This window comes from Streptomyces sp. NPDC102514, assembly GCF_055584525.1.
This window is the reverse complement of record NZ_JBVJLW010000002.1, coordinates 576,478-634,148: the sequence shown is the minus strand read 5'-3', so window position 1 is coordinate 634,148 and position 57,671 is coordinate 576,478. Positions and strand designations below refer to the sequence as shown.

The 57,671-nt window shown below is 71.2% G+C and carries 43 protein-coding genes and 1 pseudogene (2 of these 44 only partly in view); 20 read left to right on the top strand and 24 right to left on the bottom strand.

Translation table 11 applies throughout. The features are described 5' to 3' along the window. Positions 1-927, top strand: the 3' portion of a protein-coding gene (locus ACZ60E_RS07665) for an MBL fold metallo-hydrolase (RefSeq protein WP_469438925.1). The gene continues 102 nt to the left of window position 1, outside the view; only the last 927 of its 1,029 coding nucleotides appear in the window; its start codon lies beyond the left edge, outside the window; its stop codon occupies positions 925-927. A gap of 468 nt (positions 928-1,395) precedes the next feature. Here ACZ60E_RS07665 and ACZ60E_RS07660 read toward each other — a convergent pair whose 3' ends face one another. Continuing rightward, the gene (locus tag ACZ60E_RS07660; protein ID WP_469438924.1) at positions 1,396-2,025 is read right to left on the bottom strand and encodes a DedA family protein; all 630 of its coding nucleotides are present in this window, start codon (positions 2,023-2,025) and stop codon (positions 1,396-1,398) included. Between the two features lie 71 nt (positions 2,026-2,096). Continuing rightward, positions 2,097-2,861, bottom strand: a pseudogene (locus ACZ60E_RS07655) (MBL fold metallo-hydrolase); the annotation flags it as partial. Between the two features lie 84 nt (positions 2,862-2,945). Between ACZ60E_RS07655 and ACZ60E_RS07650 the strand changes: the two are divergent. The 6 genes from ACZ60E_RS07650 to dnaK all read left to right on the top strand — a co-directional run bounded on the left by ACZ60E_RS07650 (position 2,946) and on the right by dnaK (position 11,516). Beyond that, complete coding sequence (locus ACZ60E_RS07650) at positions 2,946-3,371, top strand: hypothetical protein (protein ID WP_384804845.1); 426 nt, start codon at positions 2,946-2,948, stop codon at positions 3,369-3,371. Positions 3,372-3,586: 215 nt separating this feature from the next. Further along, a complete protein-coding gene (locus tag ACZ60E_RS07645) occupies positions 3,587-5,677 on the top strand; it encodes a phage holin family protein (protein WP_469438923.1) in 2,091 nt (696 codons plus the stop codon). 410 nt (positions 5,678-6,087) lie between these two features. Next, the gene (locus tag ACZ60E_RS07640) at positions 6,088-7,149 is read left to right on the top strand and encodes an ATP-binding protein (protein WP_384804841.1); all 1,062 of its coding nucleotides are present in this window, start codon (positions 6,088-6,090) and stop codon (positions 7,147-7,149) included. A gap of 62 nt (positions 7,150-7,211) precedes the next feature. Continuing rightward, positions 7,212-8,954, top strand: coding sequence for a vWA domain-containing protein (locus tag ACZ60E_RS07635; RefSeq protein ID WP_469439012.1), 1,743 nt, complete (start codon positions 7,212-7,214; stop codon positions 8,952-8,954). 74 nt (positions 8,955-9,028) lie between these two features. Then, positions 9,029-9,454: an OsmC family protein gene (locus ACZ60E_RS07630; protein ID WP_384804839.1), complete on the top strand. Its 426-nt coding sequence runs from the start codon at positions 9,029-9,031 to the stop codon at positions 9,452-9,454. Positions 9,455-9,638: 184 nt separating this feature from the next. Then, positions 9,639-11,516 (top strand): molecular chaperone DnaK, encoded by a 1,878-nt coding sequence (gene dnaK / locus ACZ60E_RS07625; RefSeq protein WP_469438922.1) that lies wholly within the window; start codon positions 9,639-9,641, stop codon positions 11,514-11,516. Positions 11,517-11,623: 107 nt separating this feature from the next. On the opposite strand, the gene ACZ60E_RS07620 is transcribed toward dnaK, so the two are convergent. Both ACZ60E_RS07620 and ACZ60E_RS07615 read right to left on the bottom strand, forming a co-directional pair. After that, complete coding sequence (locus tag ACZ60E_RS07620) at positions 11,624-12,487, bottom strand: helix-turn-helix domain-containing protein (RefSeq protein WP_384804835.1); 864 nt, start codon at positions 12,485-12,487, stop codon at positions 11,624-11,626. 263 nt (positions 12,488-12,750) lie between these two features. Continuing rightward, positions 12,751-13,632, bottom strand: a complete 882-nt coding sequence (locus tag ACZ60E_RS07615) for a helix-turn-helix domain-containing protein (protein ID WP_469438921.1) — start codon at positions 13,630-13,632, stop codon at positions 12,751-12,753. Positions 13,633-13,786: 154 nt separating this feature from the next. Here ACZ60E_RS07615 and ACZ60E_RS07610 point away from each other — a divergent pair, with 154 nt between their 5' ends. Further along, complete coding sequence (locus ACZ60E_RS07610; protein WP_384804831.1) at positions 13,787-14,092, top strand: 4a-hydroxytetrahydrobiopterin dehydratase; 306 nt, start codon at positions 13,787-13,789, stop codon at positions 14,090-14,092. Beyond that, a complete protein-coding gene (locus tag ACZ60E_RS07605; RefSeq protein WP_469438920.1) occupies positions 14,089-14,838 on the top strand; it encodes a class I SAM-dependent methyltransferase in 750 nt (249 codons plus the stop codon). Before ACZ60E_RS07610 ends, ACZ60E_RS07605 begins: the two co-directional genes overlap by 4 nt. Before the next feature lie 618 nt (positions 14,839-15,456). Here ACZ60E_RS07605 and ACZ60E_RS07600 read toward each other — a convergent pair. Continuing rightward, positions 15,457-15,954, bottom strand: coding sequence for a hypothetical protein (locus tag ACZ60E_RS07600; protein ID WP_469438919.1), 498 nt, complete (start codon positions 15,952-15,954; stop codon positions 15,457-15,459). A gap of 74 nt (positions 15,955-16,028) precedes the next feature. Here ACZ60E_RS07600 and ACZ60E_RS07595 point away from each other — a divergent pair, with 74 nt between their 5' ends. Further along, positions 16,029-16,979: a helix-turn-helix transcriptional regulator gene (locus ACZ60E_RS07595; protein WP_469438918.1), complete on the top strand. Its 951-nt coding sequence runs from the start codon at positions 16,029-16,031 to the stop codon at positions 16,977-16,979. A gap of 92 nt (positions 16,980-17,071) precedes the next feature. Beyond that, positions 17,072-18,943 carry a rhamnogalacturonan lyase gene (locus ACZ60E_RS07590; protein ID WP_469438917.1) on the top strand — a complete coding sequence of 624 codons (1,872 nt, stop codon included), beginning with the start codon at positions 17,072-17,074 and terminating at the stop codon, positions 18,941-18,943. Positions 18,944-19,059: 116 nt separating this feature from the next. Here the strand turns inward: ACZ60E_RS07590 and ACZ60E_RS07585 are convergent, their stop codons facing one another. From ACZ60E_RS07585 to ACZ60E_RS07575, 3 genes are all read right to left on the bottom strand, one after another. Then, a complete protein-coding gene (locus tag ACZ60E_RS07585; RefSeq protein WP_384804821.1) occupies positions 19,060-19,893 on the bottom strand; it encodes a PIG-L family deacetylase in 834 nt (277 codons plus the stop codon). Positions 19,894-20,083: 190 nt separating this feature from the next. Next, positions 20,084-22,756 (bottom strand): cellulose binding domain-containing protein, encoded by a 2,673-nt coding sequence (locus ACZ60E_RS07580; protein ID WP_469438916.1) that lies wholly within the window; start codon positions 22,754-22,756, stop codon positions 20,084-20,086. Between the two features lie 173 nt (positions 22,757-22,929). Next, on the bottom strand, positions 22,930-25,842 hold the full coding sequence (locus ACZ60E_RS07575; protein WP_469438915.1) for a glycoside hydrolase family 48 protein: 2,913 nt from the start codon (positions 25,840-25,842) through the stop codon (positions 22,930-22,932). 430 nt (positions 25,843-26,272) lie between these two features. Between ACZ60E_RS07575 and ACZ60E_RS07570 the strand changes: the two genes are divergently transcribed. From ACZ60E_RS07570 to ACZ60E_RS07560, 3 genes are all read left to right on the top strand, one after another. Continuing rightward, positions 26,273-27,982 carry a glycoside hydrolase family 6 protein gene (locus ACZ60E_RS07570; protein ID WP_469438914.1) on the top strand — a complete coding sequence of 570 codons (1,710 nt, stop codon included), beginning with the start codon at positions 26,273-26,275 and terminating at the stop codon, positions 27,980-27,982. Between the two features lie 161 nt (positions 27,983-28,143). Further along, positions 28,144-29,055, top strand: a complete 912-nt coding sequence (locus tag ACZ60E_RS07565) for a class I SAM-dependent methyltransferase (RefSeq protein WP_469438913.1) — start codon at positions 28,144-28,146, stop codon at positions 29,053-29,055. 115 nt (positions 29,056-29,170) lie between these two features. Next, on the top strand, positions 29,171-29,872 hold the full coding sequence (locus ACZ60E_RS07560) for an SDR family oxidoreductase (protein WP_384804811.1): 702 nt from the start codon (positions 29,171-29,173) through the stop codon (positions 29,870-29,872). A gap of 194 nt (positions 29,873-30,066) precedes the next feature. Here the strand turns inward: ACZ60E_RS07560 and ACZ60E_RS07555 are convergent, their stop codons facing one another. The 6 genes from ACZ60E_RS07555 to ACZ60E_RS07530 all read right to left on the bottom strand — a co-directional run bounded on the left by ACZ60E_RS07555 (position 30,067) and on the right by ACZ60E_RS07530 (position 39,700). Further along, positions 30,067-30,855: an aldo/keto reductase gene (locus ACZ60E_RS07555; RefSeq protein WP_469439011.1), complete on the bottom strand. Its 789-nt coding sequence runs from the start codon at positions 30,853-30,855 to the stop codon at positions 30,067-30,069. Between the two features lie 236 nt (positions 30,856-31,091). Continuing rightward, positions 31,092-31,904, bottom strand: a complete 813-nt coding sequence (locus ACZ60E_RS07550; RefSeq protein WP_469438912.1) for an ABC transporter ATP-binding protein — start codon at positions 31,902-31,904, stop codon at positions 31,092-31,094. Further along, a complete protein-coding gene (locus ACZ60E_RS07545) occupies positions 31,901-34,927 on the bottom strand; it encodes an ABC transporter permease subunit (RefSeq protein WP_469438911.1) in 3,027 nt (1,008 codons plus the stop codon). The genes ACZ60E_RS07550 and ACZ60E_RS07545 overlap by 4 nt, the downstream gene beginning before the upstream one ends. A 10-nt stretch (positions 34,928-34,937) precedes the next feature. Then, positions 34,938-36,194 carry an ABC transporter substrate-binding protein gene (locus tag ACZ60E_RS07540; RefSeq protein WP_469438910.1) on the bottom strand — a complete coding sequence of 419 codons (1,257 nt, stop codon included), beginning with the start codon at positions 36,192-36,194 and terminating at the stop codon, positions 34,938-34,940. 188 nt (positions 36,195-36,382) lie between these two features. Beyond that, positions 36,383-38,209 (bottom strand): AMP-dependent synthetase/ligase, encoded by a 1,827-nt coding sequence (locus tag ACZ60E_RS07535; RefSeq protein WP_384804803.1) that lies wholly within the window; start codon positions 38,207-38,209, stop codon positions 36,383-36,385. 624 nt (positions 38,210-38,833) lie between these two features. Then, positions 38,834-39,700, bottom strand: a complete 867-nt coding sequence (locus ACZ60E_RS07530) for a LysR substrate-binding domain-containing protein (RefSeq protein ID WP_469438909.1) — start codon at positions 39,698-39,700, stop codon at positions 38,834-38,836. Between the two features lie 169 nt (positions 39,701-39,869). Here ACZ60E_RS07530 and ACZ60E_RS07525 point away from each other — a divergent pair, with 169 nt between their 5' ends. Beyond that, the gene (locus tag ACZ60E_RS07525; RefSeq protein WP_469438908.1) at positions 39,870-40,931 is read left to right on the top strand and encodes a bile acid:sodium symporter family protein; all 1,062 of its coding nucleotides are present in this window, start codon (positions 39,870-39,872) and stop codon (positions 40,929-40,931) included. On the opposite strand, the gene ACZ60E_RS07520 is transcribed toward ACZ60E_RS07525, so the two are convergent. The 9 genes from ACZ60E_RS07520 to ACZ60E_RS07480 form a co-directional block, all read right to left on the bottom strand. Then, positions 40,870-42,114: a DUF4185 domain-containing protein gene (locus tag ACZ60E_RS07520; protein WP_469438907.1), complete on the bottom strand. Its 1,245-nt coding sequence runs from the start codon at positions 42,112-42,114 to the stop codon at positions 40,870-40,872. The genes ACZ60E_RS07525 and ACZ60E_RS07520 overlap by 62 nt on opposite strands. A 10-nt stretch (positions 42,115-42,124) precedes the next feature. Beyond that, a complete protein-coding gene (locus ACZ60E_RS07515; RefSeq protein WP_469438906.1) occupies positions 42,125-44,062 on the bottom strand; it encodes an exo-alpha-sialidase in 1,938 nt (645 codons plus the stop codon). 458 nt (positions 44,063-44,520) lie between these two features. Next, positions 44,521-45,345, bottom strand: coding sequence for a collagen-like domain-containing protein (locus ACZ60E_RS07510; RefSeq protein ID WP_469438905.1), 825 nt, complete (start codon positions 45,343-45,345; stop codon positions 44,521-44,523). Beyond that, positions 45,342-45,614 carry a hypothetical protein gene (locus ACZ60E_RS07505; protein ID WP_384804791.1) on the bottom strand — a complete coding sequence of 91 codons (273 nt, stop codon included), beginning with the start codon at positions 45,612-45,614 and terminating at the stop codon, positions 45,342-45,344. The genes ACZ60E_RS07510 and ACZ60E_RS07505 overlap by 4 nt, the downstream gene beginning before the upstream one ends. Before the next feature lie 235 nt (positions 45,615-45,849). Further along, on the bottom strand, positions 45,850-46,713 hold the full coding sequence (fdhD, locus tag ACZ60E_RS07500; protein ID WP_384804789.1) for a formate dehydrogenase accessory sulfurtransferase FdhD: 864 nt from the start codon (positions 46,711-46,713) through the stop codon (positions 45,850-45,852). A gap of 7 nt (positions 46,714-46,720) precedes the next feature. Further along, positions 46,721-47,581, bottom strand: coding sequence for a 2Fe-2S iron-sulfur cluster-binding protein (locus ACZ60E_RS07495; protein ID WP_469438904.1), 861 nt, complete (start codon positions 47,579-47,581; stop codon positions 46,721-46,723). Next, positions 47,578-49,401 carry an NAD(P)H-dependent oxidoreductase subunit E gene (locus tag ACZ60E_RS07490; protein WP_384804785.1) on the bottom strand — a complete coding sequence of 608 codons (1,824 nt, stop codon included), beginning with the start codon at positions 49,399-49,401 and terminating at the stop codon, positions 47,578-47,580. Before ACZ60E_RS07490 ends, ACZ60E_RS07495 begins: the two co-directional genes overlap by 4 nt. Before the next feature lie 6 nt (positions 49,402-49,407). Beyond that, positions 49,408-51,333: a molybdopterin oxidoreductase family protein gene (locus tag ACZ60E_RS07485; protein WP_469438903.1), complete on the bottom strand. Its 1,926-nt coding sequence runs from the start codon at positions 51,331-51,333 to the stop codon at positions 49,408-49,410. A 31-nt stretch (positions 51,334-51,364) separates the two neighbouring features. Next, on the bottom strand, positions 51,365-52,336 hold the full coding sequence (locus tag ACZ60E_RS07480; RefSeq protein WP_384804781.1) for a 2-dehydropantoate 2-reductase: 972 nt from the start codon (positions 52,334-52,336) through the stop codon (positions 51,365-51,367). Positions 52,337-52,689: 353 nt separating this feature from the next. Here ACZ60E_RS07480 and ACZ60E_RS07475 point away from each other — a divergent pair, with 353 nt between their 5' ends. From ACZ60E_RS07475 to ACZ60E_RS07455, 5 genes are all read left to right on the top strand, one after another. Next, positions 52,690-54,012: an OFA family MFS transporter gene (locus ACZ60E_RS07475; RefSeq protein WP_384804779.1), complete on the top strand. Its 1,323-nt coding sequence runs from the start codon at positions 52,690-52,692 to the stop codon at positions 54,010-54,012. After that, positions 53,999-54,160, top strand: a complete 162-nt coding sequence (locus ACZ60E_RS07470; protein ID WP_384804777.1) for an MFS transporter small subunit — start codon at positions 53,999-54,001, stop codon at positions 54,158-54,160. Before ACZ60E_RS07475 ends, ACZ60E_RS07470 begins: the two co-directional genes overlap by 14 nt. A 207-nt stretch (positions 54,161-54,367) precedes the next feature. After that, positions 54,368-55,306 (top strand): beta-ketoacyl-ACP synthase III, encoded by a 939-nt coding sequence (locus ACZ60E_RS07465; protein WP_385833356.1) that lies wholly within the window; start codon positions 54,368-54,370, stop codon positions 55,304-55,306. 150 nt (positions 55,307-55,456) lie between these two features. Then, on the top strand, positions 55,457-56,137 hold the full coding sequence (locus tag ACZ60E_RS07460) for a GntR family transcriptional regulator (RefSeq protein ID WP_384804774.1): 681 nt from the start codon (positions 55,457-55,459) through the stop codon (positions 56,135-56,137). Positions 56,138-56,185: 48 nt separating this feature from the next. Then, the gene (locus ACZ60E_RS07455; protein ID WP_453793668.1) at positions 56,186-56,866 is read left to right on the top strand and encodes a TetR/AcrR family transcriptional regulator; all 681 of its coding nucleotides are present in this window, start codon (positions 56,186-56,188) and stop codon (positions 56,864-56,866) included. 99 nt (positions 56,867-56,965) lie between these two features. Here ACZ60E_RS07455 and ACZ60E_RS07450 read toward each other — a convergent pair whose 3' ends face one another. Then, positions 56,966-57,671, bottom strand: the end of a protein-coding gene (locus ACZ60E_RS07450) for an FAD-dependent oxidoreductase (protein WP_469438902.1). It continues 926 nt past the right edge of the window; the window shows 706 of its 1,632 coding nt (coding positions 927-1,632); the start codon falls outside the window, past its right edge; the stop codon is at positions 56,966-56,968.

The following is a 57,671-nucleotide window of genomic DNA, read 5'->3' as shown; positions in this document are numbered from 1 at the left end:
TGGCCCCGTTCCTTCGCCGGGCGGCTCACCGCGCCGCTGCCGGGCCTCAGCGGTTTCGCGCGGTTCGCGCGCGAGGGGGCGCTGCGGCCGGGACCGGAGGGGCTCGCCGACGTTCCCCGACTGCCGTACGCGCCCGAGCCGTTGCCCAGGGTCGACACCGACACGATCGCCGTCTCCTGGGCGGGACACGCCAGTTGGGTGGTCCGGATCGGTGGCCTCACGGTACTCACCGACCCGGTCTGGTCCCGCAAGATCCTCGGAACTCCCGCCCGGATCACCCCCGTCGGGGTGCCCTGGAGTGCGCTGCCGCGTGTCGACGCGGTCGTCATCTCCCACAACCACTACGACCACCTGGACGCACCGACCCTGCGCCGGCTCCCGCGGGACACACCGGTGTTCGTCCCGGCGGGACTGGGCCGCTGGTTCCGGCGGCGCCGCTTCACGCAGGTGACGGAGCTGGACTGGTGGGAGGCGGCCGAACTCCGCGGTGTCCGCCTGGACTTCGTGCCCGCCCACCACTGGTCGAAGCGCAGCCTCCACGACACGTGCCGCACCCTGTGGGGCGGCTGGGTGCTGACCGCGTCCGACGGCAGACGGGTGTACTTCGCGGGGGACACGGGGTACGGGCACTGGTTCGCCCGGATCGGGGCGCGGTATCCCGGCATCGACCTGGCGCTGCTGCCGATCGGCGCGTACGACCCCCGGTGGTGGCTGAGCGATGTGCACTGCGATCCGGAGGACGCGGTGCGGGCGGTTCAGGACCTCGGTGCGCGCCGGATGGCTCCGATGCACTGGGCGACCTTCGTCCTGTCGGCCGAGCCCGTCCTGGAGCCGCTCACGCGTGTCCGTGCGGCGTGGGCGGCGGCGGGCCTGCCCCGGGAAAACCTGTGGGACCTCCCGGTGGGAGCCTCCCGAATCCTCCCGTGAGGGCTGCTTGCCGCGGGGTGTGGGCTTGCGGGCCGCTGGGGGCTGGCCGCGCCGTTCCCCGCGCCCCTGAGAGGCCGCGGCGCTTCGACTTGGCCCCCGGGGAGGACCTGCGGGCCCCTCCCGCGTCCGGCCGGGCCCCGTCAGGGGCGCGGGGACCGGCGCGGCCAGCCACGTCGGACCTGCGGGTTCGGACGGCCCTGCAGGGGGGGCTTGCTGTGGGATGGGCGCTGCGGGTCCGGTGGGGGCGGATCGCGCCGTTCCCCGCGCCCCTTACGGGCGCGGTGGTGTGCGCCGGGCTCTGGAAGGGGCTGCGAAACCTTTCGCGTCTGGCCGGGCCCCGTGAGGGGCGCGGGGAACTGCGCGGCCAGCCACGACGGATCCGCAGGTTCAGACGGCCCTGCAGGGGGGCTTTCTGGCGGATGGGCGCTGCGGGTCCGGTGGGGGCTGGCCGCGCCGAGCCCTGCGGCCCTAACGGGCTGCCGCGCCGCGGACGCGGCGCCACAGCGTGGGGGTCAGGCTGACGATCACCGTCAGGAGCACCGCCGCCAGCACCCCCTCCCACGGTTCCTTGAACAGGGAGCCGCCCAGTACCCCGATGAGCTGGTACGTCGCGGCCCACGCGAGGCACGCCGGCGCGTTGCCGTGGGCGAAACGGCGCATCGGCCACTTCGCCATCAGGCAGGCGAGCATCACCGGGATGCGTCCCGCGGGGACCAGCCGGGACAGCACCAGCACCGCCACGCCGTGGTCGGCGAGCTTCCCCTGGGCCTGGGCGAGCCGGTCCTCGGGCGCGCGGTCGCGGATCGCCGCGAGCCAGCGCGAGCCGTTCTTCGACTTCATTCCGCGGCGCCCGAGCCAGTACAGCGCCATGTCCCCGAGGAACGCGGCCAGCGCCGACACCACGAACACCAGCAGCATCGAGAAGGGCGCCGCCTGGTGGACGGCCACCACGGCCGCCGAACTCACCAGCGCACCCGTGGGAATGACCGGCACCAGCGCGCCGATCAGCACCAGCAGGAACAGCGACGGATAGCCGAGCGCCTGCTGAGTGGCCACAGTCGGCACGGTCGTGACCGCGACGGCGAGCACAGGTCTCACCGGGTTCCGCCCTCCCGCTCGTCGTCGCCCCGACCGGCCGGTGCGTCCCCAGGGGAGGACCGATACCCCACGATCTTGGGTCGCACACTTTCACCCTGGTCGAGCCGGTGCACGGTCACGCCGGGCGCACGCTCGGCGGCCAGGCGCACGAACTCGGCGCCCGGTGCATGGAATTCATGGGGGCGCACGGAATCCAGCCCGATGGGCCAGAACGTGCCGTAGTGCACCGGCACGGCACTGCCGGGCCCCAGCAGGGCCAGCGCGTCGGCCGCCCGGCCCGCGTCCAGGTGCTCCTCGCCCAGGTACGGCCCCCACCCGCCGACCGGCAGCAACGCCACGTCGACCGGCCCGACCTCCTCGGCCATCGACTCGAACAGCCCGGTGTCCCCGGCGAAGTACGTCCGGGACTCGCCCTCGATCACATAGCCGAGAGCGGGCGCGCGATGCGGCCCGACCGGCAGCCGCCGCCCGTCGTGCCGAGCGGAGACGACCCGTACGAGCAGGTCACCGACCTGGACCCGGTCGCCGGGCGTCACCTCGGTGAGCTCCAGGCCGTCGAGCCTGCGCAGTCCGGGCACCGCACGCCGGGCACCGCGCGGCACCAGGAGCCGGGTGCCCGGGGCGAGCCGGGACAGCGACGGTACGTGCAGATGGTCGGCGTGCAGATGAGAGATGAGCGTCACATCCGCCACCGCCGCCTCGGGGGGCGGTGGCGCGCCCCGGCGCCTGCGCAGATGCGCGAGCCGGCGCGCGAAGAGCGGGTCCGTGAGCACGCGTACTCCCGAGTCCTCTACCGTGCAGGTGGCGTGACCCCACCAAGTGATCTCCACCGGCACTCCTTTGCCTCCTTCGCGCGACTCCCCCCGAGCCTACGGGCAGGAGTAGGGTCGGCGACGAAACCCGGAGGTGAGGGGGACGCCATGGGAGACACACGCCGTACCTCCGGCATGCTGCGCGTGACGACGATCGCCAGCCTGACGCCGTTGGAGGAGCTGGACGCGGACCCCTTCCTGGTGGACTCGCGCAGCCAGCACGCCATGTGCGCGCACTGGGCGGCCGAACGCGGTTACGTGGTCACGCGGGAGCTGCTCCTGCGGGGGCTGCGGCCCGACCACTGCGCGCTCTGGGAGGACGCCGAGGCCGGCCTCGTGGATCTGTTCGTCGCGCCGAGCCGCCGCGTTCTGGAGCGGGCGCTCGCCTCCGTGGACGCGTTCACGGAGGAGTGCGCGCGGCGGGGGGTGCGGGTCGAGACGGTCGGGCATGCGGAGCCCGCGTACGACGCGCAGATGAAGGCGCGGGTGCATCGGCGGCTGTCGATGCCGACGGCGGGGTACGACGGTCGCTGATCGCTCCGGGCGATGGCCGGCCCCGGGCCGGTGCGGGGTGCTGGGCGTTCGTGGGTGGGTGCCGGTCCGGTGGGGGCTTGTCGCGCAGTTCCCCGCGCCCCTGAGGGGCCGCGGCCCTGGGGCGGGACGGCGACGGAGGGCGCTGGTCGGCTTGTGGCAAGGTGGGGCCGAGTCCGTCGGCTAGGGGGCGGGCGCGGATGTGAGGCAGGCGTGACGTGGGGAAAGAACGATGGCGGAGGGTGGCGAGCGCGGTCTGGCGGAGTGTCGCCGTGTGGGCGGTCTCCACGGTCACCATGCTCGTGCTCGCCGGGATCCTGCCGGACTTCAGGCTCCAGTCGCCCGACGGTGACAGCGCCACCAGCATCGCCGTCACCGCCGCACTGGGCGCCGGAGCGTTCGGCGTGCTCTCCTCCGTCGTGTGGCCCCTCCTCGTGCGGGCCCTGCTCCTCGTCCCCGCCCTCGTCCTCGGCGTGCTCGTCTTCTTCCTGAACGGCTCGCTCCTCCTGTTGGCGCTGCGCCTGGACCCCTCGGGCAAGAGCACGGCCGCCCCGGAGACCGCCGTGGTGGTCGCCGCGGTGATGTCCGCGGTCGCCTCGGCCACCGGCGGCGCGCTGGCCGTACGGGACGACGACGCGTACCGGCGCAGGCTGTACCGGCTGTCCGACCGCCGCCGCAGACAGGCGCCGCCGCCCGGCGCCCAGTCGGCCCCCGGCACGGTCTTCCTCCAGCTCGACGGAGTCGGCCACGACGTGCTCGTGGACGCCATCGGACGCGGCCTCATGCCCACCGTGGCCGCCTGGCTGGGCGAGGGGCCGGGAGCCCGTACCACCCACCGGCTCGCGCCCTGGCGCACCGACTGGTCCAGCCAGACCGGCGCCAGCCAGCTCGGCATCCTGCACGGTTCCAACCACGACATCCCCGCCTTCCGCTGGTACGAGAAGGACACCCGGGAAATCATGGTCTGCAACCGGCCCACCAGCGCCGCGGAACTCCAGCGCCGGGCCATCGAGCACACCGGCGACGGCGGCCTGCTCACCCTGGACGGCGCGAGCCGCGGCAACCTCTTCAGCGGGGGCGCCGAGCAACTGGCCCTGGTGCTCTCCGTGGCCGCCAGGCGAGGCAGGGAGAACCGTTCCCGGGCGGGCTACTTCGCGTACTTCTCCGACCCTGCCAACGCCGTCCGTACCGCGCTGTCCTTCGTCGCCGACGTCGGCCGCGAGATCGGCGAGTCCACCCGGGCGCGGCTGCGGAAGCAGCGTCCCCGGGTCGGCCGGGGCGGGCTCTACCCGTTCATCCGGGCCTTCGCGACCGTCATCGAACGGGACGTCGTCGTCGCGGCGGTCATCGGTGACATGTTCGCCGGACGCGCCTCGGTCTACGCGGACCTGGTCGCGTACGACGAGGTCGCGCACCATTCCGGGCCGCGCAGCCGGGACGCGGAGAAGGTCCTGCAGCGCCTCGACCGCTCGCTGGCCCTGATCGAGCAGGTCGCCGAGCACGCGCCGCGGGCGTACCGCGTGGTCCTGCTCTCCGACCACGGCCAGAGCCCGGGGGAGACCTTTCACGCCCGGTACGGCCTCGGGCTCGGCGAACTGGTCCGGGCCGGCTGCGGGCTGCCCGTGCCGCGCAAGGCCCGGCGTACGCACAGTGGTGCCGAGGCCAGGGCGGCGGTGCTGGCCGCGCTGCGCAGGCCCGTGGAGGAGGGCGGCGAGCAGTTCCGGCCGACCCTGCCGCCGTCGGAACCCATCGTGCTGGCCTCCGGGAACCTGGGGCTCGTGTCCTTCCCCGACGTGCCGCACCGGATGAGCCGCGAGGAGATCGACGCGCGGCATCCTGCCCTGCTGACCACGCTCGCCAACCATCCCGGGGTCGGGTTCGTGCTCGTGCGCAGCGAGCAGCACGGGGGGCTCGTGATCGGGGCGCACGGTGCGGAGATTCCGCTGGACGAGCTGGACGACGGTCCCGGGCCGCTCGCGGACTTCGGGGCGGGCGCGGCCGACGCGGTGCGCCGTACGCACTCGTTCCCGCACGTCGCGGACATCATGGTGAACTCCTGGTACGACCCCGAGGACGGCGAAGTCCTCGCGTTCGAGGAGCAGATCGGGTCGCACGGGGGGTTGGGCGGGGCTCAGGGGCGGCCCTTCCTGATGTCGCCGCTCACGCTTTCACCTCCGGTGGGGGCGGGGGAGGAACTGGTCGGGGCGGAGCAGGTGCATCGCGTACTGCGGCGGTGGTTGCGGGAGGACGACGGTCCGCAGGTGCCGGTCGGCGACGACGCGCCACTCGACGACTCACGCTCGGCGTGACCGTGTGCGCCCGCGCGGGTGGGTAGGGGCTTCGGCTGCGGGCCGGTGGGGGCCGGTCGCGCCGTTCCCCGCGCCCCTGAGGGGCGTGAGCCTGGCGTGGACGGTCGGGTGCGGGCCGGACGTGGCTGGTCGCGCCGTTCCCCGCGCCCCTTAGGGGGCTGGGGTGGGCGCCTTTTGTGAGCACGGGGCGGCCTCGGGGGAAAGACAGGGGCGCGGGGAACTGCGCGACCAGCCCCCACCGGGCCGCAGACGAACAGCCGGCCAGCCCCACCGGCCCACCGGCCCGCGGGCGGGCGCTCGGGCAGTCGGCCAGACAAGCGGCGTCGCGGAAAATGGGCTGCGGGGGCCGCCAGGGCCACGCACACTGGGCGTGGCCGAACCCCCCGCCCCCCCAACCCCCAGGAGCCCGCGTGCAGGCAGCCGTCACCGTCACTCCCGCCCGTGTACCGGAACTACTGCTCGGTCTCGCGACCGTGCGGCCCGTGTTCCTCTGGGGCGCCCCGGGTATCGGAAAGTCCTCCCTGGTCAGGGAGTTCGCCGAGTCGCTGGGCCTGGAGTGCGTGAGCCTGCTGGGTACGCAGCTGGCGCCGGAGGACCTGATCGGCGTACCGCAGATCCGGGACGGCCGTTCCGTCTTCTGTCCGCCGGAGGCGATCGCCCGCGACGAGCCGTACTGCCTGTTCCTGGACGAGCTGAACGCGGCGACCCCGGACGTCCAGAAGGCCTTCTACTCGCTGATCCTCGACCGCCGCATCGGCAACTACGAGCTGCCCGCGGGCTCGATCGTGATCGGCGCGGGCAACCGCTCGACGGACAACGCGCTCGCGCGCCCCATCGCGTCCGCCCTGGTCAACCGCCTCACGCACGTACACCTGGAGGTCTCGGCGAAGGACTGGCTGGTGTGGGCGGCGAGCAACGACATCCATCCGTGGGTGCTCGACCACCTCACCGACCGCCCCGACCACCTGTGGTCGAAGCCGCCGAAGACGGAGGAGCCGTTCTCCACGCCCCGTTCCTGGCACATGCTCTCGGACGCCCTGCGTTCCTTCGGCCCCACGCTCGACGAGCCGACGCTCAAGGTCATCGCGCACGGCACGCTGACGCCCGCGCACGCGGTCGCCTTCTGCGGCTATGTGAAGATCGTCCGCAGTCGTTTCGGCATCGAGGCGATCCTCAAGGGCGAGGCCCGCTGGCCGAACCGCGTCGAGGACCGCGACCTGCTGTACTACCTCGCCGAGTCGTTCCGGGGACGGCTGGTCAAGGAGCTGCCCACCAGCAAGGAGCACGCCTCGGCGAACGGCCGGCAGACCGCGTACCGCGCGAAGTCGCTGCTCGTGCAGCTCGCGGAGATCTCGGTGGAGGTCGCCCAGAGCGTCATCGCCTCGGACGAGGACGGCAACCCCGTGCTGCCCGCCTGGTTCCTGGTGGAGGCGGCCCGCGACATGCCCCGGCTGGTGGAGGCCCGCCGGTGACCCGTACGGGCAAGCAGGCGGAGCCGAAGAAGGACCTGGCGGCCGAGGCGTTCGCCGAGGGGATGCGGCTCGTGCGGAGCAACCGCGCGCTCGCCGCCATCGGCTTCAGCGTCTGCCGCCAGGAGGACTGCGAGGAGTCGCCCCGCGACGGGCTCGTCCGCGTCGACTCCGACGGCGTGCTGCACGTCCACCCCAAGCGCCGCGCCCGGCCCGTCGAGTGGGCCTGGGCGGTCGCGCACGCCGCCCTCCACCTCGGCTTCGGACACGTACCGGCGCACAAGACCGTGCGGGAGCAGCCCGACCGCTTCGACCTCGCCGCCCGCTGCGTCGTCGTCAACCGCTTCCTGCTCGGCTTCCCCATCGGCCTGACCCCCGCGGACCTGCCGATGTCGTACCCCGACGGGGACGAGGAGCAGCTCGCCGCGCGCTGGCGCCGCGACGGCGCAGGTATCCCCGCGGTGTACGAGCGCTGCGGTACGGCGGGCGACGAGCCGGACCTGCTGCTGGTGCCGTGGGACACCTGGCGGGGAGGTTCCGCGCCGGACTGGCAGCTCGCCTTCGCCCACGCGCTGACGCGCACGGTGTCCGCCGCGATGGACATGGCGGGCGGCCGGCGCGACTCGATGCGCGGCGGCATCACTCCGCGGCAGCCGTGGGAGCGGGCGCTGAGCTGGTTCGTGTCCTCCTATCCGCTGCTCGGGGGCATCGCGGCCGGCATCACGATCGTCGCGGACGCCGAACTCGCCCACGCGCACGGCATCTCCGTCGCCGCGGTCGACCCGGAGGCCGCCGAGATCTACATCAACCCGCTGCGGCAGTTCGACGACGAGGAGTGGCGGTTCGTCCTCGCCCACGAGATGCTGCACGCCGCGCTGCGCCACGGTGACCGCTGCGGCGTCCGCGACCCGTACCTCTTCAATGTCGCCTGCGACTACGTCATCAACTCCTGGCTGGTCGAGATGCAGGTCGGCGTGATGCCCGAAGGGCTGCTGTACGACCAGGAGTTGAAGGACCTCTCCGCCGAGGAGGTCTACGACCGGCTCGCCACCGACCTGCGCCGCCACCGACGCCTCGCCACCCTGCGCGGCAAGGGCGTGGGAGACATCCTCGGCGGCCCCCTCGGCTCGCCCCGCGCCTACGTCGACCTCGACGAGTTCTACCGCCGCGGCCTCGCCCGGGGCCTCGACCTGCACCAGCGGCAGGAGCGCGGGTACCTGCCCGGCGGCCTCGTCGAGGACATCCGCGCGCTCAGCCATCCGCCCCTGCCGTGGGACGCCCAATTGGCGCGCTGGTTCGACGAGTTCGTGCCGCGCCCCGAGCCCTTGCGCACCTACGCCCGCCCGTCCCGCAGACAGGCCGCCACCCCCGACATCCCGCGCGCCGGACGGTACTTCCCGCCCGAGGAGATCGCCCGCTGCACCTTCGGCGTGGTCCTCGACACCTCCGGCTCCATGGACCGCACCCTGCTCGGCAAGGCACTGGGCGCGATCGCCTCGTACGCCGAGGCCAGGGACGTACCGGCCGCGCGGGTCGTGTTCTGCGACGCGGCACCGCACGACGCGGGCTTCGTCCCGGTCACCGAGATCGCGGGGCGGGTACGCGTCCACGGCCGGGGCGGCACGATCCTGCAGCCGGGTGTCGACCTCCTGCACCGGGCGAAGGACTTCCCGCCGGGCGCCCCGGTCCTCGTCATCACCGACGGCTGGTGCGATGTGCTGCGGGTCCGCCGCGAGCACGCCTATCTGATTCCGCAGGGCGCGTCCCTGCCGTCCACCGCGCGCGGGCCGGTCTTTCGCGTGCGCTGAGCCCGACGGTGACCCGAGTGTGATCGGATGGTGCCACGGACCCGGAACCGGGACCTCGTCGAAAGGGAATCATCGTGGCAACAACGCGCTCCGCACACACCGTCTGGGAAGGCAACCTGCTCGAGGGCAACGGCGTCGTCACCTTCGACTCCTCCGGCATCGGCGAGCAGCCGGTGTCGTGGCCGTCGCGCGCCGAGAAGGCCAACGGCAAGACCAGCCCGGAGGAGCTGATCGCCGCCGCCCACTCCAGCTGCTTCTCCATGGCGCTCTCGCACGGCCTCGCCGGCGCCGGCACGCCGCCCACCAAGCTCACCACCTCCGCGGACGTCACGTTCCAGCCGGGTGAGGGCATCACGGGCATCCACCTCACGGTGGAGGGCACCGTCCCGGGCCTCGACGAGAACGCCTTCGTCGCCGCCGCCGAGGACGCCAAGAAGAACTGCCCGGTCAGCCAGGCGCTGACGGGCACGACGATCACGCTGACGGCGAAGCTCGCCTGACACCCCGCCGTTCCGGAACATCGGTACACCGCTTCTGAGGCGATGCCGCGCCCCGTGCGAGGGGCGCGGCATCGTCATGTCCGGCCAGGTCCGGGGTACTTGCCCCATTGACAGCATCGCACTCAAGTTTTGTGATGGAACGCGGTGATGGAACGCGGCAAGACCTGGGCGGAAGGGGACGGACATGGCACGTGCGGTCGGGATCGACCTCGGTACCACGAACTCGGTGGTCGCCGTACTGGAAGGGGGTGAGCCCACGGTCGTCGCCAACGCCGAGGGCGCGCGCACCACCCCCTCGGTGGTGGCGTTCGCCAAGAACGGTGAGGTGCTCGTCGGAGAGGTGGCCAAACGGCAGGCCGTGACGAACATCGAGCGCACCGCGCGCTCCGTCAAACGCCATATGGGGGACCCGGGTTGGCGGTTCCCCGGCAGTGACGGCGGCACGATCGACGGCACCCGCTACCGCGCGCAGGAACTCTCCGCGCGCGTGCTGCAGAAACTGAAGCGGGACGCCGAGGCGTATCTCGGCGAGGACGTCACGGAAGCCGTGATCACCGTGCCCGCCTACTTCGACGACACCCAGCGCCAGGCCACCAAGGAGGCCGGCGAGATCGCGGGCCTGAGCGTTCTGCGGATCATCAACGAACCGACGGCCGCGGCGCTCGCGTACGGACTGGACCGGGGTGAGGAGCAGACCGTCCTCGTCTTCGACCTGGGCGGCGGCACGTTCGACGTCTCGCTCCTGGAGATCGGCGACGGGGTCATCGAGGTCAAGGCCACCAACGGGGACACCCAACTGGGCGGCGACGACTGGGACCAGCGGGTCGTCGAGCACCTCGTCAAACGCTTCAAGGGCCAGTACGGCATCGACCTCGCCCAGGACAAGATGGCGCTCCAGCGGCTGCGGGAGGGCGCGGAGAAGGCCAAGATCGAGCTGTCCTCGTCCACCGAGACGACCGTCAACCTGCCCTACATCACCGCGACCGGCGACGGCCCGCTGCACCTCGACGAGAAGCTGACGCGCGCTCAGTTCCAGAAGCTGACGGCCGACTTGCTCGAACGCTGCAAGGCCCCCTTCCACCAGGCGGTCAAGGACGCCGGGGTGAAACTCTCCGCGGTCGACCATGTCATCCTCGTCGGCGGCTCCACCCGGATGCCCGCGGTGACCGAGGTGGTCAAGGAACTCACCGGCAAGGACCCGCACAAGGGCGTCAACCCGGACGAGGTCGTGGCACTCGGCGCGGCGCTCCAGGCGGGCGTCATCCGCGGCGACGTCAAGGACGTCCTCCTCCTCGACGTCACCCCGCTGTCCCTGGGCATCGAGACCAAGGGCGGCATCATGACCAAGCTCATCGAACGCAACACGACCATTCCCACCCGGCGTTCGGAGATCTTCACCACCGCCACGGACAACCAGCCGTCCGTCGGCATCCAGGTCTTCCAGGGCGAACGCGACATCGCCGCCTACAACAAGAAACTGGGCGTCTTCGACCTCACCGGGCTGCCGCCCTCACCGCGCGGGCTGCCGCAGATCGAGGTCGCCTTCGACATCGACGCCAACGGGATCATGCACGTCTCGGCGAAGGACCTCGCCACCGGCCGCGAGCAAAAGATGACCGTCACGGGCGGCTCCGCGCTCGCCAAGGACGACATCGACCGCATGATGCGCGAGGCCGAGCAGTACGCCGACGAGGACCGCAAGCGCCGCGAGGCCGCCGAGACCCGCAACCAGGCCGAGCAACTCGTCTACCAGACCGAGAAGTTCATCCGCGACAACGAGGAGCGGATCCCGGCCGACATCAGGACGGAGGTAGAAGCCGCGATCGCCGAGCTCCAGACGCTCCTGAACGACCGGGACGGCACCGACACGAACACCCTGCGCACGGGCGCCGAGAAACTGGCCACCGTCAGCCAGAAGATGGGCCAGGCCATGTACGCCCAGGCCCAGCAGTCACCCCCACCGGACCAGCCGCCCGGCACGGAACAGTCCACCCCACCGGACGACGAGAGCGTGGTGGACGCGGAAATAGTGGACGAGAACCCCAAGGACACCCCCACCTGAGAGCCGATACTCACCCCCACCACGCAGGGGCGCGGGGAACTGCGCGCTCAGCCCAAGACGACGGTCAGCCGACGTACGTGCTCAAGCACCCCTGGGCGGAGCCAGCCTCAAAAATCCGCCCGGCGCGCCAGAATCATCTCCCTGGTCCGCCGGGCGGAAGCCACCCCCGTGGCCATATGGTCCAGCACCTCCAGATGCGCAGCCACCTCCTTGCGGGAGTCCAGGTACAGCGCCCCGGTCAGATACTCCGTGTACACCATGTCCGGCAGCTCCGGCTCCGCGAACCGGAACAGCACGAACGGCGCGTACGTCCCCGGATGGGGCCCCGCCGAGAACTCGGCGATCTGCAGCGTGATGTGGTCGTTCTCGACGGCCGCGAGGAGATGGTCCAGCTGGTCCGCCATCACCTCGGACCGGATGCTGACCGGCCGCTGGAGGACCGTCTCCTCCATGATCACCCACAGATGCGGCGGACGTTCCCCCGTGAGCAGCTTCTGCCGCGCCATCCGCAGGGACACATGGCGTTCGATCTCGGCGGTTCCCGTCTGCCCGACCGTGCCCGCCTCCAGGACGGCACGGGCGTAGTCCTCGGTCTGCAGCAGCCCCGGCACGAAGTGCGGCTCGTACGACCGGATGATCGAGGCGGAGCCCTCCAGGCTCACGTACAGGCTGAACCAGTCCGGCAGGACGTCGTGGAAGCGCTGCCACCAGCCCGGCTCGTTCGCCTCCTCGACCAGCCGGATGAAGGCCGCCGTCTCCTCGTCGCCCACTCCGTACGTCGACAGGAGCACCTGGACGTACGGGATCTTCAGCGCGACCTCGGCCATCTCCATCCGCCGGACGGTCGCGGGCGCCACCCGCAGGCTCCGCGCGGCCTCGTCCCGCTTCAGGCCGGACGCCTCACGCAGCTCCTGGAGCCGTCTGCCCAGTACCACCTGCCCCACGGTCGGCGCCGGCCGCCTCTCACTCACGCCACGCCTCCCCGTGCCCCGAACATGGCGAGAAGTGTGTCACGTTCCCGCGAAAGCCTCACCGGATCCCCTCATCCTGCCCGGTGTGTCGGCATGGGGGTCGTACCGGCGGTGCGGGCCGGTGGGGGCTTGTCGCGCAGTTCCCCGCGCCCCTGAAGGGCGAAAAGCAGGGGCGCAGCCCCGTTTTTGGGGGCGCGGGGAACTGCGCGGCCAGCCCCCACCGGCCCGCCGGAAGGACTGACGACCCTCGGCCTGAGGAGGCGTCAGGGCATCAATGCGTGCAGGTACTTCACCGTCGCCGGGTCGGCCGGAAGCAGCGTCTCGATCGCCAGTTCGGCGACCGTCACGTCCATCGGCGTGTTGAACGTGGAGATGGACGAGATGAAGGACAGCACCCGCCCCTCGTGCTCGATCCGCATCGGCAGCGCGAAGTAGGGGACGGGCTCCGCGGGCTCCTCGTCGAGCGGGGCGTCGAGCGCCGCGGCGGACGCGGCGGCGGGCGGAGCCGGATAGGCGGCCACCTCCTCGTACAGCGTGCGCAACGGCTGCGAGCGGCGCAGGGCGATGTCCCGTTCCATCTGGGCCAGCAGATGGCCGCGCCATTCGCGCAGATTGCGGATCCTGGGCGCCAGGCCCTCCGGGTGCAGCGTCAGCCGCATCGCGTTCAGCGGCGGGGCGAGCAGCTTCTCGGGGACGCCGCCCAGCAGCATCAGGATGCCCCGGTTGGCGGCGACCACGTTGTACGTGGCGTCCACGACCAGCGCCGGATAGGGCTCGTAGCCCTGGATCAGCCGCTCCACCCCCTCCCGCAGCGCGTCCAGTGCCGGATCGTCCAGCGGGGTCTCCGGATAGTGGGGCGCGTAACCGGCCGCCAGCAGAAGGGAGTTGCGGTCCCTCACCGGTACGTCCAGGTGCTCGGCGAGCCGCAGCACCATCTCCTCGCTCGGCCGGGAGCGGCCCGTCTCGACGAAACTGATGTGCCGCGCCGACGACCCCGCCCGCAACGCCAGCTCCAGCTGACTCACCCGGCGCTGCTCCCGCCAGCCGCGCAGCAGCGGACCGATTCCCTTGTCGGCCGCCGGGGCACTGCCCCGCGCACCGGCGGACACGCTGACGGACCCCGAGGTGTGCGCGGCGCTGGTCATGCCCCGACCGTAGTCGACGCGCCCGCACGGGTCGACGCCCCGCCGTGCGGCCGAATGCCGCCTTCGCCGCCCGCCGGGACCCGCCTGACCAGGGACGGGGGAGCGGGACTGTGGCAGGCTGAGGAGATCCGGATGCCATGGAAGGAGCGCGTACATGCCCCTCGAACCGTTGTCGCAGAAGGAGATCGAGGACCGGCTCGCGGAACTGCCCGGCTGGTCCCTGGACGGAGACAGAATCTCCCGTTCCTACCGGCTGGGCTCGCACTTCGCCGCGGCGGCCCTGGTCGTCCACATCGCCCAGGTGCAGGACGAGCTGGACCACCACTCGGACCTCACACTCGGCTACGACACCGTCTCCCTCACCGTGAACACGCACAGCGTGGGCGGCGCCGTCACCGAGAAGGACTTCGCGCTGGCCGGCCGGGTCGAGGAGCTGAGCACGGGGCACGGCGCGCGGTGAGCACGCTGGTCTTCGACTACGACGAGGAGGCCGAGCGGTACGACGCGCTGCGGGGCGGCGAACCCCGTGCCGCGGCAGCCGCCGACGCCGTTCTCGGGCTGCTCGCCGACGGCACCCGCACCCTCCTGGACGTCGCCTGCGGCACCGGTACCGTGACCCGCCGGTTCCTGGCGGCCGGTCTCGACGTGACCGGCGCCGATGCCGCGTACGGCATGCTGAGCAGGGCCGCGGCGCGGGTGCCCGGCCGGGTCGTACTCGCCGATGCCCGCCAACTCCCCTTCCCCGACGGTGCGTTCGACGCCGTCTCGGCGATCTGGCTGCTGCACCTCCTGGACGACGCGGAACGGGTCGTCGCCGAGGCGGCCCGGGTGCTGCGCCCCGGCGGCGTCCTCGTCACGACCGTCGACAAGGCGGCCTCGCACGACGTGGGCAGCGACATCGACGCCGTGATGGCACCGCGTCCCCGGCGCGCCGCCCGGGACCGCTCCGACCTCGTGGGCTCGTACGCCGTCTGGCACGCGCTGCACCCGGTGGGACGGGCGGTCTTCCGTGGCCGCGGTCAGGGCCGCACCCCCCGCCAGGCGGCGGCCGACGTACGCCGCGGCTGGTACACCCTGCTGACGTCCGGCGACCCCCTCACCGAACAACTGGCCTCCCGCCTGGAACAACTCCCGAACCAACAAGTCCCACGCCCGGAACCACACTTCAAGCTAAGAGCCTTCCAAAAGCCGGGCCCGCCGCCTTAGGAGCGCGGGGAACGGCGCGAGCAAGCCGGGACGACCCGCAGCCAACACCCGGGCTCGACCCCCACCCCCCCTAGGGGTGCGAGGAACGGCGCGCCCAGCCTCGGACGGCCTGCAGCCAACATCCGGGCCGAACCCCCCACCCCCTCAGGGGCGCGGGGAACGGCGCGAGCAACCCCGGACGGCCTGCAGCCAACATCCGGGCCGAACCCCCCACCCCCTCAGGGGCGCGGGGAACGGCGCGACCAGCCCCGGGTGTCCCGCAGCCGGCATCGGGACCGCACCCCCACCCCCTGCGCGAGCAACCCCCGACCGCCTGCGGTCGACGCCAGGGCCGCGGCCCTGGGGGGTGGGGGCTGAGCCCGGGTGTTGGCTGCGGGTCGTCGGGGGCTGGTCGCGCAGTTCCCCGCGCCCCTAGGGGGGTGGGGGCTGAGCCCGGGTGTGGACTGCAGGCCGTCCGGGGCTGGGCGCGCCGTTCCTCGCACCCCTAGGGGGTGGGGGCTCGGCCCGGATGTTGGCTGCAGGTCGTCCGGGGCTGGGCGCGCCGTTCCTCGCGCCCCTGGGTGGGGGTGGGGCCCGAGCCCGGATGTGGACTGCGGGCGGTCGGCGCTGGTCGCGCGCCTACACGGCCGGCAGGCCGAACGCGTGGCCCCCCGTTGTCCCCCCGGGCAGCCCGTCGGCCAGGTAGCCGTCGAGGTCGGGGGTGTCGGGCGCGAGCACATGCCGCACCCAGGCGTCACGTTCGTGCAGAACCGGCGGCAACTCCCACACGCAGCCGATCCACGGCCGGTCCAGCGTGACGAAGTGCGTCGGGTCGCGGTCCGGACACCCCAGTACGGGCTGCCCCGCCGCGGCGCCCCCGAAGTGCAGGACGTTGTCCCACACCCAGCTGTACGCGTTGAGATAGGCGCCGTCGTCGCCACCCCGGTGCAGCACGACGAACGTGGCGGGCGGTGTGCCGTCCGCCTCCGGCAGCAGCTTCGGCAGCATCGCGTACGCCGCCTCCTCGACGTCGGGCGCGATGCCCGCCGGGTCGGCGGTGACGTGGTAGCGCTTGATCCACCGGCCCGCCACCTCGACGGGAGGCAGCACGGTCAGCAGTTTCTCCTTGAAGGCCATGGAGGGGACGCTAGACCCGCTCCACTGACACCTTCTGTCAGTGAAGTGTCGGTGATGCCTGCCATTCTGGGGCGATGAAGTCCGCCCGTCTCGTCTCGATCCTCCTGCTGCTCCAGACCAGGGGCCGGATGACCGCCACCGCCCTCGCCGAGGAGCTGGAGGTCTCGGTGCGCACGGTCTACCGGGACGTGGAGGCGCTGAGCGAGGCCGGTGTCCCGCTGTACGGCGACGCGGGTCATGCGGGCGGCTACCGGCTCCTCGACGGCTACCGCACCCGTCTGACCGGCCTCACCGCGGGCGAGGCGGAGGCCCTGTTCCTCGCGGGTGTGCCGGGCCCGGCCGCCGAGCTGGGACTGGGCCCGCTGCTGGCCGCCGCCCAGCTCAAGGTGCGTGCCGCGCTGCCGAGGGAACTGCGTGAGCACGCGGACCGCATCAGCGGCCGCTTCCACCTGGACGCGCCGGGCTGGTACGCGGATGCCGGCGACGGCGCCGCCCCGTTTCTGCCGGCCGTCGCCGACGCCGTCTGGAACAGCAGGGTCCTGGACGTCCTGTACCGCCGCTGGCGCGAGCCGACCGACGTACGGCGCCGCCTGGAACCGTACGGCCTGGTCCTCAAGGCGGGCCGCTGGTACGTCGTCGCGGGCCCGGGACCGCGTACGTTCAGGGTCGACCAGATCCTCGAACTGGGCTCGTCCGGGCAGGAGTTCAGCCGTCCTGACGGGTTCGACCTCGGCGCGTACTGGGCCGGGTACCAGCGGGACTTCCACGACCGGCTGCACCGGGCGGAGGCGGTGGTCAGGCTCGCCCCCGGCACGCGGCTCTCCGGCCCGGCGGGTGACGCCGTGCGCGCCAACGGCGTTCCGGAGGAGGGGGGTTGGACCCGGGCCACCGTACCCATCGAGTCCGTCGAGCACGCCCACGCGGAGTTCCTGCGGCTCGGCACGGGGGTGGAGGTGCTGGCACCGCCCGAACTGCGCGAACGCATCGCGGCGACGGTCACCGCGCTCGCCCGCACCTACACATAGAGAGCGCTTACCAAATCACGGCAACCCCCTCGCCCCCAGCGGCAACTGAGGTGACAGAACCCGTCTGCCCCCTCCCAGGGAGGTACCCCACCGTGCAGCACCCGCATCGCAGACGCAGCAGGACCCGTCTCGTCCTCTCGACCGTGCTCGCCGGCGCCCTCGCCGCCGCCGGACTCACCACGCTCACCGCCACGCCCGCCCAGGCCGCGACCGCCCGCCAGGTCGAGAAGCTCGACCGGGGTGTCGTCAGCGTCCACACCGACGCGGGCAACCTGGTCAGCTGGCGCTGGCTCGGCACCGACCCGAACGACGTCTCGTTCAACGTCTACCGGGCGGGTACGAAGGTCAACTCGACCCCGATCACCGGCTCCACGAACTACTTCCACTCCGCGGGGCCCGCCCAGGCCGACTACACGGTCCGCGCGATCGTGGGAGGTGTCGAGCAGGCCGACTCCGTGCACGCGATCCAGTTCCGCACCGGATACAAGGACGTACCCATCAGCCCGCCCGCCGGTGGCACCACCCCCGACGGTGTCGCGTACACCTACGAGGCCAACGACGCCTCGGTCGGCGACCTCGACGGCGACGGCGCGCTCGACTTCGTCCTGAAGTGGCAGCCCACCAACGCCAAGGACAACTCCCAGTCCGGCTACACCGGCAACACGATCATCGACGGGATCAAGCTCGACGGCACCCGGCTGTGGCGCGTCGACCTCGGCCGGAACATCCGCTCGGGCGCGCACTACACCCAGTTCCAGGTGTACGACTACGACGGCGACGGCAAGGCCGAGGTGGCCGCGAAGACCGCCGACGCCACGGTCGACGGAACGGGCGCGGTCATCGGCAGTTCCTCCGCCGACTACCGCAACTCCAGCGGATACGTCCTCTCCGGGCCCGAGTACCTGACCATGTTCAACGGCCAGACCGGCAAGGCGATGGGGACGGTGGACTACGTCCCGGCGCGCGGCACGGTCTCGTCGTGGGGCGACTCGTACGGCAACCGCGTGGACCGGTTCCTCGCGGGCACCGCCTATCTCGACGGCGCCCGGCCCTCGCTCATCATGGCGCGCGGCTACTACACGCGCTCGGTGATCGCGGCCTGGGACTGGCGGGGCGGCGCGTTCACCCGCCGCTGGACCTTCGACACCAACTCGTCGACCAACACCGGCAAGGGCTACGACGGCCAGGGCTCGCACAGCCTGTCGGTCGGGGACGTCGACAACGACGGCAAGGACGAGATCGTCTACGGGGCGATGGCCGTCGACGACAACGGCAACGGCCTGTGGACGACGAAGACCGGACACGGCGACGCCCAGCACCTGGGTGACCTGGACCCGGGGACCTCGGGCCTCGAATACTTCAAGGTCTCCGAATCCGCCTCGCAGCCCGCCGAGCTGTACATCAACCCGGCCAACGGCGCGATCCGCTGGCAGCTCGCCTCCTGCTGCGACAACGGCAGGGGAGTGGCCGGGGACATCTACGCGGGCAACGACGGCGCCGAGGTGTGGTCCGCCTCCGACACCAACATCCGTGACGAGGCCGGCGCCACCAAGGGCCGCGAACCGTCCTCCGTCAACTTCCTGTCCTGGTGGGACGGCGACACCACACGCGAACTCCTCGACGGCACCCACATCGACAAGTACGGCACCTCGTCCGACACCCGCCTGCTGACCGGCGCCTCCGTCCACTCCAACAACGGCACCAAGGCCACGCCGGCCCTCTCGGGCGACCTCTTCGGCGACTGGCGCGAGGAGGTGGTCTGGGCGACGAGCGACAACACGGCCCTGCGTATCTACTCGACCCCGACCGAGACCGCCACGAAGATCACGACCCTGCTCCACGACACGATGTACCGCACGGGCATCGCCTGGCAGAACACGGCCTACAACCAGCCCCCGCACCCCAGCTTCTTCATCGGCAACGGCATGCCGACGGCACCGCGACCGACCGTATACACGCCGTGACCCGCTGAAACGGGTTCCGTAGGCGAGAAAGGAGAGCGGCCGTCCGAACACGTGGGACGGCCGCTCACCTCTCATTCACCAGAGCTGGGGAGCGTCTGGGGAGATCCGAGGGCAGATCAGCGCAGTCCGGCGAACAGGTCCTTCTCCGGCAGGGCCGCGCCCGTGGCGTCCTTCACCCGTACGAAGGTCTCCATGCCCATGAACTCGCCGAACCTCTCCTTGCCCATCTTGAGGAAGAAGATGTTGTCGCCCTGGCTGGCGTGCGCGGCCAGCGAGTCGAACTTCTGACCGCTGAACGCGGTGGTGTCCACCCACGTGGTGATCTCGTCGTCGGGGAGGCCGATCTTGGCCATCTCGGCGACCTGGGCGGGATCCGGCTCCGGCATCTCCGGGTGGAACTCGCGCATGATCTCGCCGAACCGCTGCATCGTCGAGCGGGGCATCGTGGTCCAGTACACCTTCGGCGTCAGCTCGATCAGCTCCAGCGCCGCCATCGTGATGCGGTGGGCCTGGATGTGGTCGGGGTGGCCGTAGAAGCCGTTCTCGTCGTAGGTGACGACCACATCGGGCCGGTAGTGCCGCATGAGGTCCGCGAGCCGGGCCGCACCCTCCTGCACGGGGGTCTGCCAGAAGGATCCGGGGGCGTCGTTGCTCGGCCAGCCCATCATTCCGGAGTCGGCGTAGTCCAGCGTCTCCAGATCGCTGATCTTCAGGACGTCGCAGCTCGCCAGAAGCTCCTGCCGGCGCATCGCGACGACCGCCGCCGGGTCGTGTCCGGGATCGCCCGGCTTGACACCCCCCGGCCCGTCTCCGCAACCGCCGTCGGTACAGGTCACGAGCACCGTGCGGATTCCTTCCGCCGCATACTGCGCGAGGATCCCTCCGGTGCTGGTGGCCTCGTCGTCGGGGTGGGCGTGCACAGCCATGATCGTCAAGGGCCGGTCGGTCATGAAAAAGATCCTTCTGCAGAGTTACATCTTGGTCCGAGGCCGGGGCAGGTCACACCGGTGCCTCGGTCGATGCAACAGTGTCGACCGCACCGCCTGTTCCCGGTCCGGCCGCCCGGCCTTCGGGGTGTGGTCGCACAAGGAGGGCGCGGACCCGACGGGTCCGCGCCCTCCCGTTCGTCCCGCCCGGGGGTCAGGTCACCGAGCAGGACTGGTCACCGAGCTTGAACGCCGTCGGCTTGGTGTTGGATCCCGACCAGCTGCCCGTGAAGCCGAAAGCCACGGACGAACCGGCCGCCACGTTCGCGTTCCAGCTCACGTTCTTCGTTGTGACCGCCGCTCCGGATTGGGTCGACTCCGCGTTCCACGCCTGGGTGACGCTCTGCCCGTCGGCGAAGGACCAGCCGAGCGACCACCCGGTCCAGGCGGCCGTGCCGGTGTTGGCGAGCTGGACGTCCGCCTGGAAGCCGCCCGACCACTGGTTGGTGATCTTGTAGGTGACCGCGCAGGCGCCGGTCGGCGTCGGATCCGTACCGCCACCGCCGCCGCCCGCGTCGGACGAGTCGCCGTAGATGACACCGCGCCCGTTCGTCGACACGTACACACGCCCGTAGACGCGCGGATCGCCGGTGATGGCGGCGCCCGTCCAGCCCCACTGATGGGCGTCGTCGTTGATACGGGTCCAGGTGGCGCCCTTGTCCGTGGAGCGGAAGATGCCCCGCACGCCGCCGATCTTCGCGCTCGTGTAGAGCGTCTGGTACGAGGCCCCGGTCGCCGCCTTGCCGAAGCCGACGGTGTCCGCCTGCTCGACGTTCGACAGCTTGGTGAAGGTCGCGCCGGAGTCCGTGGAGTGCCACAGCCCGTACGCGCCGTCGCTCGCCCCGCCCGCCAGCCAGACGTCACCCTTCGTGCCGGGAAGCGCCTTGAACCGTACGCTGTCGCCGCTCGGCAGTCCGGTCGCCGCGGAGGCGGTGAAGGTCGCGCCGCCGTCCGAACTGACGTAGAACTTGCCGGACTTGAAGCCGTAGAAGGTCTTCGGGTCGACCCGGTCGGACTCCACGACCGCCCCGGCCGGGATGCCGCTCGACGCCGTCCACGACGTACCGAACCCGGTCGCGTGGTGCACGCCCGCGCCCGCCGGACTCCACACGAACCGGCTGCCGTCGGAGGCCGCCGCGACCGTGCCGCCGCCGCTCACCCCCGAAGGGTCGGTGCCCGCGAACCAGTTGGCGCCGTTGTCCGTCGAGAACGCCACGTGCGGACCGGAGTCCAGGTTGCCCGCCCGCACCACGATGCCCGGGTTGGACTCCGCGAAGTCGAGGCTCGTCGTGCTGGTGAAGTTCGGCGAGGTGAACATCATGGACGGGACCTTGGTGAGGTCCGTGTGCCGGAAGCCGCCGATGTCGCCCAGGGCGCTGAGGAGTTGGGCGCCACCGGACGGGGGAGCGGCCAGGTCGTTGACGGCCGTCTCCTCCAGCCCTTGCACCATCGGCTTGACGGTGAACTGGCCGCCGCTGTCCCACTGGTCCAGGTTCTCGGTCCCGTAGATCGTCGCGCCCGTCCCGTACATCATCCGGGCCGAGTTGAACGGGTCGATCTCCAACGCCTCGGTCATCCAGCCGAGTTTGGGTGTCTGCTCGGGCGGCGACGGATTGGCTCCCCAGGTCAGCCAGGGCGAGGACGACACGTCCATGGTGAAGCGGTTCGAGCGGTTGGGGTACGACGTGTAGTCCCAGGCCTGGGTCCAGGCGCCGCCACTGTTGGTGGAGCGGAAGATCTGAGTGTCCGGCCACCAGGAGCTGTACGCGGTCGCCATCACCGTGCCCGGCTTCTGCCGGTCGACGGTCAGCCCGCTGAAGCCGTAGTAGGTGTCGGCCTCCGCGACCGGGCTGATGTCCGTCCAGGCGCCGGTCGCCGTCGTGTACCGCCAGATCCGGCCCTTGCCGCCGTCGTAGGGACCGCCCTTGTCGCTGTACGCGAGATAGAGATAGCCGTTCGTCGCGTCCAGGACACCCTTGTGGGCCAGGTACCCGGTGGGCTGTCCGGCGATACGGGACCAGGTCGCGCCCGCGTCGGTCGAGCGGTAGACGGCGTTGTCCTTGTCGGCGACCCCGACGTAGATGTTCTTGGTGGCATCGGTGCCGGTGCTGCTCGACTCGTCGAAGGTGACCCAGGCGATGCCCTGGTTGTCGGAGGCGTACCCGCTGGTGTCGGTCGCGTCCTGGACGTAGTTGCCGACGTTCGGGAAGTTCGTCACCTGCGACCAGGAGGCCCCGGAGTCGGTGGACCGCCACAGCCCCTTGCCGCTCGGCGCGCCCAGATACAGCACGCTGTTCCTGTGGGGGTCGACGGCGAGCCGCTCACCCATACCGCGTCCGGGCATGTTCCCGCCCAGCTTGAACGGCAGATCGGCCTTCAGCCAGGTCGCACCCCGGTCGGAGGACCTGAGCACGGCCCCGTTCCCCGGGTCCCAGCTGTTCGTGTACGTGCCGACGGCGGCGTACACCTTGCTGGGCGCGACGGAGTCGGAGGCGAGGCTCACGACACCGGTGTGCCCCCACCGGTCCCAGCCGACCGAGTCGAGCAGCGGCGTCCAGCTTTTCGACGCCTCCTGCCAGCGGTAGGCGCCGCCGATGTCGGTGCGGGCGTACGCGAGGTTCTTCTCGGACCGGTTGAACACGATCCCGGGGACGAAGCCGCCCCCGTCGATACGGGCGTTCTTCCAGGTGTAGGTGTCGGCGGCGACGGACACCGCCGGCCCTTTCTCGACGGGCTGCGCGGCGAGTGCGGGAGGCGTGCCGGCGAGCAGCCCGGCGGCGAGCCCGAGCACAGCGGTGAGAACGGGGGTTCTTCGGGTTCTTCGCACGGTGAGGGTCCCTTTCGTGAGGTGAAAGGCGTGACGACCGGGCGGCTCCGTGGGGGTGGAGCCGCCCGGTCCCGGTGCACACGAGCCCCTTCAGGGGCGCGGGGAACTGCGCGGCCAGCCACATCCGGCCCGCAGCCTCAGTACCGCCCCACCCGCGGAGCGACATGCGGGGCTTATTCGAGAAGCTCCGCGTACGAGCCCATGGCGAGGGCGATGTCCGCCTGGGCCCAGAACCGGTGATAAGTGAAAGAAGGCGCGGCCCCGCCGGCCAAGTACGCCTCGATCTTCGACCAAGCCGGATCGTCCTCGTAGAACGACCGGATCGAATCGAACGTCGACGACGAGTTGACGACGTCACCGTTCGGCATCCTGCCGCTCCACCCGCTCGGCACGTACACCGAGTCGTCGAACCGGTTGTAGTCGGCCCGGGTCTCCGGGACCGCGACACCCAGCGCGTCCTGGTTGTTCGCCCACATACCGTCGAGCAGCGCCTTCGCCGTGGTCTTCGCCTCGGCGTCACCTGACCGGTCCGCGTAGTACGTCAGGGTCTTGGCGTACGCGGCCGCCACCCCGACGTCGTTCGTGTAGTCGGCGACGGTGACATGAAGTCCCGTGTTGGCGCCGGGACTCGACGCGTTCCAGGTGTCCGGCTTGCCCGACCACTGGAGCGTGCTCGGGATCCGGAAGGTGCCGTCCGGGTTGACCGTGGTGTTGGCCAGCGCCCAGTCGACCCACTTGTCGAGGACGGTCTTCGCGCTCGCGTTGCCCGTCTGCTGGTAGTACTCGGCGACCCGCTCCATCGACCACGCCTGGAAGCCGAACCACTGGTTGGACGGCGGGTCGTGGTAGACGGGCTTCTCGTCGTAGTACATGCCGTAGAAGGTCGGTGTCCCGGAGGGCGGTGTCGCGTAGCGGCCCTGCCAGCTGTTGGTGGCACCGCCCGCGATGGCTCCCTCGCTGGACTGCAGCCACCGGTAGAACTCCAGCTGCCGGCCCAGCGACTTGGCCCAATCGGCTTGTCCTGTGGCCGACTTGGGCTTCAGGTCGGCGTACGAGCTGAGCGCGTACGCGGCGAGGGGGTTCTGGTAGCCGCCGTGGGTGTGGCTGGAGCCGATGCGCCAGGCCCAGCCGGCCGAGGCGTCGGTCGCGCCGCCCCACGCGTAGTACCAGTTCAGCAGGTAGTGGGAGGCGTCCTTGCCGGTGCCCGCCGGGCAGGTGGACGGACCCACACAGTTGCCGATCTTCTTGAAGTACTTGTCGTACATCGAGTAGCGGAGATAGTCACCCATCTTCGCCGCCTTGCCGACGGTCGCGGACACGTCCGCGCCCTTGCCCTGCGCCTCGGCCCAGATGTCCGCCCAGTACGCGGCCTGTACGGCACGCGCGTCGGCGTCGGGGGCGTTGGTGAACTTCCACTGCTTGGCGTAGGACGCGTCCTTGGTGAACAGGTCCAAGTACCCGTTCGTACCGCCGTACTTGAAGGCGTCGCAGGTCGGCTGAGGCACCGTCTCCCACACCGACTCCTGCGCACCGCGCTGGAAAGTGTTGATGTACGAGGGACCGGTGTCGGCCGGGCCGGCCTCGCACTTGCCCGGCGAGTTGCCGTACCCGTAGACGTTGTCCACGTCCTGAAGCCAGTGCATGCCGTACACGTCGTCCGTGCCGTACGCGCTCTTCAGCTCGGCCGCGATCGGGTCGGGGCCCACCGAGATGCCCGAGTCGAGCTGCGCCGGGTACTCGTTCGGCGTGTCCAGCTCGGGTGCGTACGTCGCCGGCTTCGAGGCGTTGTAGAACGAGTTGGTCGGCTGGTCGGCGTGCGTGGGGATCATGAACTTCTCCATGATGTCCCAGGCACCGTTGAACTTCGTCCAGTCGCCCGTGACCTTGCCGTACATGGCCTGCAGCCACAGCAGATAGCTGTACGCCTCGGACGTCGTCTCATGCCCGTGGTCGGGCGCCTCGACGATCAGTGTCTCCACCGAGTGGTACGGGATGCCCTCCGGCGAGAAGTAGCCGTTCGCCGGGTTGGTGATCTTCCCGTAGAGATCCAGGAAGCGGGCGTCGTACTCCTTCGACGCGGCGAGCTGGGTGACGGTCACCGAGGCCTTGGCGTGTCCGGTGGCCGTCGAGTCGAAGACGGCCGAACCGGTACCCGTGGCATTGGCCGTCACGGTCACCTTCTGTGCCGTGGCCCAGTTCGACGGGGTGAAGGTCAGCGACGCCCCGCCGGTGACGGACAGCCCCGTGTTGCCGCTCGCGCGAGCGGTCGCCACGGTCACGTTCGCCGACGGCTGGGTCGAGAGCTTGACGTCGTACGTGCCCGTCTTGCCCTGCTGGACGCCGAGTTGGGTCGGCGAGACCACCACCGCGGGACCCGAGGCGACCGTGATGCCGACCGGGGTGGACTCCGCGGACGCGCCCAGGCTGTCGTACGCCTTCGCCAGCAACGAATGACTGCCCACGGTCAATCCCGTGGCCGAGAGCGAGTACGGGGAGCTCGTGTCGGTGCCCAGCAGGGTCGTGTCGTCGTAGAACTCGACCTTGCTGATCGTCGCGCCGTCCGCCGCCGCGGCCGTCGCGGCGAGCGGGACCGCCGTCCCCTGGGAGTACACGGCACCCGCCGCGGGGCTGGTCAGCACGGTGATCGGCGGCTGATGGGCGCCGGCGCAGGTCGTGCCGTTGATCGCGAAGGAGGCGGGTGCGGTGTTGGTGCCGCTGTAGGTGAACTGGGCGCCGGTCGTGACGGCCGCCCCGACCGCGATCGTCCCGTTCCAGGACGCGTTCGTCGCGGTGACCGTCTTCCCGGACTGCGACCAGGTGCCGCTCCAGCCGCTGCTGAGCTGCTGGTTACCGGTGTAGCCGTACGTCAGGGTCCAGCCGCTGATCGCCTCCGTGCCGCGGTTGGTGAGGGTGAGCTCGGCGGTGAAACCGGAGCCCCAGTCGTTCGTCCTGTAGTCGACGCTGCACTGAACGGCCGCCGCCTGTGCAGGAGTTGTACCGGTGGTGAGCATGGTCAGCGGGAGCGCGAGGGCCGCCACCACGGCTGTCCACATCCGCCGCGCACGGCGTCTGCGTCTGGGTGCCATGTTCTGGTTCCTCTCCTTGCGGCTCGGAGATGGGGGGAGGAGCAACAAGCCTTGAACCAGTGGGAGCGCTCCCATATTGGAGAGAGGGGTGCAAGGGGTCAAGGTGCTTGAAGAGTCGAAATGATTCGATAGATCAAGAGTGCAACTCCTCTGTCGTTTACCAACACTTGGCGCTACCTTCGTCCGCACCAGTGGGAGCGGTTCCACCAGTCGACGCGCCTGTCACGGCGCGACCGAACTGCAAGGAGTCGCTCATGCGCCACCCCCGCGTTCACCTTTTCCGGTGGCCGGCCCTGAGCGGTCGGCGCCGACGCACTCCTTCATCGGCCGCGCCATGACGTGCTTCGACGTGTTCACGACGGCATCACCACGTCGTTCGGCATCGGGCCGCGAGCTTCCGCGCGCCCTCGACGAATAGGACACCCCGCACATGAGCCGTACCAGAACTGCATTTCTCGCGGCGCTGGCGCTGGTCGCCGGGACCGCGGGCGCCGCCGTCGCGGCGATACCCCCGGACGTCGGCGCGGCCGCCGTCCCCTGCACCGTGGAGTACAAGGTGCAGAACCAGTGGGACACCGGCTTCACCACGGCGGTGACGGTCACCAACAACAGCGCGGCCAAGTCGAGTTGGGCCGTGAAGTGGTCGTACGCCGGCAACCAGAAGGTGACCAGCGGCTGGAACGCCAAGTTCAGCCAGAGCGGCACCGCGGTCACCGCGGCCAACGAGAGCTACAACGGCACGCTGGGGACCGGGAGTTCGGTCAGCTTCGGCTTCAACGGCACCTACAGCGGCACCAACGCGCTGCCCACCACCTTCACCCTCGACGGTGTGACCTGCAACGTCGACGGCGGCACGGACCCCACCGACCCGACCGATCCCGGCACGGGCAGCCGGGTGGACAACCCGTACGCCGGCGCCAAGGTGTACGTGAACCCGGAGTGGAAGGCGAAGGCCACCGCCGAGACCGGCGGCAGCCGGATCGCCAACCAGCCGACCGGCGTGTGGCTCGACCGGATCGCCGCGATCAACGGTGTGAACGGCGGCATGGGGCTGCGCGCCCACCTGGACGCGGCACTGGTCCAGAAGGGCTCGGACCAGCTGGTGGTCCAGCTGGTCATCTACAACCTGCCCGGCCGTGACTGCGCCGCCCTGGCGTCCAACGGAGAGCTGGGCCCGACGGAGATCGACAAGTACAAGACCCAGTACATCGACCCGATCGCCGCGATCCTCGCCGACACCAAGTACGCGGGTCTGCGGATCGTCACCACCGTCGAGATCGACTCGCTGCCCAACCTCGTCACCAACGTCTCGCCCCGTGCGACCGCCACCGCCAACTGCGACACCATGAAGGCGAACGGCAACTACCAGAAGGGCGTCGGCTACGCGCTGAACAAGCTCGGCGACGTGCCCAACGTCTACAACTACATCGACGCCGGACACCACGGCTGGCTCGGCTGGGACGACAACTTCGCACCCTCCGCCGCGCTCTTCAAGGAGGCCGCCTCCACCGAGGGCGCGACCGTCGCCGACGTGCACGGCTTCATCGTGAACACGGCCAACTACAGCGCCACGAAGGAGAACTACTTCACGATCAACGACTCGGTGAACGGCACGTCGGTGCGCCTGTCGAAGTGGATCGACTGGAACCGCTACGTCGACGAGCAGTCGTACGCGCAGGCCATGCGCGCCCAGCTCGTCTCGATCGGCTTCCCCTCCGGCATCGGCATGCTGATCGACACCTCCCGCAACGGCTGGGGCGGCACGGCACGGCCCACCGCCGCCGGGCCGACGACCACCGTGGACACGTACGTCGACGGTGGACGCTACGACCGGCGCATCCACCTCGGGAACTGGTGCAACCAGTCCGGAGCGGGCCTCGGCGAGCGGCCGCAGGCGGCGCCGGCGACCGGGATCGACGCGTACGTGTGGATGAAGCCGCCGGGTGAGTCGGACGGGTCGAGCACCGCGATCCCGAACGACGAGGGCAAGGGCTTCGACCGCATGTGCGACCCGACGTACACCGGCAACCCGCGGAACAACAACAACATGTCGGGGGCGCTGGCGAACGCGCCGCTGTCGGGCCACTGGTTCTCCGCGCAGTTCCAGGAGCTCATGAAGAACGCGTATCCCGCTCTGTGACCTGCGCTTCCTGCTCGGTCGCCTGAAAGATCAAAAGATTGCGCCGTTCCCCGCGCCCCTTGAGGGGGGTGCGGGGGACCGTTGCTGTTTCAGCAAGGTGAGTGGCTGTTTTCGCGAGTCCGGAGCAGGCTGGAGGTATCCCGAACGAAAGGCTCGCAGCCATGGCGCACGGTCACGAACAGCACGAAGGCAACGATCACGGTCATGGGCACGGCCATGGCCACAGCCACACCCACATCGACTTCGCCGAGATGCTTCCGATGCTGGAGCAGGAGGCCGAGCTGTTCAGTCCGCTGTACACGCAGGCGGCGAGCTGGCTGCGGGAGATGCGGCCGGATCCCGAGCTGATCGTGGACGCGGGCAGCGGTCCCGGTGTCATCTCCTGTCTGCTCGCCGACACGTTCCCCGCCGCCCGGGTCATCGCCGTGGACGGGGCCGAACCCCTCCTGGAACGGGCCCGTGAACGCGCCGCCGAGCGGGGGATCGCCGACCGCTTCGGCACTCTCCGGGCCGAGCTGGGCGACGGGCTCGGTGACCTGGAGTACCCGGCCGACCTCCTCTGGGCGAGCCGGTCCCTGCACCACGTCGGCGACCAGCGGGGTGCCCTCGCGGGCTTCGCCGACCGGCTCGCGCCGGGCGGCACGCTCGCGCTGCTGGAGGGCGGTCTGCCCTCGCGCTACCTCCCGCGCGACTTCGGCATCGGCCGCCCGGGACTGCAGGCCCGCACCGACGCGATCGAGCAGGAGTGGTTCGCCCGCATGCGGGCCGAGCTGCCCGGTGCAGTCGTCGAGGACGTCGAGGACTGGCCGGCCCTGCTCTCCGCGGTCGGCCTGCGCCACACCGGGACCCGTACCTTCCTGCTCGACATCCCCGCCCCCGCCTCCGACGAGGCCCGCGCGTTCGTCGCCACCTCCCTGCGTCACCGTCGCGACGGCCTCGCCGAGGGCCTCGACGCCGACGACCTGGCCACCCTCGACCGGCTCCTCGACCCCGAGGACAAGGCGAGCGTGCACCACCGGCCGGACGTGTTCGTCCTCACGGCGCTGACGGTGTACGTCGGGGTGAAGCCGTAGCCCTGACCCTCAACTAGGTCTAGTGCAGCCGGTGTTGACATCGAGTGCGCTCCAAGTGATGGACTCCGGGCACTTCGTCGGACACGGCTTGGTCGGACACGTCTTGGGGGATCACATGACTGGCTCACCGGTTGCACTCATCACCGGCGGCGGCAGCGGTATCGGGGCGGCGGTCGCCCGGCAGCTGCTCGACGCCGGACACCGGGTGACCGTGACGGGGCGCGGGGAGGAGCGGCTGCGCGGGTTCGCGGAACAACTCGGCAAGCCCGAGGGGCTGTTGACGTTCCAGGGTGACGCGGCCGACTACGGCCACGTGCAGGCTGCGGTCGCGGCGACGGTGGAGAAGTTCGGACGCCTCGACACCGTCGTCGCCAACGCCGGATACGCCACGCACGACACCGTCGCCGAGGGCGATCCGGCCGGCTGGCGGGACATGGTGCTGACCAATGTGCTCGGACCCGCGCTGCTCGTCCGGGCGTCGATCGAGCAGCTGAAGGAGACCCGCGGCCGGATCGTGCTCGTCGGCAGCGTGGCCGGGCACGTCCACACCCCCGGCAACATCTACGGGGCGACGAAGTGGGCCGTGACCGGCCTCGCCGAGAACACCCGCCGGCAGGTCACCGAGTACGGGGTGGGAGTGACGCTGATCTCCCCGGGGCGGGTGGAGACCCCGTTCTGGGACAGCTACGGCAGCCTGCCGCCCGGGCAGCTGCTCACCTCGGACCAGCTCGCGGAGTCGGTCGTCTGGGCGATCCGGCAGCCGGCCGGGGTCGACGTCAACACCGTGGTCGTACGGCCGATCGGGCAGCCGGTCTGATCGGGTCCGAGCGGATCCGATCCGGGCGGACACCTGTCGGACGCCCGGCGGAGACCGATGAAGCCGCCGCCCGAACGGGCGGCGGCTTCATGGTGCGGTCAATCGGCCATGCGGCCATGCGGCCATGCGGCCATGCGGCCATGCCGTCATGCCGTCATGCCGTCGTGCGGAGGCGCGGCCGTCCGGCTGCGCGCTCAGTCGTTGACGGTCGCCGGGTCGGAACCCAGACGGCGGCCCTCGTCGAGGGCGGTGATCGCGGCGATGTCCTCGTCGTCGAGAGTGAAGCCGAAGACGTCGATGTTCTCCTTGATCCGTGACGGGGTCACGGACTTGGGGATCACCACGTTGCCCAGCTGGAGGTGCCAGCGCAGGACGACCTGGGCGGGCGTGCGGTCGTGCTTGCGGGCGATTGCCACGATGGCCGGGACCTCCAGGAGGCCCTTGCCCTGGCCGAGCGGGGACCAGGCCTCGGTGGCGATGCCGTGCTCCGCGTGGAACTCGCGCAGGGCGGACTGCTGAAGGTGCGGGTGCAGCTCGACCTGGTTGAGGACCGGGACGACGGACGTCGCGTCGAGCAGCTTCTCCAGGTACTCCGGGTGGAAGTTGGAGACACCGATGGACTTGGCGCGGCCGTCCGCGTGCAGCTTCTCGAAGGCCTTGTACGTGTCGATGTACGTGCCCCGGTCCGGCATCGGCCAGTGGATGAGGTACAGGTCGACGTGGTCGAGACCGAGCTTCTCCAGGGACTCGTCGAAGGCGCGCAGCGTCGAGTCGTAGCCCTGTTCGGCGTTCCAGAGCTTTGTGGTGACGAAGAGGTCCTCGCGGGCGATGCCGGAGGAGGCGAGGCCCTTGCCGGTGCCCACTTCGTTGCCGTAGATCGCGGCGGTGTCGATGCTGCGGTACCCGGCCTCCAGCGCGGTGGAGACGGCTCGCTCGGCCTCGTCGTCCGGCACCTGCCAGACACCGAAGCCCAGCTGGGGCATCTCGACGCCGTTGTTCAGGGTGATCGGGGGGACCTTGCTCACGAGCTTTCGATCCTTACGTCGTCGGGTGGTACTCCATCGTGAACGATCACGGGCTGTCGTGCATTCCTGTCCCGTGCGTTCGCCGGTCGAAAGGGAGACCGTAAGGGAGATTGGCCGGAAAGTACCCGCTCTGCCGGGTCCGAACCATGTCCGCACCACGTCCGCACCACGTCCGAACGATGGACGGCCTGCGGTCAGGCCGGTGCGTCACCGGCTCCTGCGACGGCCGTCGTGCCCAGGTACGCCTCCCGCACCCGCCCGTCGGCACGGACCTCGGCGGGAGTGCCCTCGGCGAGCACCCGGCCCAGGTCGAGTACGACGATCCGGGTGGACACCTCCATGACGAAGGCGACGTCGTGCTCGACGAGGAGGACCGCGCAGCCCTCCTGTTCGGACAACCGGCGGATGACGGAGGCCAGTTGGCGGCTCTCCTCGGTCGTCGTCCCTGCGGCGGGTTCGTCGAGGAGCAGGACCCGGGGCCGGTCCGCGACGGCGCGGGCCAGTTCGACCATGCGGGCGCGGCCCACGGGGAGCGCGGCGGCACAGGTGTCGCCGAGGCCGTCGAGTCCGCAGGCGCGCAGGATCTCGGCGGCCCGGACCCGCCGCTCCTTCTCGTACGTACGCCGGGTGGGCGCCCCCAGCAGGTCGGCCGTGAGTCCGCCTCCGCCGCCGCGCCACTCCTGGGCCACGACGAGGTTGTCGGCCACCGTGAGCTGCCCGAACAACTGCTGGCGCTGGAACGTGCGGCGCATTCCGTGGCGGGCGCGCCACACGGGGGAGCGGCGGGTGACGTCCGTCCCGTCGAGGTGGACACGGCCCGCGTCGGGGCGGCGGATGCCGGACAGCACGTCGAAGAGGGTGGTCTTCCCGGCGCCGTTGGGGCCGATGAGCCCGCAGATCTCGCCGGAGCGCAGGGACAGACTCACCTCGTCCAGTGCCCGTACGCCGCCGAAGCGGACGGCGACGCGGTCGGCACGCAGGACCGGGCTCGTGCTCGTGCTCGTCATGGGCGGGCCGCTTTCTCGTGTGTCGCCGCCAGTCCCAGATACGCCTCGGTCAGGCGGTCCGCCTCCACGGCCGCGCGCGGACCGCACCACGTCACGCGCCCCTGCGCCAGGTACGCGACCGTGTCCGCGACCTTCAGCACCTCGGTGGCCTTCTCCTCCACGAGGAGCAGGGCCGTTCCGTGGTCGCGTAGCTCGGTGAGGAGACGGAAGACCTCCTCGACGACCCGGGGTGCGAGGCCGAGGGAGGGTTCGTCGGCGATCAGGACCTTCGGGGGACGCTGCAGGAGCGGGGCGAGGGCGAGCATCTGCTGCTCCCCTCCGGAGAGGGCACCGGCGGGGACGCCGCGCCGTCCGGCGAGCCCGGGGAAGCGCTCGTACACGGCGTCGCGTGCGTTCCGCCCGTCCCGGCCGCGCAGATACAGGCCGAGGTTCTCCTCGATGGTGAGAGCCGGGAAGATCCCCCGGCCCTCCGGCGCGAGCACGACTCCGGCTCGTGACCGGCGCACGGCACCGTCCCGGGTGGCGTCGCGTCCGGCCACGTACACCTGCCCGGCGAGCGGGCTCACCAGGCCCGCGGCGACACGGCACGTCGTCGACTTCCCGGCCCCGTTCGGGCCGAGCAGTACGAGAATCTCCCCGGCCCGCACGACGAGATCGACCCCGCGCAGCACGGCCGCCCCGCCGTAACCTGCACGGATGCCGCGCAGGCACAGGGCGGCCGGGAACGGCTGTCCGCCGGAACCGACCGACGGTCCCACCTCCCCGGCGACGACCGCTCCGGGCATGGCTCGCGCGGGCAGAGCCGCAGAGGCCATGGCGCCGGCGGTCATGGCGCTGGCCGAGCCCGCGTCGGTCGAGCCCGCGTCGGCCGGGGCCGCTCTGGTTTCGCCCGCGCCGCCCGGGTCGACGGGGCTGGTCGGGCCCGCCGTGGCCGGGACCGTGCCGGCCGCCACCGCGCCGGTCGCCGCCGCTGTGCTGGCCGCCGTCGTCCCCGCCGCCGTCGTGCCCGCCGTCGTCATGTCGGCCGGCACCCCGTCGCCCTCTGCCGTGCCGCCCGGCAGCGCGGTGGGCGGCCCAGGTTCCGGAGCCGCGGGCGGCGTACCCGCGCCCGACCCCGTCAGCCTGCGGCGGTGCAAGCGCGACGGGACCGCCGCGCAGTAGCCGTCCGGGTCGTTCGCCAGGGCCAGGCCTGCCAGGCCGAAGAGGATCACCGGGAGGTGTACGGACTCGGTGACGTAGTCCGAGAGGAGGTGCGGTACGAGGGCGTAGACCAGGCCGGCCACCACCGCGAACTGGGGGCGGCGCAGGCCCGCCGCCACGACCACCGCGAGCCAGATCAGGCCCGTCATCGCGGTGAAGTCGGTCGCGGTGACGCGGGTGTTGTACGAGGCGTACATGACGCCGCCGAAGCCCGCGAGGCCGGCGGACAGCGTGAACAGCACCAGCTTGGTGCGGACGACCGACACCCCGGACGCCATCGCCGCCGCGGGCGCCGAGCGCACCGCGAGCATCGCCCGGCCGGACGGTGAGTTCCGCAGCGCGCTCAGCGCGGTGACGACCGCCGCGACCAGCACGGTCAGCGCCACCCCGAGCGCCCGGTCGTCGCCCAGGTCCACCGGGCCGAGTACCGGCCGGGGAACCGCCCACCCCGTGTCGCCGTTGCGCAGCCGACCGATCTGGAACAGGACCTGGTCGGCGAGGAAGGCCAGCGCGAGGGTCGCCAGCGCGAGCGAGCGGCCACCGAGCCGCAGCGCGGGGAGGGCGACCAGGGCCCCGAGCACCGCCGCCGCACACGTGCCCACGGCCGCCGCCGCCACGAACGGCCAGCCATGGCTGAGCAGCAGCCCCGCCACCAGCGCCGCCCCCGTCACGAAGGTCGCCTGCGCCAGCGACACCATCGCGCCGAGCCCCGTCACCACCGTGAAGGACATGAAGACGAGGGACAGCGCCAGCCCCTGGGCCAGGAGGCCGCTCCAGAAGGGGGTCGTGACCGTGTAGAAGGAGGTCGCGAGGAGGACGGCGGCCACCGTCCACGGGCCCCACCGCCGCAGCCGGGACCGCCCCGTCAGATAGTCGACCGGCGGCGGGTCCACCGCCGCCGTGCCCGCCGTGCGCCTGCGCCGCGTCAGCAGCAGCAGTCCGGCGAAGAGGATCAGGAAGGGTACGGCGGTACGGAACCCGGTGATCGGCTCGGCGAAGTCCGCGTACCCGGCGACCAGGTTCTGCAGCACCCCGAGCCCGAGCCCGCCCACGAACGCCAGCGGTACCGAGACGAACCGGCCGAGCACCGCCGCCGTCGCCGAGACGAAGAGGAAGAGCGTGAAGTCGTGGGCCGAGAGGCCGAGGAGCGGGGTCGCCAGTACGCCCGCCAGGCCCGCGAGCCCCGACGACAGCATCCACGCGATCGACGACAGCCGGTCCGCGCTCAGCCCGCGCAGCTCCACCAGTGAACGGTTGTCGACGGCCGCCCTGAGCTGCAGCCCCAGCGGGGTGTGCCGCATCAGGACCCACAGGCCGAGGGCGGCCACGGCCGTCGCGGCCCAGATGATCAGCTGGTCGGAGTCGATGCCGACGCCGTCGACCGGCTGCCAGGACTTCGCGGGACTGGGCCCGACCCCCGGCAGCCCGAACTGGTTCTCGGCGGGCTTCACCGACGTGCCCGCGTCCGCCAGCAGCTCCACGATCCACAGCCCCAGCGCGGGCAGCGCCACCAGCAGCCCGATGGTGGCCACGATCTGAGCCGTCTCACCGACCCGCGCGAGCTTGCGGAACATCAGCCGGTCCAGGCCCCACCCCAGCGCGGGCGCCAGTACGCACACCAGCAGCACCGCCGTCGGCACGGCCGGCCGGCCGAAACCCGAGTGCAGTTCGTAGAAGGCGAGGGCGCAGAGGTAGGCGGTGGCGCCGTGCGCGAAGTTGAACAGGCCCGAGGCGGAGTAGGACAGCACGAGACCGGTCGCCAGGAGCGCGTACAGCGCGCCCGACACCAGTCCGCTCAGCACGAATCCGAGAAGGTCGGCCATGCCGCGTGCCCTACGTGAAGGGGATCGGCGGATAGCACGTGAAGGGCGCCGACACCACGTACTCGCCGCCCTTCAGCTGGACGAGTGCCCCGCACCCGAACGACTCCTTCTGGCCCTTCCGTTCGGCCCGGTCCCCGACGAGCGTGCCGGTGTCCGCGAACCCGTCCGCCGCCTTCTGGAAGGACGACACCGTCAGGTCCTTGCCAGCCTTCCCGGCGATGGCGAGGAACAGATCGGCCGACATGTAGCCGGTCATCATATGGATATTGAGCGGCACGTCCTTGCCCGCGGCCTTCCTGATGTCCTTCCCGAACCGCGTCATCGCCGCACTCCGCTGCTCGAACGGCTGGAACGACGTCAGGACATGCACCCCGTCGAGTGCCTTCCGCGTCGCACTCTTCGCGAGCAGTCCCGGGTCGTAGTCGGTCGGATCGGTGAGCACACCGCGGTACCCCGTCCGCTTGACCGCCGTGAACAGCCCGATGTTGTACGGGGTCTGCATCACGGAGACGATCGCGTCCGGCGCTTTGCCGCCGTCGCTGCGCAGGATCTCCTTCGTGTACGCCGACCAGTCGCTCGGGACGGAGGCCGCGGACACCGACGGCTTGGCGTACGTGACCGTGAACCCGGCCGACTCGAAACTCTGCCGGTAGGTGCGGATGCCGAACTTCCCGGCGTCGCTGTCATTCGCGAGGATCGCCACGCTCCGGCCCTTCGCGCCGCCCATCACCTGTTCGAGGCCCTCGGGCCAGGTCTGCGAGATGGTGCCGCCGGGCGTCGGCACCATGCAGCCGCCGAAGCCGTAGATGTACGACGGCCCGCAGAACGACGGCAGCGTGCCCCAGCCGAAGGTGGGGACGCGCTGCTTCTGCAGGAAGTCCGCGCCGGAGAAGGTCGTCGAGCTCATCGGCGCGATCGCGAACACCTTGTCCTGCTGGACGAGTTTGCGGGCCGCGGCGAGGTTCCTGGACGGGTCCTGGCCGTCGTCCTCGGCGCCGAGGTAGTCGATCTTCCGTCCGTGCAGGCCGCCTTCGGCGTTGGCGCGGTCGAAACGGGCCTTCGCGCCGAGGTCGGTGTCCTTCTTCGAGTAGCCGCTCGCCGTTGTCATCGAGACGATGCCGCCGACTTTGATTCGGGTGTCCGTGACCCCGCGTACGGAGTCGGCGTCCTTCGAAGTGCCACCGGTGGAAGCCGAGTTGCAGGCGGCGGTCAGCAGCAGGGCGGTGGCGGCCGTCGCGGCGGCGAATGCGCGGGTCTTTCGCGGCACGGTCGGTCTCCCCTTGGTCGGGTGACTCGGGTGACCGAAATGATCCGGCGGATCTGACGGATCGTCAATATGCGATGCGCTTGTATCTGACGAGGTGTCAGGTAACAGCTGATGGGCCGGGTGCGGGTCCGGTGGGGGCTGGTCGCGCAGTTCCCCGCGCCCCTTCGGGGCGCCCCCCCGCTGACGTGCTACGCGCGGTACAGCGCCTCCACCTCTGTCGCGTACGCGTTCTCGATCGCCTTGCGCTTCAGTTTCAGGGACGGGGTCAGCAGACCGTGTTCCTCGGTGAACTGGTGGGCCAGTATCCGGAACGTGCGGATCGACTCGGCCTGGGAGACCAGGGTGTTCGCGGCCACCACAGCCCGCCGCACCTCGGTCTCCAGGTCGGGGTCCCGCACCAGCTGGGCGGGGGTGAGCGGGGACTTGCCGCGCATCTGCAGCCAGTGGTCGACGGCCTCGCCGTCGAGCGTGACCAGCGCCGCGATGTACGGCCGGTCGTTGCCGACGACGATGCACTGCGCGACCAGCGGATGGTCGCGCACCCGCTCCTCCAGGACGCCCGGCGAGACGCTCTTGCCGCCGGAGGTCACCAGGATCTCCTTCTTGCGCCCGGTGATCGTGAGATAGCCGTCCTCGTCGAGCACGCCGATGTCACCGGTGGCCAGCCAGCCGTCGTGCAGGGCCGCGTCGGTGGCCTTCGGGTCGTTCAGGTAGCCCTGGAAGACGTTGTCGCCGTGCAGCCAGATCTCGCCGTCGTCCGCGATGTGCACGGTCGTGCCGGGGATGGGCTGGCCGACGGTCCCGTACCGGGTGCGCTCGGGCGGGTTGGCGGTCGCCGCGGCCGTGGACTCGGTGAGCCCGTACCCCTCGTAGATCTGCACGCCGGCGCCCGCGAAGAACAGGCCGAGGCGGCGGTCCATCGCCGAACCGCCGGACATCGCGTGCCGCACGCGTCCGCCCATCGCGTTACGGATCTTGGAGTAGACGAGTTTGTCGAAGAGCTGGTGCTGCATGCGCAGGGCCGCCGAGGGGCCGGGGCCGATGTCCCAGGCCTTCGCCTCGACCGCGTCCGCGTAACGCACCGCGACCTCGACCGCCTTCTCGAACGGGCCGCCCTTGCCCTCCTTCTCGGCCTTGCGGCGGGCCGCGTTGAAGACCTTCTCGAAGATGTACGGCACGGCCAGGAAGAACGTCGGCTGGAACGCTGCCAGATCCGGCAGCAGGGCCGCCGCGTTCAGCTGCGGCTGATGGCCGAACTTGACCTTCCCCCGGACCGCGGCGACCTGAACCATCCGCCCGAAGACGTGCGCGAGCGGCAGGAACAGCAGGGTCGCCGCCTCGTCGCCGCGCTTGGAATGGAAGAGCGGCTCCCAGCGTCCGATCGCCGTGTCCGTCTCGAACATGAAGTTGGCGTGCGACAGGACGCAGCCCTTGGGGCGGCCCGTGGTGCCGGACGTGTAGATGATCGTCGCCGTCGACTCCGGGGTGACCGCGCGGCGGTGCCGGTGCACCACCTCGTCGTCGATGTGGCCGCCGGCCTCGTACAGCTCCTGCACCGCGCCCGTGTCGAGCTGCCACAGTTTGTGCAGCGTCGGCAGGCGGTCGATGACCGTGGCGATCGTCATCGCGTGGTCCTCGTGCTCCACCATCGCCGCCGACACCTGGGCGTCGTGCAGCATCCAGAAGACCTGCTCGGCCGACGAGGTGGGGTAGATCGGGACGACCTGCGCGCCGATCGACCACAGCGCGTAGTCGAAGAGGGTCCACTCGTAGCGCGTACGGGACATGATCGCGACGCGGTCGCCGAAGCGGATGCCGTGGGCCAGCAGGCCCTTCGCGAGCGCGAGGACCTCGTCGCGGAACTCGGCGGACGTCACGTCCCGCCATCTGCCGCGCTCGTCCTTGCGGCCCAGCGCGATGTAGAGGGGGTCCTCCTGGGCATACTCGAACACGGCATCGGCCAGGCCGCCCACCGGCGGTGCCGACGCCAGGGGAGGGTTGGTGAACTCGCTCAATCCCCGCTCCTTGAAGGTGCTCCGCAGGCGGTGAAAGCTACCCCACGTGCCGCTGCCGCGGGAGGGGTGGCGGAGGGGGGTCGGGGGTGACGTACGCACAGGTCAACCCCTGAAATCCGGCCACAAGGGGGGAGGCCGGGACAGAATCCTTACTCTTCCGTAAGTTTCGGTTCCGTAATCTCCACGGAATCTGTACGGGGCGCTTACCGGGGTCCGGGCGCGCGCGACGCCCCACCGACCCCGCAGCTTCCCTCCGGGCACCCGTCACCCCTAGGGGCGCGAGGAACGGCGCGCCCGACCCCCACCGAACCCGCAGCTTCCGTCCGGGCGCCCGCCCCCCTAGGGGCGCGGGGAACTGCGCGACAAGCCCCCACCGGCCCGCAGGTGTGTCCGAAACCCTTACGGGGCCCGGCACGGGGGGCGGATTGGTCTGCGGGCCGGTGGGGGCGGGCCGCGCAGTTCCCCGCGCCCCTTGGGGTGGGGCCCGTCTCGATGTCGGGTGCGGGTTCGGTGGGGGCTGGCCGCGCCGTTCCTCGCGCCCCTGGGGGTGGGGTCTGCGCCGATGTCGGCTGCGGGTCGGTGGGGGTGGGCCGCGCCGTTCCTCGCGCCCCTGCGGGGCCCGTTTCAGCGGGCCCGGTGGAGGCGGTCCGGGGAGGTCAGGATCGAGGCGGCCAGCGCGTCAGCCGCTCCGCGGGACGCCGCGTGGCGTCTGCCGTGGAGCAGGACGAAGTCCACCTCGCCGAGTTCCGGGAGCCCCGCGCGGTCGGGGACGCGGACCAGGCCCGGCGGGATGAGGCCGCGCGTGTGGGCCATCACGCCGAGTCCCGCGCGGGCCGCCGCGATGAGGCCGTTCAGGCTGCCGCTCGTGCACGCGACGCGCCAGGACCGGCCCTGGCGCTCCAGCGCCTCCAGGGCCAGCGCCCGGCTGATGCCCGGCGGCGGGTACACGATCAGCGGGACCGGACGGTCGGGATCCAGCCGCAACCGCTCCCCGCCGATCCAGACCATGCGGTCGTGCCAGACCAGCTCGCCGCGCGGGTCCTCGGGGCGCCGCTTGGCCAGCACCAGGTCGAGCCGCCCGTTGGCCAGCTGCTCGTGCAGGGTGCCCGAGAGTTCCACGGTCAGCTCCAGGTCGACCTCGGGGTGGTCGTGGCGGAACGCTTCCAGGATCTCGGTCAGCCGGGTCAGGACGAAGTCCTCCGAGGCGCCGAACCGCAGCCGCCCGCGCAGCCGCGTGCCGCCGAAGAACGCCGCCGCCTGCTCGTGCGCCTCCAGGATCCGGCGTGCGAACCCGAGCATGGCCTCGCCGTCCTCCGTCAGTTCCACGGAGTGGGTGTCCCGGGTGAACAGCTGCCGTCCGGCGGTGCTCTCCAGGCGGCGCACATGCTGGCTGACCGTGGACTGGCGCAGCCCGAGCCGCCGGGCCGCCTGCGTGAAGCTCAGCGTTTGGGCCACGGCGAGGAAGGTACGCAGCTGCGAGGGGTCGTACACGGGCCCGAGGCTACCGCGTCATCGCGTTTCGTGATGACAGTCAGAGCGGTGTACCGGATTCCCGATCAAGGGTCGGAGGAGGACGATGGAGAGGGCTCGCCCCGTCCGGAGAACGACGACCGGGGCCGGCGAGCCCAGTGACACCAGTCCCCAGCACCATCGGAGCACCGTGAAACGCCTGAAGTGGCCGTCCTGGCTGCCGATAGACCCGTACATCCTGCTACTGCTCGGGACGGTGGGCCTCGCCGCCCTGCTGCCCGCCCGGGGGACCGGTGCCGAGGTCGCCTCCGGTGCCTCCACCGCGGCGATCGCCTTCCTCTTCTTCCTCTACGGCGCGCGTCTGTCCACCCGCGAGGCGATGGACGGCGTACGGCACTGGCGGTTGCACCTGACGGTCCTGGCCTGCACGTTCCTTCTGTTCCCGCTGCTCGGGCTGGCCGCCCGCGGTCTTGAACCGGTGTTTCTGAGCCATGACCTCTACACCGGCCTGCTCTTCCTGACCCTCGTCCCCTCGACGGTCCAGTCGTCCATCGCCTTCACCTCCATGGCGCGCGGCAACGTGCCCGCCGCCATCTGCGCGGGCTCCTTCTCCTCCCTCGTGGGCATCGTGCTCACCCCGCTGCTCGCCGCGGCGCTCCTCGGCGGCACGGGAGGCGGGTTCTCCGCGGACTCGCTCCTGAAGATCGTGCTGCAGTTGCTCGTGCCCTTCCTGGCGGGGCAGCTCCTGCGCCGCTGGATCGGCGGGTTCGTCGCACGCCACAAGAAGATCCTCGGTTATGTGGACCGCGGCTCGATCCTGCTGGTCGTCTACACCGCCTTCAGCGAGGGCATGGTCCAGGGCATCTGGCACCAGGTCAGCCCGCTGCGGCTCGGCGGCCTGCTCGCGGTCGAGGTGGTCCTGCTCGCGGTGATGCTGGCGGCGACCTGGTACGGGTCCAAGGCCCTCGGGTTCGGCCGGGGCGACCGTATCGCCATCCAGTTCGCCGGGTCGAAGAAGTCGCTGGCGTCCGGACTGCCCATGGCGAGCGTGCTGTTCGGCGCCCACGCCTCGCTGGCTGTGCTGCCGCTGATGCTCTTCCACCAGATGCAGCTCATGGTCTGCGCGGTCATCGCCAAGCGCCGCTCCCGCGACCCGGAGGCCGAGCCGGAACCGCAGTCGGAGCGGCCCCTCAGCCCGGACCCAGCCGCAGCGTCACGAATCTCGGTCGGTACAGGGACACGTTCCGGCTGAGGTTGGCCTGTGCCGCCGCCCCGCCGTTCGCGTCCAGCCAGTTGACGTCGTAGCTCAGCACGAGCCTGCCCCCGCCGATCGCCGGATGGACCTGCGGGTTGTACGCGGCCACGCCCGCCCCCCGCTCCGGCAGCGGCGGGCTGAAGCCCCCACCGGGCCCGTGCCAGGGCCCGGTGGGGGAGCACGCCCAGTACGAGGTGACGGTCGTCAGTCCCTCGGTGCCCGCCGCCATCGTGAACAGGACGTACGTCCCCCCGTCGCGGGTCACCGTGAACGCGCTGCCCACGCCCTTGTCCGCGCCGCGCCCGCCGCCTCCCAGTACGGGCTTCATGTGTGAGGGGATGGTCCAGCGCTCGCCGTCCCAGTACCGCCACGCGTCCGGGTCCGCGAGCCGTCCCCGGGGCACGCGTGCGACGTACGCGTGCGACACGGGCCGGGCGGCGGCCCGCGCGTCGTCGCCGCCGAACACGTACGTCCAGTCCTCGTCGTGGGTCAGCGCGGTCGTGCCGAACAGCACCCGCCGCGCCGGATCACCGACCTGCCGCTGGTCAAGGACCTGGGTGATGCCTTCGAGCCGCAGACCGGGCAGCGACAGCGTGGCCACCTCGGTGGCGGTCGGCACCCCGTAGATCCACGGGTACGAGCCGTTCGTGCGGGTCCACAGCACGACCCGTACGACCTGCTCGGACGAGCCGGGGGAGCGGGGTTCGACGCGGGCCGCCACCGGCCAGCGCCACTGGCCGGGCGCCGGGTCGGCGAACAAGGGGGCGGGCAGGGTGTGTTGCAGGCGCCCGTCCTTCATGACCACGGCCGAGTTGCGCACCAGCGGCGCGGTCGTGTCCCGCCAGGCGTAGGACTCGCCCGCCGGGTTCGGCGGACGGTACACCTGGCCGAGGTAGGTGTCCGAGAACAGCCAGAGCACCCGCCCGTCCGGCAGCCGCACCGAGTGCGTACCGTCGCCGCCGGTCCAGTCGTCGGCCCGCGAGGCGTCGTCCCCGTACCGCGCGAACTCCTCCGTGACACCGGTGTCCGCGGCCCACGAGGTGACCGTACGGGCGCGGCAGGCGGCCTCCCCACTGTCGTCCTCGGGGAGTGCGGTGAGCAGCACCGCCCCGAGGACCAGGGCCAGGAGTACCCCCAGCCCGGTCCCCGTGCGCTGTCGTGCTCGTGTGTCGTCGGGCACCCACGGGACGTTAGTGGCTGGCTGCCACGCGGTCCATGGGCAGCCACAGGACCGGGTTCCCGGTCACCGCCGTGTCCCCGGTGCGTACGCCGGCCAGTTCGTCGTCGCTCAGGGCGCGGTCGTAGACCCGGACGTCGTCGATCGCGCCGGTCAAGTGGGCGCGGCTGTCCAGCTTCTGGCCGACGTGCACCCCGAACGGCGAGTTCCGGCTCACCGATCCCGGTACGTCCGCCGTCGTCGCTGCCACGGTCCCGTCGATGAACAGCGTCAGCTGTCCCGCGCCCCGGCGCAGCGCCAGATGGTGCCACTGACCGTCGTTGTACGCGCCGGTGGTGCGCACGGACGCGGAGCGGGGGGCGCTCGCGCCGTCCCGGGCCGTGATCAGGGCCTGGACCCGGTTGTTCGCGGGCTCGCCGCGCAGCCACACCTGCGGTTGCGTGGTGCCGACCCCGCCCATCCACAGGAACGGCTGCTCACCCGTGGTGGCCGTGTAGCGGAACCACAGCGACGCCGTGAAGTCCTTGTTCCCGAGCGGCAGTCGGGTCCGGTAGGGCAGGCGTACGGCGTCGTCGGTGCCGTCGAAGGCGAGGGCGCCGCCGAACACCCCGTCCGTCCCCGTCGCACCGCCGAGGACCGCCGCGCCGGGTGCGCGCGGCGCCAGGTCGGGGGTGGTCGGGTCGGGGCCGCGGCGCGGGGCCAGCCAGTCCTCGGTGAACCGTGCGAAGCGGATCTCGTCGCGCGCGTCCACGGCGCCGCCCTCGTACAGCAGGCCCGCCGTGTCGGCGCCGATGCCGACCAGGTCGGAGTAGCCGGACCAGTCCGTCGTGACGACCGTGCCGCGGTCGACGCTGTCCCAGGTGCGGCCGCTGTCGTAGGAGGAGCGGATCATCATCGTGCGGCGGCGGTCCGGGTCGCCGGGGCAGGCGAGCAGGATGCGGTCGCCCATGCGCAGCGTGGAGCCCTGGACCTGGGGTGTGTAGAGGTCGGGCAGGGCCTTGAAGTGCGAGGTGAAGCTGGAGCCGCCGTCGGTGCTGAACGCCTGGGTGCGGTGGCCGAGATCGGTGCCGTCCTGCTCGCGCCCGCTGACCAGGACCGTGCCGTCGGCGCGCTCGGTGACGGTCATCTCGGAGGGCTTCTGCCGGAACGTGCCGTCGGCCGCGATCGGCCACGAGTCCGTGGCGCCGATCCGCCAGTGGTCGCCGCCGTCGTCGCTGACGATGAGCGCCGCGTGGTTGGCGGTGACACGACTGCCGTCCCACGTCTCGGTGTTGACGGCGAAGACGAGCCGTCCCACGTGCTTGCCACGGGTCAGCTGGATGCCGTGCACCGGCCCGGTCGCGTACCAGGAGTTCCAGTGCGCGGGCAGGATCTCGTCGCTGAGGTCGCGGGGCTCGGACCAGGTCAGCCCGTCGTCGTCGCTGTGCTGCAGGTGCGGGGTGCGGTCGCACGGGACGGCGCAGTTGCCGCCGTCGGTACGGCCCGTGTTGTACGTCTCGGCCAGCACGACCCGGCCGGTCCTCCCGTCCACCATCGGGGCGGGGTTGCCGTGTGTGTCGCCCGCGCCCTCGTTGACGATCTGCAGCGGGCCCCAGGTGCGGCCGCCGTCGGTGGAGCGCTTGAGCACGATGTCTATGTCACCGGCGTCGCTGCAGTCGTTGACCCGGCCCTCGGCGAACGCCAGCAGGGTGCCCTTCGTCGTCCTGACGACGGCCGGGATCCGGAAGCAGGCGTATCCGGGATCCTGGGAGGCCTTGAAGAGCACCTGCTGCTCGAACGCGGCGGCCTTGCCTGCCGCGGCGGGTTCGGCGGCGGTCCCGGCGTGTCCGGTGCCCGGCAGCCCGAGCAGCGCGGTGAGGGTGAGGACCGCCGTCAGGGCGCCTGTGACGGCGGTCCTCCACGGTCTGGCCGTACGGGGGGTTCGGGGGCGTGCGCGAAGACTTGACGGCATGGTGCGACCTGCCCTTCATGCGTCTGATGCGTCTCGTGCGACTCGTGCGACTCGTGGCTCTCTTGCGACTCATGGGTCTCATGGGCCTCATGCACCGGGACATCTGGACATCCGAACATCTGGACATCCCACGTCCTGACTGCGCGCCACAGACGCTACTGGGCTCCCAGGCACCTCACAAGAAGCGCGCACGGCCGTGGCACGAGAACTTGCCGCACACCGGCGTCGGCCCGCGGGCGGTCACCGCCCGTCGGCAAGTCCTCGTGTCCGTCTAGGACCTGTCCGGTCGATCACGGCGAAGACGCGGGGTGTGGTGCGCACATCTGCGGCGTTGTCGTCGGTTGCCGACGCTCCGCGTCGACGCCCTCCTCCGCCTTGCAGCTGCACGCACCACACCCCGCTCACCGGCGCCCACAAGGCACCGCAGCTTCCCTTCGCCGTGATCGACCGGACAGGTCCTAGTCGCTGACTGTCCGTCGCCTGCGCCGGAACAGCGGCGGTGGCACCGGCAGGATTCCCGACGGGTCGACGGGCGGGGCCTGGGCCGCGGCCTTGCGGCAGACCAGCGCGTCGGGGTCGTTCGCGGACGGCTGGAAGCTGTAGCCGTCCGGGCAGCCGGGACCGGGGTCGCCCTTCTCCCCTTTCTCGCCCTTCTCGCCCTTCTCTCCCCGGGGCCCGGAGTCCCCTCTGGTGCCCTGATAGCCCTGGGCGCCGTCGGGGCCGGGCGGCCCCGCCGGTCCTCCGGCCCCGTCGGCGCCGTTGTTCCCGTTCGTGCCGTCGGTACCGTCCGCACCGTCGGCCCCCGGGGAGCCGGGCTCGCCCGGCTGCCCCGAGGGTCCCGGCGAACCGGACGGCCCCGGCGGCCCGGGTTCGCCGCGCGATCCGCTTGCTCCGCGCTCCCCGCCCGGCCCCGGCTTCCCGCCGGCCCCGGCCTCCCCGCCCGCCCCGGTCGCGCCGCGCTCGCCCTTGGCGCCCGGCCGGCCGTGGGCCGCGGTGGGCACCCGCACCCGGTCGAGGAGGTCGTCCACCGCGTCGGAGGGGTCGGGGGCCGCGGGAGTGCCGCCGCCCGCCTCGACCTGGGCGCGCAGCGCGCGTACGTCCTGCGCCAGCGTCGACACGGCGTCACCGCGCCGGTCCGCCTCGGCGCGCAGTTCGTCGGCCCTGCGGTCACCGGCGTCGATCCGCGCCCACAGGATCACCGCGACGCCACTGAGCGCGATCAGCACACAGACGAGGAACATGCTGCGCCAGCGCACGGCGAGCACCCGTTGGAACCTGGTCACGGAGCCCCTCCGAGTCGGTCGATGTCGAGGCGGAGGCGAGCGATCTCCGACTGGTCGGCGACATGCATCGTCGCCAACTCGTCGATGCGCGTGTCGCGTTCGGCGATCTGCCGTTCCAACCGGTCGCGCTCGGACTGCAGCTTCTCGGTCAGGCTCGAAAATCCGTTCAGGGCGTTCTCGCCCCGCTTTCCCATATATGCCACGAGGGCCGCGCCCAGCACGCCCACGCAGGCAAGTAACGAACCGAACAGGGTCGTGCCGGCATCCAAGTAACCGCCTCCTACCCGGACGACGGGCCGTATGGCGGCCCGTTCGAGGTCGTCAGGAAAACGAGACGGGGGCCACCGGGGTACGCGCCCGCCGCGCGGGTACCTCCGGATGGGTGCTGATGGAGCGTCAGATCGGCGCGTACCACCGCTCTGTGGGTGTGAGGCGGGGCCCCTCCGGCGCAGGGGGCGCTCCCCGCCGGATCGGGGCCCCGCCGCCGTGCAGCGGGGAGACCGGTCAGCCCTGGGCGGCCGCGGCCTGCAGAGCGATGCGGTGCTCGCCCGCGTACACGTTCATGGAGGTGCCCCGCAGGAAACCGACGAGGGTCAGATTGGACTCGGCGGCCAGGTCGACCGCGAGCGAGGACGGCGCCGAGACCGCGGCGAGCACCGGGATGCCCGCCATCACCGCCTTCTGGGCCAGCTCGAAGGAGGCACGCCCCGAGACCAGCAGGACCGTGCGGGAGAGCGGCAGCGAGCCGTTCTGGAGGGCGCGGCCGACCAGTTTGTCGACCGCGTTGTGCCGGCCCACGTCCTCCCGGATGTCGACCAGCTCGCCGTCCTCGGTGAACAGGGCCGCCGCGTGCAGACCCCCGGTCCGGTCGAACACGCGCTGCGCCGCGCGCAGCCGGTCGGGGAGGCTCGCGAGCAGTTCGGGCCCGAGCCGTACCGGGGGAGTCGTGTCGCCGTGCGTGTCGTCGATCGTCCAGCGGGCCGTCGTACGGACCGCGTCCAGGCTGGCCTTGCCGCACAGCCCGCAGGACGACGTCGTGTACACGTTGCGTTCGAGCGTGATGTCGGGGATGACGACGCCGGGCGCCGTCCGTACGTCGACGATGTTGTAGGTGTTCGAGCCGTCCACGGTGGCGCCGGCGCAGTAGACGATGTTCTGCAGTTCGTCCGCCGCGCCCAGCACCCCCTCGCTGACCAGGAAGCCCGCCGCGAGCGCGAAGTCGTCGCCCGGGGTGCGCATCGTGATCGCGAGGGGTTTTCCGTTGAGGCGGATCTCCAGTGGTTCCTCGGCGACGAGCGTGTCCGGACGGGCGGAGACCACCCCGTCGCGGATGCGGATCACCTTGCGTCGTTCCGTGACTCGTCCCATGTCCTGATCAGTCCCGGTTCTGTACGTGCTGGTAGCCGAAGCGGCCCTTGATGCAGAGGTTGCCGTGGGTCACCGGGTTGTCGTGCGGCGAGGTGACCTTGACGATCTCATTGTCCTGTACGTGCAGGGTGAGGTTGCAGCCCACTCCGCAGTAGGCGCACACCGTGGTCGTCTCGGTCTGCGCCGACTCGTCCCACGTACCCGCCGCACGCATGTCGAACTCCGATGTGAACGAAAGCGCACCCGTCGGGCACACCTCGATGCAGTTGCCGCAGTACACGCAGGCCGAATCGGTGAGGGGTCCGTCGTGCTCCACGGCGATCCGGGCGTCGAAACCGCGGCCGACGACCGAGATGGCGAAGCTGTTCTGCCACTGGTCCCCGCAGGCGTCCACGCACTTGTAGCAGAGGATGCACTTGTCGTAGTCGCGGACGTAGAGGTCGTTGTCGATCCTCGGCTCCTCGTCGAGGCGGGCCGCGCCGGGGCCGAACCGGTCGGGCTTGGCCTCGTACTCCTTGAGCCAGCCGGCGACCTCCGGTGTGGTCGACAGGTCCACGGAGGACGCGAGCAGCTCCAGGACGATCTTGCGGCTGTGTCTGGCGCGCTCGGTGTCCGTGCGCACCTGCATGCCCGCCTCCGCCTTGCGGGAACAGGCCGGGACGAGGGTGCGGGCGCCCTCGACCTCGACGACGCAGACCCGGCAGGCGTTCTTGGGGGTGAGGGTGTCGCCCTGGCACAGGGTCGGCACGTCCTTGCCCGCCGACCGGCAGGCGTCGAGGATCGTCGAGCCCTCCGGCGCCCGCACGGGCTCGCCGTCGATCCGGAACTCCAGCAGACGGCGGGGGATCCCCAGCGATGTCACGGTCATTCGTACGCCCCCAGGCGGTCGATGGCGGATTCCACGGCGTTCCACGCGGTCTGTCCCAGACCGCAGATCGAGGCGTCCTTCATGGCCCGGCCCACCTCCCGCAGCAGCGTGATGTCGGCCGCCGCGTCGGCTCCGGTCCGCTCGACGATGCGGTGCAGGGCCTCCTCCTGGCGCACGGTCCCGACCCGGCACGGCACGCACTGCCCGCACGACTCGTCGCGGAAGAACTCGGCGATCCGCAGCAGCAGCCGCGGCAGCGGCACGGTGTCGTCGAAGGCCAGCACCACCCCGGAGCCGAGCGTCGTGCCGGCCGCCCGCGTGCCCTCGAAGGTGAGCGGGATGTCCAGCTCGTCGGGCCGTACGAAGCCACCGGCCGCGCCGCCCAGCAGCACCGCGCGCAGCCTCTCGCGCACACCCGCGAGCTCCAGCAGCTCGCCGAGCGTCGCGCCGAACGGCAGCTCGTAGATACCGGGCCGGTCCACGCTGCCGGACACGCAGAACAGCTTCGGTCCGGTGGACGTGCCGGTGCCGATCGCCGCGTACGCCGGGGCGCCCATGGTGAGGATCGGCAGGACGTTGACCAGGGTCTCGACGTTGTTCTCGGCGGTCGGCTTGCCGAACAGGCCCTTCTCCACGGGGAAGGGCGGCTTCGACCGCGGCTCACCCCTGTACCCCTCGATGGAGTTGAAGAGGGCGGTCTCCTCACCGCAGATGTACGCGCCCGCGCCGCGCCGGATCTCGATGTCGAAGGCGTACCCCTGGCCGAGGATGTCGTCCCCGAGCAGGCCGCGCGTGCGGGCCTGTCCGACGGCGTGCTCCATGCGGCGCAGGGCCCGCGGGTACTCGCCGCGGAGATAGAGGTAGCCCTTGTGCGCGCCGACCGCGTACGCCGCGATCGTCATCGCCTCCACGAGGGAGTACGGGTCGCCCTCCATGACCACACGGTCCTTGAAGGTGCCCGGCTCGGATTCGTCCGCGTTGCAGACGAGGTAGTGCGGGTGGTCGGGCTGCGACGCCGTGGCCTGCCATTTGCGGCCGGTGGGGAAGGCGGCGCCGCCGCGCCCGACCAGGCCCGCGTCGGTGACCTCGCGGATGACCCCGGCGGGGCCGATCGCGAAGGCCTGCCGCAGGGCCGTGTAACCGCCGTGCGCCCGGTAGTCGTCGAGCGACGCCGGATCGACCACGCCGACCCGGTTCAGGAGCATCAGCGAGGGGTCCCCGGCCTGCGGGACCGCCAGCGCGGCGGCCGGTTCCTCGGGCGCCGAGTCGGGTGCGCTCGCCGCGAGCACGGCCCGCTCGACGGTCGCGGGCGCCGACACGGCCGTACGCACCGGGTCCCCGGCCTTGACCGCGAGCGCGGCCGGGGCCCGTTCGCACAGGCCGAGGCAGGGGCTGCGCTCGACGCTCACCCCGCTGCCGAGACCGAGCCGGGCCTCGACGCCCGCGCACAGTTCCGATGCCCCGGCCGCCGCGCACGCGAGGTCCGTGCACACGTGCAGGACCGTCGCGGGGCGCGGCTTCACCGAGAACATCGCGTAGAAGGTGGCGACCCCGTAGGCCTCCGCCGGCGGCACGGTGAGCCGCCGGCACAGGTAGTCGAGGGCGCCCTCGCTGATCCAGCCGATCCGGTCGTGGACGGCGTGCAGCCCCGGCAACAGCAGGTCACGGCGTTCCCGGGCCTCTCGCCCGCCGCGTGCCCACCTCAGGTCGGCGTCGGACCGGTCGGCGCCCTCCCACGAAGACTCCGGAGGGCCGAGCAGCGTGTCGATCGCCGCCCGTTCCTCGTCCGTCGGTTTGCTGTCACCGAAGTGCAGGTCCACTTGACATCACCTCACTTGAGTAGCGACCGGCAGTTTTTCGATCCGGATCGCCGACGCCTTGAACTCCGCCGTCCCCGCGATCGGGCAATTGGCCTCGATCGTCAGCTGGTTGGTGTCCACCTCGTCGGGAAAGTGCATGGTCATGAACGCGAGCCCGGGCCGCAGCGCGGTGTCGACCCACACCGGGGCCACCACCGCACCGCGCCGCGAGGAGACCTGGACGTGCTCGCCGACCACCACGCCGTAGCGCTCCGCGTCCTCCGGGCACAGCTCGACGAACTCCCCCCGCCGCATCGGCGAGGCGAAACCACCGCTCTGCACCCCGGTGTTGTACGAGTCGAGCCGCCGCCCGGTGGTCAGCCGGATGGGGAACCGCTCGTCCGTCAGGTCGACGGGCGGATCGTGCTGGACGATCCCGAAGGGCGCGAGGCGTCCCCGCGCCGCCGGGTCGGACTCCCACAACCTGCCGTGCAGATAGGTCGGTTCGATCCGGTCCGTCTGCGGGCACGGCCACTGGATGCCCTGATGCTCCTCCAGCCGCTCGTACGTCATCCCGTAGTGGTCCGGGGACACCGAGCGCAGCTCGTCCCACACCGCCTCGGAGTCCTCGTACTTCCACTCGTGTCCCATGCGGGAGGCGAGGTCGCAGAGGATGTCGATGTCCTCGCGGGCCTCGCCGGGCGGGACGACCGCCCGCCGCACCCGCTGGACCCGCCGCTCACTGTTGGTGGTCGTGCCCTCGGTCTCCGCCCAGCCGGCCGTCGCGGGCAGGATCACGTCCGCCAGCTCGGCCGTCTTCGTCAGGAAGATGTCCTGGACGACGAGGAAGTCCAGGGCCTTCATACGGCGTACCGCCTGCTCGCTGTCGGCCTCCGACTGCGCCGGGTTCTCCCCGATGCAGTAGACGGCCCTGAGCGAGCCCTCCTCCATGGCCTCGAACATCTCCGTCAGGTTCATCCCGTAGTGCGGCTGGATGACGGTGTCCCACGCCGACTCGAACTTCAGCCGGGTGTCCGGATCGAGGATGTCCTGGAAGCCGGGCAGCCGGTTCGGGATGGCGCCCATGTCACCGCCGCCCTGCACGTTGTTCTGTCCGCGCAGGGGCTGCAACCCGGAACCGAAGCGGCCCACGTGCCCGGTCAGGAGCGACAGATTGATGAGCGCCCGGACGTTGTCCGTGCCGTTGTGGTGCTCGGTGATGCCGAGCGTCCAGCACAGCTGGGCGCGCTCGGCGCGGGCGTAGGCGTGCGCCAACTCCCGTATCGCGGCGGCCGGTACGCCCGTCACCTTCTCCGCGAGCGACAGCGTCCACGGCTCGACGAGCTGCTTGTACTCCTCGAAACCGGTGGTCGCCCGCGCGATGAACGCGTCGTTCGCGAGACCCGCCCGGATGATCTCGCGGCCGATCGCGTGGGCCATCGGGATGTCCGTGCCCACGTTCAGCCCGAGCCAGCTCTCGGCCCACTCCGCCGTGGAGGTGCGGCGCGGGTCGACCGCGTACATCCGGGCGCCGTTCCTGATGCCCTTCAGGACGTGCTGGAAGAAGATCGGGTGTGCGAAACGGGCGTTGGAGCCCCACATCACGACCAGGTCGGTGTGCTCCACCTCCGCGTACGAGGAGGTGCCGCCGCCCGAGCCGAAGGCCGCCGACAGGCCCGCCACACTGGGTGCGTGGCAGGTGCGGTTGCAGGAGTCGACGTTGTTGGTGCCCATGACCACGCGGGCGAACTTCTGCGCCACGTAGTTCATCTCGTTGGTCGCGCGGGCGCAGGAGAACATGCCGAACGCGTCGCGCGCCGCGCCCAGGCCCCGGGCGGCCCGGTCCAGGGCCTCGTCCCAACTCGCCCTGCGGAAGGGCTCGTCACGGGAGTCACGGACCATGGGGTACTGAAGTCGGGTGTAGACCTTGGGAGTTCGGTCTCGCTTCCTCATACGGCGGTCCTCAGGTTCTGCATGGGGCTCCTCATGCGGCGGTCCTCAGTGCGAGCAGGTCCGAGATGGCGTGGACGGTGCGGAGTGTGGGCACCGGGACGTCGGTGATCTCCGCCAGTTCGACGACGGCGGCGAGCAGCACGTCGAGTTCGAGCGGTTTGCCGCGCTCCAGGTCCTGGAGCGTCGAGGTGCGGTGGTCGCCGACCCGTTCCGCGCCGGCGAGGCGCCGCTCGATGGAGACACCCACCCGGCAGCCCAGTGCCTCGGCGACCGCGAGCGTCTCGGTCATCATGATCTCGATGACCCGGCGGGTGCCGCCGTGCAGGCACATCTGCCGCATGGTGGCCCGGGCCAGGGCGCTGATGGGGTTGAAGGAGATGTTGCCGAGCAGCTTGAGCCAGATGTCGTTGCGCAGGTCCGGTTCCACCGGGCACTTGAGCCCGCCGGCCACCATGGCCTCGCCGAACTCGCTGCAGCGCACCGAGACCGTACGGTCGGGTTCGCCGATGGAGAACCGGGTGCCTTCGAGATGGCGGACCACTCCGGGGCCCGCCAGTTCGGTGGCCGCGTAGACGACACAGCCGATGGCCCGGGAGGGCGCGATCACCGCACTGACCGCGCCGCCGGGGTCCACGCTCTCGACCCGGTGGCCGTCGTGCGGGCCGCCGTGCCGGTGGAAGTACCACCAGGGAATGCCGTTCTGCGCGGCGATCACCGCGGTCGAGTCGTGGAGCAGGGGCTCGATGAGCGGCCCGCACGCCGCGTACGAGTTGGCCTTCAGGCCCAGGAGGACGAAGTCGACCGGGCCTACCTCGGCCGGGTCGTCGGTGGCGTGGGCCCGGGCGGTGAAGTCACCGCGCGGGCTGAGCACGCGCACACCGTGCTGCCTCATGGCCGCGAGATGCGGTCCACGGGCGATGAGGTGCACATCGGCACCCGCGCGATGCAGCGCGGCTCCGACGTAGGCGCCGATCGCACCGGCGCCGAGAACTGCCACTTTCACTTGAGGGGCTCCGTTCGGTCGAGGGTACCGAGGAGACGCTGAACAGCGTTGAAGCGTGATGAACCATGTCGACTGAATATTGTCTACAGTATGGGAGTTGGGGCAGCAAGGGTTCGCGCAGCACCTGGGACGAGGCGTCCGCGGGCGCCCCCGCGGGTTGGAGCCGGCTCAAGGGCTCGCTGAGGGTTGCCTGCCGAACACCCTTGGTAGAGAGACGGAGTTCGGCCGGAAACACCGTTCGTCGGCCGAAACCGACCGTTCACCGCAGCCCGCATACCGTTCACCGCATACGGTCGACCAGTTGGGGCGGACCGCCTTCCCAACTGAACAACCGCTTCCTATCGTCCGGGATCATGAGTCCCCCTGTAGCCCCACCGGGCTGGAGCCGCTGGCTGGTCCCGCCCGCGGCCCTGTCGGTCCACCTCTCCATCGGACAGGCCTACGCCTGGTCCGTGTTCAAACCCTCCCTGGAGTCCGCGCTCGACCTCAGCGGCACCCAGAGCGCCCTGCCCTTCCAGCTCGGCATCGTGATGCTCGGCCTGTCCGCCGCGTTCGGCGGCACGCTCGTGGAGCGCAACGGGCCGCGCTGGGCGATGACGGTCGCCCTGATCTGCTTCTCCTCGGGCTTCCTGATATCCGCCCTCGGCGCCGCCACCGAGCAGTACTGGCTGATCGTGTTCGGTTACGGCTTCGTCGGCGGCATCGGCCTCGGCATCGGCTACATATCGCCCGTCTCCACGCTCATCAAGTGGTTCCCGGACCGGCCCGGCATGGCCACCGGCATCGCCATCATGGGCTTCGGCGGCGGCGCGCTGATCGCCTCGCCGTGGTCCGCGCAGATGCTGGAGTCCTTCGGCTCCGACAGCTCGGGCATCGCGCTCGCCTTCCTCGTGCACGGACTGACGTACGCCGTCTTCATGTCGCTCGGTGTGCTGCTCGTGCGCGTGCCGCGCCCCGCGAAGACCGCGGCCGACGGCACCCCGGCCCCGCTGGAGGGCGTCCAGGTCTCCGCGAACAGTGCCGTGCGCACCCCGCAGTTCTGGCTGCTGTGGATCGTGCTCTGCATGAACGTGACCGCGGGCATCGGCATCCTGGAGAAGGCCGCGCCGATGATCACGGACTTCTTCGCGGACACCTCGACCCCCGTCTCGGTGTCGGCGGCGGCCGGTTTCGTCGCGCTGCTCTCGGCGGCGAACATGGCGGGCCGCATCGGCTGGTCGTCCACGTCCGACCTGATCGGGCGCAAGAACATCTACCGCGTCTACCTGGGCGTCGGCGCGCTGATGTACGCGCTCATCGCCTGGGTCGGGGACTCCTCGAAGCCCGTCTTCATCATCGCCGCGCTGGTGATCCTCTCCTTCTACGGAGGCGGCTTCGCGACCGTCCCCGCCTATCTGAAGGACCTCTTCGGGACCTACCAGGTCGGCGCCATCCACGGGCGGCTGCTCACCGCCTGGTCCACGGCCGGGGTCCTCGGACCGCTGATCGTCAACTGGATCGCGGACCGGCAGGAGGAGGCCGGCAAATCCGGAGCGTCCCTCTACGGACTGTCACTGGTCATCATGATCGGGCTGCTCGCGGTCGGCTTCGTCGCCAACGAACTCGTCCGGCCCGTCGACGCCCGCCATCACCTCCCCGCCCAGAAGAAGAAGGAGGCCGCCGATGTCCACGAGTGACAGCAGCCCGCCGGGCGGTGCCGCGGCGGACGGCCCGGTGCCCGACCGCCGCCCGCTGATCGTCTTCGCCTGGGTCTGGGTGGGAGCGCCGCTGGCCTATGGTCTGTACGAGCTCGTACAGAAAGCGACCCAGTTGTTCACGGGATAAGTGTCCGTACGCGATCATGGGCGGGCCGCCGGGCGTGATCATGGGATAGGTACCCGAACGTCCGCTGGAGGGGTGTTCGGGCGTCCGAGGGTCTGACGGAAGCCGACAAGGGTGACGCGGCAATCCTGTGACTTTACGTGCCCGCGTACCCGTGAGTACCTGATCAGACTGGTGAGTCCCGTTACCCCGGCAAGCAAGGGACCGCCCATGAACGGCTCACGCATCACCGCCGTCGGCCACTACCAGCCCGCCAGGGTTCTCACCAACGAGGACCTGGCGGAGCTGGTCGACACCAGCGACGAGTGGATCACGAGCCGGGTGGGCATCCGTACCCGCCACATCGCCGGACCCGACGAACCGGTCGACGAGCTGGCCGCGCACGCCGCCGCCAAGGCCCTGGCCGCCGCCGGCCTCACCCCCGAGGACATCGACCTCGTCCTGGTGGCCACCTCCACCGCCGTCGACCGCTCGCCGAACATGGCCGCCCGCGTCGCCGCCCGCCTCGGCATCCCGTCACCGGCCGTGATGGACCTGAACGTGGTGTGCGCGGGCTTCACCCACGCGCTGGCCACCGCCGACCACGCCGTACGGGCCGGCGGCGCGACCCGCGTCCTGGTGATCGGCGCCGACAAGATGTCCGAGGTCACCGACTGGACGGACCGCACGACCTGCGTCCTCGTCGGGGACGGGGCGGGCGCCGCCGTCGTCGAGGCCGCCGAGGAATCCGCCATCGGACCGGTGCTGTGGGGCTCGGTGCCCGAGATGGGGCACGCGGTACGCATCGAGGGCACCCCCGCCCGGTTCGCGCAGGAGGGCCAGAGCGTCTACCGGTGGGCCACCACCAAACTGCCGGCCATCGCGCGCAAGGCCTGCGAGCGCGCCGGAGTCACCCCCGAGGACCTCGCCGCGGTCGTGCTGCACCAGGCGAACCTGCGGATCATCGAGCCCCTCGCCGGGAAGATCGGCGCCGTGAACGCCGTCATCGCCCGCGATGTCGTCGAGTCCGGCAACACCTCCGCCGCCAGCATCCCGATGGCCCTGTCCAAGCTCGTCGAACGCGGCGAGATCTCCACCGGCGACCGCGTCCTCCTCTTCGGCTTCGGCGGCAATCTCTCGTACGCGGGTCAGGTCATCCACTGCCCGTGACCTGCGGGTCCTGCGGAGTGTGACGAGGCCAACTCCCCCTCGGCCTGGCCCTTGTGCGCCGTAGACTGTAGACGAAAGACAATTGATACTGGCTTTCAGGCTGCCGTGCCGTCGGCGCACACGCCGCCACTGCCCAGGAGGGGGACCGCGATGTTGTCGACCGGACTGCCGCAGGGGTCCGTGCCGAAGCTCGAACGGCCGGGTCCGCTCAGGGACCGCGTCTACGAGGCCCTGCTCGAACTGATCACGACACGCGCCCTCCAGCCCGGTCAGCACCTGGTCGAGAGTGAACTGGCCGGCCACCTCGGCGTCTCCCGGCAGCCCGTGCGCGAGGCGCTGCAACGGCTCAACACGGAAGGGTGGGTCGATCTGCGGCCCGCCCAGGGCGCGTTCGTGCACGAGCCGACCGAGGCGGAGGCGGACCAACTCCTCACCGTGCGCACGCTGCTGGAGGCCGAGGCCGCGCGGCTCGCGGCGGCCAACACGGGCACCTCCGGCATCGCCGACCTGGAGGCGCTGTGCGCCGAGGGCGAGGCGGCCGTGGCCGCCGACGACGTGGACGCCGCGGTCGCGACGAACGCCCGCTTCCACGCCAAGGTCATGGACCTCGCCGGGAACACGGTCCTTGCCGAACTGGCCGCGCAGGTCGACCGGCGCGTGCGCTGGTACTACACCCCGGTCGCCCGGCAGCGCGGGCAGCAGTCCTGGATCGAGCACCGCGACCTGATCGCCGCGATCGCGGCCCGCGACGAACAGCGCGCGACCGAGGTCATGCGCACCCACACCGAACACACCCGCACGACGTACCACGCCCGCCCGCGTGACCAGTAGTGGTTCGTCGCGTCCGTGCCCTCGCCGGGACGTCGATAGTGTGGCGAGATGGCTGACAGAACCGGCGGCGAGCCGCAGACCGACGGGCGCTCCACCCGCTGGGACGACCACAAGGCGCAGCGACAGCTCGACCTGGTGGACGCGGCGGTGGCCCTCATCGAGGACGAGGGCACGCGCTTCAAACTGCAGCGGCTGGCGGAGCGCGTGGGGCTGCCGCGATCGGTGCTCTACCGCCACTTCAAGGACCGCGCCACGCTGGACGAGTTGATCCGCCGACGGGTGGTGGAGTCGTTCATGCGGGGGATCGAACCCACCCTCACCTTCGACGGGACGATCGAGGAGTCCGTACGGCGCGTGGTGGGCGCACATCTGGACTGGGTGTCCCAACACCCGCGCCTGTACGCCTACATGGGCGTCGGGGAGCACGCGATGGGCGACGGGTCGCTGGTCGCGGACACCAAGGCGGCCATCGCGCTGATGCTCAGCGACCGGTTCGGCGACGTGCTCAAGGCACTGGGGGTGCCCGAGGCGCCGATCCGTTCGGTGGCGATCGGCATCGTGGGCTTCGTGGACACCTCCGTCAACCAGTGGGTGCGCGACGAGCAGCGCGAGCTGTCCGAGGAGGAGCTGCGCGAGATGCTGTGCCGTTCGGTCTGGGCCGTGCTGGACGCGACACTGCGGAACCTGGGCGTGCAACTGTCGCCGCAGCAGCGCGTGGCGGATCTGTAGGCGTTTTCAGCCGGATCGGCGGTGGGCTTGAGCCTTCCGCCCCGGACTGTGCGGGGTCGGCGTGGGTGCCGGCCGCGTGCTCCCCGGGCCTTGTGGGTCTCAGCCGCGTGCCGCCGTCGCCGGGACGGCCTGTGCGGCCCGGTGCAACGACTCGGTGTCCGTGAACTTCACACGCGGACGGCCCTGGGCCTCGCCCGCCGCCCGTTCCGCGCGGTCTATCGCACGCCAGGCGTCCAGACCCAGCGCGTCCACTCCCAACGCGTCCGCCGACGTGCTGACACCGCCGCGCACCGGCTGTGTCAGGCGACCGGCGGCGAAGTCGTCCAGGAGGGACTCGACCGTCTCGTGGGCGCAGGTCTTGTTCGTCCCGATGAAGCCGGTGGGCCCGCGCTTGATCCAGCCCGCGACATAGACGCCCGGCTCGACCCTGCCGCCCTCGTGGGGGACGGTCGCGCTGTCCTCGTCGAAGGGCAGGCCGGGGACGGGCCGGGCGCGGTAGCCGACCGAGCGCAGGACGAGGCCGGTCTCCAGGGCCTGTGTCCCGCCGGTGGGCAGGGCGCGTACGGAGCCGTCCTCGTCCGTGTGCAGCGCGGTGGCGGTGACCTCCAGGGCCCGGACGGAGGTGTCTCCGGTGAGCCGGACGGGACTGGTCAGGAAGCGCAGCACGATACGGCGGCGGCCCCCGGCCGGCGTCCTGGCGGCCAGCCGCGACAGCAGCCGGGTCTTCTCGGTGGCGGCGGGGTCCAGGCCGTCCGGCCAGCCCTCGACGCGGACGTCCACGTCCTCGATGGCGGACAGGGCGAGG

Excerpts from the sequence above, each read along its gene's own strand:
- ACZ60E_RS07575 (WP_469438915.1), bottom strand. The coding sequence starts at position 25,842 with ATGGCACCCAGACGCAGACGCCGTGCGCGGCGGATGTGGACAGCCGTG.
- ACZ60E_RS07565 (WP_469438913.1), top strand. The coding sequence starts at position 28,144 with ATGGCGCACGGTCACGAACAGCACGAAGGCAACGATCACGGTCATGGG.
- ACZ60E_RS07465 (WP_385833356.1), top strand. The coding sequence starts at position 54,368 with ATGAACGGCTCACGCATCACCGCCGTCGGCCACTACCAGCCCGCCAGG.
- fdhD (WP_384804789.1), bottom strand. The coding sequence starts at position 46,713 with ATGGGACGAGTCACGGAACGACGCAAGGTGATCCGCATCCGCGACGGG.
- ACZ60E_RS07570 (WP_469438914.1), top strand. The coding sequence starts at position 26,273 with ATGAGCCGTACCAGAACTGCATTTCTCGCGGCGCTGGCGCTGGTCGCC.
- ACZ60E_RS07555 (WP_469439011.1), bottom strand. The coding sequence starts at position 30,855 with ATGCCCCAGCTGGGCTTCGGTGTCTGGCAGGTGCCGGACGACGAGGCC.
- ACZ60E_RS07560 (WP_384804811.1), top strand. The coding sequence starts at position 29,171 with ATGACTGGCTCACCGGTTGCACTCATCACCGGCGGCGGCAGCGGTATC.
- ACZ60E_RS07460 (WP_384804774.1), top strand. The coding sequence starts at position 55,457 with ATGTTGTCGACCGGACTGCCGCAGGGGTCCGTGCCGAAGCTCGAACGG.
- ACZ60E_RS07600 (WP_469438919.1), bottom strand. The coding sequence starts at position 15,954 with ATGGCCTTCAAGGAGAAACTGCTGACCGTGCTGCCTCCCGTCGAGGTG.
- ACZ60E_RS07635 (WP_469439012.1), top strand. The coding sequence starts at position 7,212 with ATGCGGCTCGTGCGGAGCAACCGCGCGCTCGCCGCCATCGGCTTCAGC.
- ACZ60E_RS07485 (WP_469438903.1), bottom strand. The coding sequence starts at position 51,333 with ATGAGGAAGCGAGACCGAACTCCCAAGGTCTACACCCGACTTCAGTAC.
- ACZ60E_RS07495 (WP_469438904.1), bottom strand. The coding sequence starts at position 47,581 with ATGACCGTGACATCGCTGGGGATCCCCCGCCGTCTGCTGGAGTTCCGG.
- ACZ60E_RS07455 (WP_453793668.1), top strand. The coding sequence starts at position 56,186 with ATGGCTGACAGAACCGGCGGCGAGCCGCAGACCGACGGGCGCTCCACC.
- ACZ60E_RS07550 (WP_469438912.1), bottom strand. The coding sequence starts at position 31,904 with ATGACGAGCACGAGCACGAGCCCGGTCCTGCGTGCCGACCGCGTCGCC.
- ACZ60E_RS07470 (WP_384804777.1), top strand. The coding sequence starts at position 53,999 with ATGTCCACGAGTGACAGCAGCCCGCCGGGCGGTGCCGCGGCGGACGGC.
- ACZ60E_RS07610 (WP_384804831.1), top strand. The coding sequence starts at position 13,787 with ATGCCCCTCGAACCGTTGTCGCAGAAGGAGATCGAGGACCGGCTCGCG.
- ACZ60E_RS07585 (WP_384804821.1), bottom strand. The coding sequence starts at position 19,893 with ATGACCGACCGGCCCTTGACGATCATGGCTGTGCACGCCCACCCCGAC.
- ACZ60E_RS07545 (WP_469438911.1), bottom strand. The coding sequence starts at position 34,927 with ATGGCCGACCTTCTCGGATTCGTGCTGAGCGGACTGGTGTCGGGCGCG.
- ACZ60E_RS07595 (WP_469438918.1), top strand. The coding sequence starts at position 16,029 with ATGAAGTCCGCCCGTCTCGTCTCGATCCTCCTGCTGCTCCAGACCAGG.
- ACZ60E_RS07475 (WP_384804779.1), top strand. The coding sequence starts at position 52,690 with ATGAGTCCCCCTGTAGCCCCACCGGGCTGGAGCCGCTGGCTGGTCCCG.
- ACZ60E_RS07650 (WP_384804845.1), top strand. The coding sequence starts at position 2,946 with ATGGGAGACACACGCCGTACCTCCGGCATGCTGCGCGTGACGACGATC.
- dnaK (WP_469438922.1), top strand. The coding sequence starts at position 9,639 with ATGGCACGTGCGGTCGGGATCGACCTCGGTACCACGAACTCGGTGGTC.
- ACZ60E_RS07515 (WP_469438906.1), bottom strand. The coding sequence starts at position 44,062 with ATGCCGTCAAGTCTTCGCGCACGCCCCCGAACCCCCCGTACGGCCAGA.
- ACZ60E_RS07615 (WP_469438921.1), bottom strand. The coding sequence starts at position 13,632 with ATGACCAGCGCCGCGCACACCTCGGGGTCCGTCAGCGTGTCCGCCGGT.